This window comes from Nocardia abscessus (assembly GCF_015477775.1).
GTDB classification, from domain to species: domain Bacteria; phylum Actinomycetota; class Actinomycetes; order Mycobacteriales; family Mycobacteriaceae; genus Nocardia; species Nocardia abscessus_A.
The window spans coordinates 1-57671 of sequence record NZ_JADLQO010000011.1 but is presented as its reverse complement, the minus strand read 5'-3'; the positions used below and the strand labels follow the sequence as shown (position 1 = coordinate 57671).

The following is a 57671-nucleotide window of genomic DNA, read 5'->3' as shown; positions in this document are numbered from 1 at the left end:
ATACGACCGGCACAGCGATCCCACGCTGCGCCGAGACCTGCTGCATGCGCGACTGTCCCGTCCGTTCCGGTCGGTGCGGCACATGACCGAGCTCGCCGCCACCTTCGATGAACGCGGGATCGCTCTGGTCGTGCTCGAACAGGGCATCGACACCACCATTCCGGCGGGCGGTTCCTGTTCCACGTCATTGCCGCCATGGACGAGATGACCGCCGACCTCATCAGCGAAGGCACCCTGGAAGGACTCGAATCCGCTGGTACGCGGCCGCGTCGGCGGACGGCCCGGCCGACCTACGAGTGACACATATTATGCGTTAAATTTTATACGTCCGGCGATTCACTCCACGTCCACCGGGTAGGTCTCGGAACGAGGCAAACCCACAAGCAGAGAGGCGTAACGCGATGACTCGCACAACGGCAAAGGCCAAGGCGGTACTGACCGACGTCGGCGCGAAGGCTATGGGAGCGGTCGCGCCGAACAAGGTCATCGACCCGATGGTCGAACTCTGGGCGCACGGAAAGCGGAGTCCGGTGTATCGGCGCCCCGACGAGGTCGGGCTGGCATACGAGGATGTCTTCTTCCCCTCGATGGACGGCCTGACGCTGGAAGGCTGGTTCATTCCCGCCGACTCGGATCGGCTGATCATCCACAACCATTTCCTGCCCGGCAACCGCTACGGCTACGCCGGTCACCTCGAAGGGTTCCAGGACTTCGGCGGGTTCGAGGTGAACTTCCTGCCCGAGTACAAAGTCCTGCACGATGCCGGCTATAACATCCTGTGCTACGACATCCGCAATCACGGCCTCAGCCCTGACGGACACGGCCGCACGGTCGGGATCGGTCTGCTCGAGTACCGGGACGTGATCGGCTCCATCCGTTACGCGAGGTCCCGGCCGGACACCGCGGCCATGACCACCGGACTACTGAGCGTCTGCTTGGGAGCCGACTCGACCTTCGTCGCGATCGACAAGCATCCCGAGGAATTCACCGACATCAAGGCGATGATCGCGCTGCAACCCATCTCCGCGCGCGCGTTCGTCGAGCGCACCATCGTCGAAGGCGCGGGCATCGACAACGGTGTCGAGCTGTTCGACGCGGCGCTGCGCGCACGCACCGGGTTCCGCGTCGACGAGCAATCGCCCATCCCGCGTGCCGCAGCGGTGCGGATGCCGACGCTGGTGGCGCAGGTGCGCGACGACACCCTGACTCACCCGTCCGATGTGCAGGCGATCTACGACAACATCGGTGCCGCCGACAAGAAATTGCACTGGATCGAAGGAACCGACCAACGCTTCCGCGGGTACAACTACTTCGGTGAGCAGCCCGAAGTGATGCTCGATTGGTTCGACTCCCACATGAAGTAGACGTCCCCGGCTCCGCACACGCGTAGCGGCGACTGCGGTGGAGGAGGCGCTCCGGTCAAGACCCGCCTCGCTCGGCCTCCTCCACCACCCAGGCTGCGATCTGAGCGCGCGAAGTGAAGCCGAGTTTGGTCAGGATGTGCTCGACGTGGCCCTGCGCGGTGCGCTGCGAGATCACCAGTTTGGCGGCGATCTGCTTGTTGGTGAGTCCTCGCGAGACGAGGTCGGCGACCTGCCGCTCACGTCTGGTCAACTCCGAGGAGCCCGACGGGACCGTCGTACCGCCGGGCCGTTCACCCAACGCGTACGCCGCGGCGGCGTCCATCCCCATCGCCAGGCCACGCCGCAATGCCGCCTCGAATCGGCGATCACCGAGCTCGCGACGCATGCGCTGTTCGCCTTCGCGATGGAAACGCGCCATGTTGGGGAAAACACTCGCGACGCTGCTACCGGCCGGCCAGGCTCCCTGCGCAGCGCCCATCAGAATGGCGCCACGCTCTTCGTCCCCGTGCTCGACGGTCCACGCCAGCGCCTCGAGGCCGAAGGCGGCCACGAACGGGTTGTTCAGCCGCTGGTTGAGACGCAGGGCGTTCTCCAGCAGTCGCCTCCCACGATGCCGCTCGCCTTGGCGCCAGGCCGCGACGCCCATGCCGCGCAGCGCTGCCGAACGATGCAGAATTTCGCCGCAGGTCTGCGTGGCGGAAAGAATCTGCTGGTAGCACGTCGCCGCCCGTGCTGTGTCGCCGCTCAATTCGTATGCCCAACCGAGCAACGTCAGGGCACTGAAGCGTAGATTGTCCGGCGCCTCCGGACCGAGTGACTTCAGGGCACGCGCGAAGGCGGCGCGGGCACGGGCGGAGTCTCCGCAGGCGAGCGCGAGGGCGCCCTCGGCGTAGGCGATGCGCGCTTCGACCACGGGAGTGGGCGATTGTTCGGCGAGCGCTCGTCCCTGCTCCAGCAGGGCGGTCGCCGCCTGGAAATCGCCTTGCGCCGCGGCCAGCTGGCTGTCGGCACGAAGTGCGTTGACGCGATCGGGTATCGAGTGAGCGCGCGGCTGGGCCAGGACTCGATCCAGCCAGGCCCGGCCTTCCCCGTACAGACCGCGGAAGTTCCAGAACTCGAACAGCGCGGCGGCTGTGCTCATTCCGGCGTCGGCGGCTCCGTTGGTGTCGTCGGACAGGAATGATTTGAGCGCTTCACGAAGGTTGGGTTGTTCGCGATCCAGCCGCGCGATCCACTCCGGCTGCCTGGCGCCGACCCACTCCGCTTCCCAGTCCAGTGCCAGCTGCCGGTACCAGTGGCGGTGGCGTCGGCGCAGATCCTTCTCTTCGCCGGACCCACGCAATTTCTCCCGGCCGTAGTCCCGCAGGGTCTCGAGCATCCGGAAACGTACGATGCCGTCGGTTTCCTCACGGAGCAGGATCGACTTGTCCATCAAGGACGACAACACATCGAGCGCGCTGTGGGCTGCGAGATCGAAGCCGCATATCTGCTCCGCGGCGTCGAGTTCGAAGCTTCCCGCGAACACCGACAACCGCGCCCACCACCGCCGCTCCAGCGCGGTGCACAACTCGTAGCTCCAGTCGACGCACCACCGCAGCGTCTGCTGCCGGGGCGGCGCCGTCCTGCTGCCGCGCGTGAGCAACGCGTACCGATCGTCGAGACGCCGCAGGATCTGCTGCGGCGACATCGTGCGCATCCGGGCGGCCGCGAGCTCGATCGCCAGCGGCACTCCCTCGATCCGGGCGCAGATGCCGGCTACCGCGGTCTTGTTGGCCTCATCGAGTTCGAACCCCGCCACCGCGGCGGCCGCGCGATCGGCGAACAGCGTTACCGCATCGAAGCGAGCCAGCCCCTGCAGCGACGGCTCCCGATCCGGATCCGGGACCGTCAGCGGCGACACCCGCAGCAGCACTTCGCCCGCGACATTCAACGGCTCGCGACTGGCGACCAGGACCCGCAGGTCAGGACAGGCCCGCAGCAACGTCTCGGTCAGCTCGGCCACCGCGTCGACCAACTGCTCGCAGTTGTCGAGCACGAGCAGGAGTTCCCGCGAACTCAGATACCCGACCAGAATCTCGAGCAGCCGCTCGGCCGACTCGTCCCGCACACCCATGGTCGCCGCCACGACCTCGACCAGCAGCGAGGGGTCCGAAACGTCGGCCAATTCGACCAACCACACCCCGTCGGGAAAACCACGCCGCGAATTCGACGCGGCTCGAAGCGCCAGCCGCGTCTTCCCGACGCCCCCGCTCCCGGTCAACGTCACCAACCGCGACGCCGACAGCAGATTGCGCACTTCGGAGACTTCGGTGCGCCGACCGACGAAACTGGTCAATTCGAGCGGCAGATTTCCCGGCCCGCTCCGACCGACCGCCGCCGACGCCGTGACGGATGTGCTCATCTCACGGCGCGTTCGCAGCGGGTCATCGTCGGTCATCGGTGCGAGTCGATCCGAACACCAGGCAATACGCTTACCTTTCGCCGATGTCCAGCGTATCGCCGCGGACCATCGCCGGGGGACCATCCAGCTACGCCATCGCATTGCTCTTCTTCGGTTCCGTTGGAAAGCACGACCAAGATGGATCGGCCGCAGTGCCAGCCCCGGGCGATGGCCTACTTCTCGCCGCTCGCCGCAGTTGCCTCACCAACATGGCGCAGATATTATATATTGCATATTGAGCATAATGGCTCACCGGGCCGGTGGACCGCCGTCTACACCCGACGACGGCCACATCGTCGAAGGACCCTGATATGAACGTATTGATCGAAATGACCGCACTGTGCCTAACGCGCCCCGCGCACGGCGCCGACACGGAATCGCTCGCGGCGTGGTACGCAGCTAAAGCCCGCCTGCACGAACATCTTGCCAGGCAAGGCGGGCCGGACAGCGCCAGAGAACGGGAACTGGCAGCCGCCGCCAAGCGGCACTCGCTGCGCCTGGCCGGTACCTAGCGGTGCCTAGGTGCAAACTCTCCCACGCACGACATCAGTCATCGAGTTCGGCACCAAGACACTGCGCCATCCGGAGGTCGAGGATCTGACGCCGGCCTGGGATACGTTCCGCTCCACCGGGGACTCCGACCAGCAACTCGTGCTTTGGTCGGCCGAAGCGGGGAGCACGTCCCATGAGAAACTCCGCATCCTCACCTCATGGACCGCCCCGCTCCCCCATGCCTTTAACTCCTGGCGCCCAGCGGCGCGCCGGGCAAGCCTCCGGAGTAGAAGCAGTGACAGAGCGAATTCGCACGGACGTCAGCGAGATTCTCGACTACTTCGGCCTATGCGCGGACTGCCACTACCCCGCGTCCGCCTCGCTGCTGATACACCACTATTCGGATGGCAGCACGCGACGCGAGATCATCGCGACCTGTGGACTGCCGTGCGGCTGGCGCGCACCCGTATCGCCGACGAGGATGACCCGCCCACAAGGTTCAGGCCGATGAAGGAGTGAACCGCACCGGCCGCGCCAGAACGACACGGGGCGTTGCCACTTCGCGCCGCGGAGACGGCGGCCATCGTCGCGGATCGAGCCGCACAGGGCGGCCCCGGCGACACCGGCGGTTCCGCATCGCGCGGCCGCGCCGCCAGGGCACATGCGCGATATATTGTATCTGCGATCAGTGCTGCACGAAGCGGTGCCCGTAGGGTGGCGCATCCGTGTGCCGCGAGCAGAGGAGGAGCAGCCGGTGAAGTCGAACGGGGCCGACATTCCCGCCCGTACCCGTGCCCGGCATCAGCAGTTGCCCGACGAAGTCGCGGCGTATGTGCGCGAACAGATTCTGTCCGGCAACCTGCGTCCAGGTGAGTTCCTTCGCATGGAGCCGATCGCCGAGGCCGTCGGTGTGAGTATCACTCCCGTCCGGGAGGGGCTGTTGTCATTGAGCACCGAGGGACTCATCACCCTGCTCCCACGCCGTGGCTTCGTGGTGGCCGCCTTCACCCGCCAGCACATCCGCGACCTGTTCTGGGCCCAGAGCCAACTGTCCGGCGAGCTGGCCGCACGTGCGGCCAAACGGATCACCCCACAGGAGCTGGATCGACTGACCGATCTCGTGGCCGAGTGCGAGGCCGCGATCCAGCGTGGTGACGTGGACGAGATCGGCCGGCTGGGTCACGAGTTCCACCGCACGATCAACTTGGCCGCCGATTCCGATGGCCTGGCCCGGTTGCTGGCCAACATCGTCAAACACCTGCCGAACCATTTCTACGCCTCCATCGAAGCTCATGTGAAAACCGCCGCGCCGCAACATGAAGAGCTCATCGAGGCGTTGCGCAAACAGGATTCGCGTCGTGCCAGGAACCTCACCGAGGCGCACATCATCGAGAACGCCGACTACGTGATCGAGATGCTCGAGAAGCGCGGACTGTGGACCGATGAGGTGGCCGCGGGCTGACCCGCACCCCTCCGGACCTGATCACTCCGGCCGACACGGTCGCCGCCAGGCCGGCATGGTCACTGTCCAAATTGCTGGACATTTCGGCATCCGAACCAACTCTAGTGTCGGTTCGAGCCCGAGACGCCACTTGTTCCACCGAGTGGACGTGACGGCTACGTGGGACGTGGCGCGAGTCAGCCCGCGGTACCGGTACCGCAACTCCTCGGAATCGGGACCAAGGGGTACGCGCGGCGCTGGACGCGATGGGAGTCACAAGTGTCAAGGAATCCAGTAACACGCGGCGGGGTAATCGAGGCGGAGTCCCCGGACACGCGTCCGCCGCTGTCATTCGCGACCGATGCCGTCGACGAGGTCGGCCTGCTCGCACGCAGCGTCATCGACTGCTTCACCACCGGTGTCGCACTGTCAGGCGGGATCGCGGGCGTCGAGAGGGACCGGATCACCCAGCTGGCACAAGAGTGCGTGCGGCTGGCGGTCGGTGCGGTCGACGAGGACGGGACAGAACAACTCGCGGATGCGGCCGCCTCCTGGGCGCGCACCGGAATCCCGCTGGAAACGGTCCTGCGTACCATTCGCGAGACTCTGCGAGCGAGCATCGGACAGCTCGCCGTGGGCGGCCGCCACGGTGACGGATTTCATGCGTCGGACGGTAACGACGTCGCCGTAGAACACCTTGCGATCGCGGTGCTCGAGCTTCTCACGCTGTTGGACTCGACGATCTCCTGCGCCTACGTCCGCGATCTCCATACCGGGGCAGGACATGTTCACATGATGACAGCGGAGCGCTACATCGCGACGCGGACGTTGGCCGCGGCACTCCTCAGCGGACACGTCACGGCGGCCGCCGCACGCGAATGTGGCATCGAGATAGCCAGAGAATATTGGGTTCTCGCACTCGCGATTCCGCCCGAGCCCGATCGGCCGCGGCACAGCTCTCCCCCGCTGGTCGCCGACCGCCGCATCACGGGCACCATCGAGGCGGAACTGGCCCGCCGCAGCGACGACCGATCATTGTCGATTCTGTCGGTAAGCGGCGGCACCGTTCTGCTGCCCACCGATATCCCCGACGATCTACTGGATTCGTTGGTAGGCGACGTCGCCCACGCGGCGGGCGTGCCGATCACCGCGGCCGTCGTCCGCTCGGCAGCCCCCGATATTCCCGACGGCGCGCGGCAGGCCCATGATCTTCTCGACATGGTGCAGCAGCTCGGTATGACCGGCGGCGTGTATCGGATGCAGGATCTGGCCCTCGAGTACCAGCTGACGCGGCCAGGGCCGGGGCGCACACACCTGGCGGCGTTGCTCGACCCGATCGATGAGCATCCGGAACTGCTGGCCACGTTGTCCTGCTATGTCGCCCACGGTTCGGACAGGCGGCTCACCGCGCGGGCACTGTATGTACACCCCAACACCGTCGACTTCCGCCTCAAGCGGATCGCTCAGCTGACCGGCCTCGACACTGCTCCCTCTAAGGGGCTGTGGCACCTGCGCTCGGCACTCGTCGCCCACAGCTACCTGAAGACGGGCTCGAACAGCTAGGCAGTGTCTCGAAGTAGATGGCGAGGTCATAGCCATTGGTCGATGGCGGCGATCTGGATGACGGCGAGGTAGCGGTTGGCGAGTTTCTCGTAGCCGGTGGCGACGGCACGGTGTTTTTTGAGTCGGTTGATGCCGCATTCGATGGTGTTGCGGTGCCGGTAGATCTCACGTCCGAACGCCGGTGGTCGTCCGCCCGCGCGGCCGTGATTACAGGACTGGTCGGCGCGCCGCGTAATTGGCGAGGGCGTCAACGCATCCGAGCTCGCTGTGAGTTCTGTGCCAGCGCAGACCGAACCCGGCCTGTCCGGGTCCGTGCTGACCGTCGCCGAATTTCGCGAGGTGCTCGACACAGCGCTGTTCGCGGCCAGCGGGCGGGGCAGGGTGGCCTTCGTCCACCAGCCCTACGCGGAGTTCCTTGCGGCGGCGTATCTCGCGCGCCGTGGCGTGACAGGTCAGCGGCTGATCTCGGTTCTGGGCGCCGACGTCAACGGCCTGGTACCCGGACCGATGATCGAGGTGCTCAGCTGGCTGCTGGTTTCGGGCTCACCGGTTCCAGTACATGCAACCTGCCGCACTCACCCGCGGCATCTACATCGTCTACTGGACCACGCCCACACTGAGGCCGTCGTCATGGGCCAAGAAGTATCGGGACGCGAACGCACTGGCCGAGGATCTGCGCGAGCACGCGCGGCGCCATCTCCCGGTGTGCGACCGTCGGGCAGCGTGGTCCCTTTCGAGGATGGCCTGCGCGTGGGGGAACCCCAGGCTGACGTTTTGGGTTATCCGGGCCAGTCGCTGCGTGTCGGATCGTTTGTAGCGCAGGCACTCCAAGGTGCGGTCGATGCCTTCGATTTTGGTTGTGGCGGTGTCCGACTTGATCTGCCGGGACCGGATCGTGGCGGGGATGCCGCGCTCGAGCGTAGGCGCGGTTGGCGGGCGAGGAATACGCCGGCCACTTGCCGCATCGAACTCGTCCACACCAGCATCCGCCGATACCAGCGCCCCAACGGCGAAGTCATCGCCCTGCTGGTGATCGCGCCCTAGGTCGCGCCCCGACAGGGCCGAGCGCGAAGCTTCGGAAAATCCGCAGAAGGAGACCGCCCGAATCAGCAGACCCTGGGTGACTCGACCGGTAGCCAGCCCGAGAGTCGAATGATCTCCGCCGCGATCTCGGCAATCCCGCGCCCATCGGTCACGACTCGATGGACGCCCGGTCGACACCCGATATCCAGTCGGTGGGCCATAACCGCACTGCGTTCGAGATGCGCGTCCAGAACAGAACCTATCTCCCGCTGGGAAAGTCGCTGGCGAGCAGTCTCGTCTGTGCAGGTCAGCAGGATACCGACGATAGTGGGGCTATCACCCATGGCCGCGGTCAGCTGATCGACAACCTCATCCAAGACGCTAGCCGTGTTGGTGTAGATCATTCGTCGATACCCGAGCGCACGATAGTTGGCCCACATACCGGCCAGGTTCCGTTCCGCGAGCCCATGCTCCCATGTCGGCGGATACGCCATATCAAGGAAGTCGCCCTCGATCAGGCAGTGACGCGCTCCCGCAGCGGACAACTGAGCGTGAACCTCGAGACCGACACTACTTTTTCCAACACCCGACCGGCCCCCGATGAACAGCGCGTCGGTCGGCACGCTCACACCCGGACTCCCTACCTCCATCACCTCGACTCTACCGCCACGACCAAACACACTGCCCCGTCGGCCGAACACTGGTGTCCAGATTCGCGATCACACGAATCGCCGTCTCAGAGGTGGTGTCGGATTCGCGATCAACTGATGCCCAGGTTCACAACCGTAGCCAAGGAGTCCGTGGTCGGTGCGCGGAACGTCGTTCTCCAACGGTGCCACCCATCGGGTCACCGAAGTCGTCGGTGCCCTTGAAGAACGACTCCATCTCTGGACCCACACGAGTACAGCACAGGTACTGACGCGACCCCGTCGATCGGTCCAGTGACCTGCCTCGTGAGGTCGGTCCATCTGATAAGCCCTGGGCAACCCGGTGTGCCGCGGATCGTGCCGGTGTAGATAACCGGGTAGCCAGCTACCAGCAGACCTATTCCGAGGGATTGTCTTCCACGGCGACGGACATGGGTCCTGGAACCGAGGTTGGTTCTATCGGCACCATAAGTCCGTCTGGCCAAATCGCTGATTCTGAGTTCAAAACGCTGACCAAGTTTGCATCGGCAAGGTACGCCTCAGACAGGTCCGTGCCAGCCAGATCCACCGCGGTCAAATCCGCACGATGGAGATATGCCCGACTCACGTCAGCGCCTGCCAGTTTCGCGCCGTGCAAGTTCGCGTAGGTCAGATCCGCGCCTGCCAGATTCGCGTGCGTGAAGTCTGCGCGTGTCAGCTTCGCGCTATACAGGTTCGCGTAGGTCAGATCCGCGCCTGCCAGAGTCGCCTCGCTGAGATTCGCGCCTACCAGGTTCGTCTCACTCAGGTCCGCGCCTGTCAGATCCGCCCCTGTCAGGTCGGTATCGGGAAAGTTGACATGGAGACGACAGCGCGGCAGCGATACCTGTTTCAGGCTTATGAGATTAGATGCCCACGACCTCGGGTCATCCAGAGGTCGATGTCGGCGCTCAGTGATGATGCCGACAATGGTTTGGCGTATCTCACGCTCTGGCAGATCGGGCTTTGCGGAGTCGTCCGGTCCCGGGAACGGAACTCTTAAGTACCACTGCAAGAGGTCGATACAGACTTGACGCTCCTGGTCTTCGCCGAAGGCATGCCAATCGTCGGCGAGCGCAGACAGTGCGTACACCCCTGCCTGGCGGATGGCCGGGGAGTCGTGTGCTAACTGAGCAGCGATAGCTGTGTAGCGGTCACGGAGGGCCACCTCGTGCGCACGTCGGGTGTCGTCGTCGTGGCGTTCTCGTTCCCGATCCATATCGGCTTTGTGATGTGTTTCGGCTTGATCTCGGCTTCGCTGCCCGTGAGCCCGGGACAGCTGGGGGTCAAGTGGCCCCAGTTGGCGGTCCCTGCTGAGCCGCGGCAGCGCATCAACCCGGGACACCACGGACTTATCAGCCACTACGTACCCCATCCCCAATTGATGTTTCGCACAGTCCCGGGGGTGCAGACGAACCTGTGCCATCCGGCATACGGCATCCGGGCTGCGAGCGAACCAGGCCCGCGCTCGTACGGACGGCTGGCGTTTATCCCGTGGTGGCCGCGGCGCGGCGGCCACCACGGTTTCCGCGATCAGGCGCCTGTATCGCCACGCCGAGAACGACAGGACCATCCACCCATCCGACAACCCCGCCGCCAAAGTGACCAAACCACGGCCCTAATCCAGTTCACGGCACCACTGTCGCCCGAGCAAGTCCACAACCTCGGACGCATCGCCTCTACGACCGGAAACGACCGTCCGCTCGACGCGTTGATCTTGCGGCTGCTCATCGAAACCGACTGCCGCCGTGACGGTTTGATTCGCCTTTCCATCGACGACCTCGACATCGCAGACTGCCTGGTTCGACTCCGAGAGAAGGGAGGCACGATACGGTGGCAACCGATCTCCCCCACCCTGATGCAGCGCATCCTCGACCACGTCGAAGCCCGGAGCGGACCAGAGACCACTGGGCGAATCCTTCGCTACCGAGACGGAAGATCTGCAGGGCGACGACGGCTGGACTATCTGTTCACGCGATTCAGACATCTCGTCCCGTGGGCGGCGGCGCTCGGAATCAGCGCCCACTGGATACGCCACACCACCTCGACCTTCGTCGAACGACAGTTCGGCATCGCCGTCGCACGGGCCTATGCCGGCCACGAGGACGGACGTTCGGCGGGCGGACCTACCACGCTCACCTACACCAAGGCCGGACTGCTGGACGTGACCGAGGCACTGATCACACTCACCGGCGAGCCTCACCCACTGCTGCCGAACGCCAATCGACATCCCCGCCACCGAACAGATGGCAACATATCAGCAAACACGAAGCTTGGGGTAACGTAACGCGGTATGAACCCACAGACGTGCGAATTCGCTGCGGAATGGGTGTTCTAAGCTGGAATAGTACGGCCTATGCCCTGGCAGTAGGGAGCGCATGAACATCCCAACAGCGCCTCAGCCGGAATACCGGCAGGCCTGCTTCGCCGATATCGAAGACATCGCGGCCATCGAGGCCGAGGTGTTCGCCGAGCCGTACCGATATCTGATGTTGCGCCAGCTGTTCGATCTGCACGGATCCGAGTGGCTGGTCGCGGAGGTGGACGGCGCGGTGATCGGTTACGCGCTGACGCTGGAGAAATCCGGCCGGGCGCTGCTGTTCACGTTCGCGGTGGCCAAGCGGTACCAAGGCGGAGGCTACGGTCGCGCGCTGCTGAAGCGCACCCTCCAGACGTGCCGGACCGTGGGCGCCGAGGTGATGTATCTGACCGTGCGGCCGGACAACCAGCTGGCGAGCAATCTGTTCAAGCGAGTCGGATTCGAATTCGTCGAGCACGACGACCGGTATTTCGGGCCGGGTGAGCCCCGGGACGTTTTCGAGTACCGACTGAGAGGCCGACCGCTAGACTCGTGACCATGGGGGAGATTTCGCCCTTCGTCGCATCGGTCTCGACCCGGATCACCCGACGCGCAGACGAATACACGGCCGAGATCGATCGAGGTGGGCGCACCGAGCAGGAAGCGCTGGAGCAGTTCGCCACGCATGCCGAGGCGATCCTCGCCGACTACGACCCGCCCAGTGCCCGGCGCCACTCCGACTCCCTGGTGTTCCGGCACCTGTACGCCGCCGCGCGGCAACCGAGGCCCGACGAAGCGGGCTGGCGGGTGCCGAGCGCGATCCCGGCGGCGCTGCTGGCCGCGGAGATCGAATTCCGCGGTCCGCTGCGGCTGAGCAGTCGGCAGAACACCATGTTGGCCGAGGAGTACGAGCAGTTGGGGGCACAGCTCTCGGCGGCACGACTGCCCGGTCACGCGGCCCTGGCATATCGCAGAGGCGCCGCGCTGTACCGGATGAACGAGGACGACGAGGCCGAGGACCGCTGCGGTCTGCGCCTGGCCAGGGCCCGCACGCTCGCGCTGCCGCCGGGCCTGCGGCGCTGGACCGGGCAACTGTCGTATGTGCTGTGCGGCCACGGCTATCGGCCGTCCTGGCTGCTCGGCTGGGTTGCCGTGCAGTTGGTGCTGTTCACCGTCGCCGCTTTGGCCCTGAGTGGGAACACCTCACCGGCCGCCACCGTCTACACGTGCGTGACCAGCTTCATCAATCCGCTGGGCCCCGGTGACACCGAGAATCTGCGCCCGGCCGCCCGGCCGCTGTTCGCCGTGGAGGCGTGGACGGGCACCGTGTCGATGTCGGTGTTCTTCGCCCTGCTGGTGCGCAAGTGGTTCCGGATGTAGCCGGATCGGCCGCTACCATTCGGCGTCGAATGCCTTGTGCCGCAGCGCGTCCAGGGTCGCCACGGCGATACGGTCGCGCAGCCGTGCGACGAGGGTGTTCCACTGGCGGGTCAAGCCGGGATCGACCTGGAGCTCCCGCCACAACGCACGCATCGAGGCCGGGGTGTGCGCTCCGGGCATCCACAGTCCGGTGAGGTCTTCGAGCACCGGGGCCAGGATGTCGGTGCGTTCCCTGCTGTGCGAGGGGAAGCGGTCGGCCTCGGCCAGCGCGTCGGCGACGACGGTCAGCAGCCAGTCGTGCGCGGCCAGATCCTCGCAGAACCGTTGCGCCGCGTCGAGATCCGCCTCGTCGCGCACGATCATCCGAACCGTCCGGACAGTGGCGTCGTCCAGGTGCAGCGCGGCCGCGGGACCCGCACTACCCCCGATCCGGGCGACCCAGCGCAGCCGGGTGGCGCCCGCCCGCACCGGCGGCTTCTGATCCAGCCTGGTGTCGGCCCGCAGGCGAGCGAGCAGGCGTTCACTGATCGAGGCCAGGTCCAGTGTGTCGGCGTCGATCGGCCCGGCGAGGTACCCTTCGGCCAAAGCCGCACCTGCGGTGGCTCTTTCGGGAATCCGGCCGATGACCTCGGTCACGCCCTTCTGGCTGAGATAGTGCGACCAAGTCTTTCTGCGCCGTCCCGCGGCGCGCACCACGCGGGTGCGCGCGGTGGATTGCAGCACGCGTCCGCCGGACAGCACCGCACTGGTCGCCACGGTTCCGACGATGTGCGCGGTCTGCTCGCCCAGGGCCAGATCGCAGTCGACGCCGACCGCGGTGGTCGGCGACACCGCCAGCGTGCCCGGCCGCTCCCGCCACCGCACCGTGCAGCCCGGCATGAGCGCCAGCAAATCGCAGGCCTCCGCTCCGGTTAGCGCGGTCGCCGAGGGCAGCAGGCAGGTGCGCACCTCACCGAGGACGACCAGGGGCGTGGTCGCGGCCATCTCAGGCCCCGTCGAGCAGCAGGTGGGAGAGCCGTTCGCTGACCTCGCGCGGCACCGGAACCGGCGGAACCTCCTCGGCGCCACGAGTGATGATCTGCTCGACCACGTCGTCGTCGAGATCGAGGTGGTCGAGCACCAGCCGTACGGCGTGCTCGATGCCGATGTACCGCTTGGGCAGCATCGACAGCGTCTTGTAGGCGGCGAACGGCGCGGCGGACGGATTGAGCTGCACCACCGGCGGTATGTCCTGCCAGCGGCGCGGCGTGAGATCCTCGCGGCGCCATGGTTGCGGGTCCACCACGGCGTCGCCGTGGTAGCGCAGCATGCCGAGCCGCAGCAGATGCCAGACGGCGGCCAGGAACGGGCACGACCAGCGCCGCACCGTCACCCCGTCGACGACGTGCCTGCTCCACAATTCCACGTCGAGGAAGATCGAGTGCTCCCGGCGGCCGAACTCCTCCGGCGGCTGATAGTTTCGCTGGCGCATGGCCTGGCCGCGTTCGTCCTCGGAGGACCGGCGCCCGTTGCACAGCCATCCCGACTCCGCGGTCGGCGGCCTGCGCCCGGTACTCGGCGGCGCGGGCTCGGCGACGATGCGCGCGGCCACCATCTCCGCCACCGGAATCGGCTCGCCGAACGCCACGCCGTCGACGAACTTCGCGGCCCGCCAGCAGCCGGACTCGCGCGCCAGATAGTCGATGACCAATCCGTTCTCCTCGGCGGCGTCCAGCAGCTTGGCAAGGATGACGGAGGGATCGGTGTCGGGCTGGAAGTAGTCGTCGATCAGGTAGCAGGTGCTCACCCGGGCGTTCGGGCCGAACTGTACCTTGGCCGACTCGATGAAGGCCGACACCAAAGGGACGATGCGCCGGAACTCCGCGCCGACCCGTTCGATATCGGAGGTGATGTCGTTGATGTAGAAGTGCCCGACCTCGATCGACAAGTGCGACAACGGGACCGAAGCGATTCGAGGCTGTTCGGTCGCCTCGCTGTAGCCCTGTGTATCCCGCATCTACAGCCTTTCCCAGGTGGCGATGTCGACCAGTCGGCGAGCCAGTTCGGTGTAGGCCGACGCGGTCGCCTCGTTGGCAATTTGGGCGTTGACGTCGGCGTCGAGGATGAGCTGTTCGCGCCGCTGCAACACCGGCTCGATAGGGGTGGAGCCGAGGACCGCCGTCGTGCCGAGCCGTTTGGCGGTGGCCAGCCGCCGCAGCGCGGTGTCCTGCTCTTGCAGCCACGCCGCCTGCGCCGGGCGCTGAGCGACTCCGTGCCAGTTGGCGTCGGGCACCGCGGTGCGCACGTATCGCACCGAGCCGAGCAGTTCCTCCGGGTCGTGGCCGCATTCGGCGCCGGCCTTCAGCAATCCGTGCGAGCCGTACACCAGACCGGCGGCGGCCAGGATGTGCTGGCGCGTCCAGCGGTGGAAGATCAACCAGCGGGCGGTGCGCCCGCGCAGTTGCGGCAGGGCGGTCGCCTGCAGCACGATCTGCAGTGCCGCGGAGCGGCCCGCGCTGAGATCCACGATCACGACGGGGAACTCCTGATCCAGCGCCACCAGCAGTTCCGCGCAGCGCTGCACCACCGCGTCGTCGTCGGTGAGGAATTCGGCGCCGCCCTCGTCCCCCGGCAGCAGCACCAGCCTGCCCGAGTTGGGACCGATGCGGCGCAGTTCCGGCCGATCGGTCGCCGCGCCGACGTCGATACGGGCCACGGTTCCGCTCTCGCCGAGCAGGTAGGAATGCACGCCGCCGCGCGGCACGCCGCGTTCGGCCGCGCTGATCTCGAACAGCGCACCGGCCGTGGGCGAGCCGAGGTCGAAGTCGGCGTAGGCGACGTTGAGACCGGAACGGCACAGCCGGTAGCCGATGTTGCAACTGGTCACCGATCGCCCGGTGCCGCCCTTGTCCGAGGTGGAGAACACCAGCACCTTGCCACCCCTACCGTGTCGCGTCCCGGCGGGCGTACGCCAGTTCGTCCAGCTGGACCAGCGCCTGCGTGGCCAGGCTGTAGGCGGTGCCGGGACGCTCGCGCAGCACGCGGCGTGCCCGGTCGAGCGATTGCCGGATCCGGTTGACGGCAGCCTGTTTCGGGGACACATCCTGGCCTTCGATTTCCAGTTCCTCCTGATTGAGCAGATGCTCGGCCTCGCTGAGCAGGTCCACCGCGCGGGCGACCATGGCCTGCGGAGCCAGCGGAGGCTGCTCGAAGGTGCCGTAGGCGATGACCAGGCACTCCATCATTCGCTCCGTGACGAACCAGGACGGCCCTCCCGGCTGCGCGTCCACGGAGCCGACCAGCCGGCCGATGTCGTCCCACAGGCCCAGCACCGGGCCGTCGCGCAGCACTCGCTGGTCGAGGTGTTCCATCGCCGCTTCGGCGAGTGCCATCAGCTGGTCGCGGGTGTCCACGTCGGTGCGCAGGCTCGCCGCCTGCAGGCAGCGTTTGAGCAGCATGGTCGCGAAATCCGGCACATACCAGACCAGCGGCGGCCCCGGGGCGACCTCCTCGCTGCCTGCCAGGTTCAGACGCACACCCGGATAGTGCAGCGGCGCGGCCGGATCGCCGACGGTGAACCGGCTGGTGATGCGCCCGCGGCGGGCCAGCTGATCGAGCACCGCCACCGTGCGCGACAAATCCTCGGTGCTCTCCCGGTAGACCAGGTCCTGGATGAGCATGGCGGCGATGACGAGACTGAAGTACTCCGATTCCTCGCCGTCGGAGGTGCGCCACGGAATGTCCTCCAGCGGCCAGCGACCGCTGCCGAAGCGCGCGACCCTCGACCAATAGTTGCGGGTCAACTCGAAGCGCAGCTGCAGCGCGTCGGCGAGGGTGCGCTGTTCGTCGCTCAACAGGTCGAGTTCCCGGATGCGCTGCGACGACAGGTCGATGATGCCGTCCAGGGCGACTGCCGTGAAGTACAGGTAGGGACGGGATTCCGCGTGACCGGTCGCGCTGCTGACCCGGCCGGGCACGATCTCGATGGGTTCGGAGCTGTGCACGATGCCCCAGCTCCACCCGCACTCGAAAAGCCGCCCGTCGTCGGCGATATCGACCTCGCTGGTCTGGCTGAGCCTGACCTCGTTGGCCGCTTGCACCCGCAGGCGTTCGAGCTGCGCCGACAGCCGTTCGATGATTTCGTCGGCCGGCGTGCGGGTCTGGTTGAGCATGTAGACGATCGACTGCCCGAACTCGGTCTTCGGCTCCGGGGTGTGGATGACGAAACTGCGTACCAGGCCGGCCATCGCCGCGGTGAGCCGCGCACTGGCCTGTTCGATCACCCCCGGGATCCGCTCGCGCAGTTGCCGGGCCTCCAGCCGGACCTCGCCGCTGACGAAACGCTCGAATCCGCGCAGGAACCGCAGCGCCGCGATGCACAGGCTCAGCGACATCGAGTACGAGTCGACGATCTCCACCGCCAGTTGGCTGTCGGTGAGCGGGCTGTCGTCGCCGGAGCGCAAGTAGGAGCCTGCGGCGAAAACGGGTTCGCCGTCGGGTCCGGTGTAGCGGCGCAGATAGTCCTCCACCAGGGCGACCAGCACACCACCGATGCGCGTCTCCTCACCGAACGGGGCGAGCGCGGATCTGACGTCGGGACTCATGTCGTTCGGCTGGTCCAGCGCGAAGGCTGCGATCTCGGTCGCCGGATACAGCAGGCACAGCAGCTGTTCGGCGTCGCTGATCGAATTGGGGCCGTCGCGCCCGCCCCACCGCCACGTCCCGTCCACATAGGAACACGCGAGCACCGCTCGCCACAGCTCGAGCAGCTGCTGCCTCGGCCGAATCCTCATTTGTTCTCGGACCTCGCCCCCGCGTTCGACCGGCGGCGCCGGACGTCGTTACATAGAGTGTGCCCTGCGGATGTTCACTTAGCCAAGCACTTTGCGACGCCGGGCGGTTGCTGCGAGATATCCTGCGGGGCACAATCTTCCGCGAATTCGAGGCGACGCGCCCCGTGGCTGCGCAGGCTCGGTCCTCGCATGCCGCGACCCCCGTCCGCTCGGGGCGTGCAGGGGCCGCGGTGCCCGCAATCTTCGCGCGTTCTACAGGCAATTCCTCGGCTACCCGTCAGCGGCGCCCACCGAAGTCCGGCCCCGGCGGATCGCTGCCCGTGATCGACGATCCGGCGTTCAGTTCCGGTCCGCGGTGAGGGCGGTGATCACCGCGCGGAAGTCCTCGGTCTGGAAGGAGAGGTCTTCCGCGGTCGTCGCGTAATCCAGGGTGGCCAGCACCGCGCGTTCCAAGTGCAGGTTCAGCAGACGCTTGGTGCTCTCGACCGCTTGGCGCGGCAGTTCGAGGATGCGTTTCGCGCAGGCCAGCGCCTCGGTGCGCGGGTCGGCGACGACATGGTTGACCAGCCCCATCTCACGAGCCCGCTCGGCCGGGATCCTCGCGCCGGTGAGCGCGTATTCCTTGGCCAGCAGCAAGCTGGTGTGCAGCGGCCAGGTCAGCGGTCCACCGTCCGCGGCGACCAGGCCCACCTGGACGTGCGGGTCCTTCAGGTACGCGGTCTCGGCGATGTACGCGACGTCGCTCAGCGCGACCAGGCTGCACCCCAGTCCGACCGCGGGGCCGTTCACCGCCGCGATCACCGGCACCCGGCAGCGGGCCATGCCCAGCACGATGTCGCGGCCGTGCGCGATCGTCTCGGCCCGTAAGTCGGCGTCGCGGCCCAGCTCGGCGAGATAGGCGAAATCCCCGCCCGCGGAGAACGCCTTGCCCGCGCCGGTGAGCACCGCGACGCGTGCCGCACGGTCGTCGGAGAGCCGGGGCCAGAGGCGGGCCAGCCCGGTGTGCAGGTCGTCGTTGACGGCGTTGAGCGCGTCGGGCCGGTTGAGCGTGACGATCCGGATCGGTCCGTCGGCTTCGACGTGGATCTCTTCCGGCAGGTCGTACATGGTCAGACTCCTAATCCGAGGATGCGCGAGGCGATGATGTTCTTCTGGATCTGCGAGGTGCCGCCCATGACGCTCTGCGCGCGGCTGTAGAAGTAGCTGCCGAGCAGTTCGGTGTCGTCCGTGCCGCCGACGGCCAGCGCCGCGTGCCCGACCGACTGGTCGACCCAGGTCATGAGCAGTTTGTCGAGTGAGCCGTCCGGCCCGTGCACCACCCCGTCCAGCTGTTCGGACAGCCGTCGGCGCACGTGCAGGCGCAGCATCTCGGTCTGCACCGCCGCCCAGGCCAGTTCCTCCGGAACGGGGCCGTCGAACCGGGCGGCCAACTGTCGCACCAGTTTTCCGTAGCGGGCCGCGTAACCCAGCGTCGACGGCTCGCGTTCGTGCCCGACGACGGTCATCGCCAGCTTCCAGCCGTCACCGGGTTCGCCCACCATCTGATCGGCGGGCACCGTCGCGCCGTCGAAGAACACCTGCCCGAACTCCCGGGTGACGCCGCTGATCATGGCCAGCGGCCGTTGCCGCACGCCGGGCTGGTCCATGGCGATCACGAACGCCGAGATGCCTTTGTGCCGTGGCGCGTCCGGGTCGGTCCTGGCCAGCAGCAGGCACCAGTCGGCGACGTCGGAGTAGCTGGTCCAGATCTTGTGACCGTGCACCACGTAGTGGTCGCCCTCGCGGGTCGCGGTGGTGCGCAGTGAGGCGAGGTCGGATCCCGCGCCCGGCTCGCTGAAACCCTGGCACCAGCGCTGAGTGCCGTCGATCATGCCGGGCAGGAAGCGCTGCTGTAGTTCCTTACCGCCGTGGCGGCCCAGACCCTGCACGAGATATCCGAGGCTGGGCCGCGGCGGCGCCCCGGCGAGCGCGAGTTCCTCGTCCACGATCACGTCGTAGACCGGGGGCAGCTCGTGGCCGCCGAACTCTTTCGGCCAGGACGATCCGAAGAAACCGGCCGCGTACAGCGCTCGATGCCACTCGCCCTGGCGGGCCCAGTAGTCGTCGCCCGAGGTCGGGAACTGCCCAGCCGTTTCAGCCAGCCAAGCGCGCAGCCGGGAACGGAACTCGGCCTCCTGCGGTGCGTCACGAAAGTCCAAGGTCGATCTCCTCCAGACGGACGGGGAACAGTTCGGTCGAGACCAGCGCCCGCCGCAGATAGACGTGGGCGAGGCACTCCCAGGTGTTGCCGATACCGCCGTGCACCTGGATCGAGGTCTCGCAGACGGTGCGGGCCGCCCGTGCGGTGTAGACCTTGGCGATGCGCGCGGCCCGCAGCGCTTGTGCCGCAGTCAGTTCGTCGACGGCCCAGGCCGCGTGCCGCAGTACGCTGATCGCCCCTTCGATCAGCGCTCGGTTCTCGGCCAGCAGATGCGCCACCGCCTGGTACGACCCGATCGCGCGGCCGTACTGCTCGCGCACCTTCGCGTAGCCGACCGCGAGATCCTGCGCGCCACGGGCGACCCCGAGCAGATCGGCGGTGGTCGCGGTGACGGCGAGCGCGTGCCACCGGATGGCCTCATCGGCCGACAGCTCTCCGATCTGCCGACGTTCGTCCGCCACCGCCGCGGTCCGCCGGGTCAGGTCCGCGCCGGGCAGCGTTGCGCCCACCGGTGCGGCAGCGACCTGCTCGCCGATGACGAGCAGCGCCGATTCGCTGCCGCGTGCGTCGATGGCACGGTCACCGATCGCGATGGTCCCGTGGCTGTCGGCGCCGAGTCGACCGCACAGGTCGTCGGCCAGCACCGGCCCGAGAAAGGCCACGTCCACCAGCCCGCGGCCGAATTCCTCGGCCACGATCGCGACCTCGACACCGGAGGCGCCGTCGGTGCGCAGGGCTCGCCATCCGGTGGCGGCCACAGCGCGCTCCAAGCGCGCCCGGCGGCTCTCGTCGTCGAGTTCGGCCACCGAGCCCGGGCCGAGGTCGTCGGCCAACTTCGCGGCGGCGTCGCGCAATTGCCGCTGTTCACCGGTCAGACGGACGTCCATAGCGCTCCTTGAGTACTCGGCGCAGCACCTTGCCCGAGGGCAGGCGCGGGATCTCGGGGACGAACACGACGCGGCGCGGGCGCTTGTAGGTGGCCAGGCGCTCGCCCACCAACGCGATCAGCTCGTCCGCGGTCACCGCCTCGGCGCCGGACACCGCCGCGATGACCGCCTCGCCGTCCGCGGCGTCGGGCACCCCGAACACGGCGCAGTCGGAAACGTTCGGGTGGCCGTGCAGGACGGCCTCGATCTCGGCGGGCGCCACTTGGAAGCCGCGCACCTTGATCATTTCCTTGGCCCGGTCGGTGAGCCGGATCCAGCCTTCCTCGTCGACGTAGCCGACATCGCCGGTGCGGTACCAGCCGTCGTCGAAGGCGCGGGCGGTCTCCTCGGCGGGCAGGTAGCCGGCCATCACCGACTCCGCGCGGCATTGGATCTCACCGATCTCCGTGGGCGGCAGAGGTTCTCCGGTGTCCAGCGCGACCACCCGGACACGCACCCCTGGCGCGGCCTTGCCGACCGTGTCCAGCCGCGCGCCCGCGAGCGGGTTGCACGCGATCACCGGCAGTTCGCTCGCGCCGTAGGCGGGCAGCCAGCGCACTCCGGTACGCCGGGTGACGGCCTCGGCCACCGCGACGGTCACCGGAGTGGCGCCCCACATGATGTAGCGCAGCGAACTCAAATCGTAGGACTCGAGATCCGGGTGCCCGGCGAGGGCGAGGGCGATCGGCGCGACCGCCATCTCGATGGTGATCCGATCGTCCTGGATGCAACCGAGCATGGTCTCCAGGTCGAAGCGGCGGTGCAGCCGCATCCAGGCACCCGCGCGCAGCGCGGTCACGATGTTCAGCAGACCGAGGATGTGCGAGGGCGGCGTGGCGATCTGGATACGGTCGGTGGCGGTGAGGCCGAGCACCTGCGCCCACTGGCGCACCGCGACCGTCAGCGACGCGTGCGTGTGCCGCACCGCCTTCGGCATCCCGGTGGTCCCGGAGCTGAACACCAGCACGGCGTCCGAAGCCGGGTCGGGCGCCGCGCCGCTGCCGTGCGCGGGGGCGATCGGGGCGTCCAGGTGCCGCATCGGCAGCAACGCGGCCAGCACCGGACTGTCGCCGATCCCATGACGCGGCCCGGTGACCGCCACCGCGTGGGCGACTTCGTCGCGCTTGTACGCCGGGCTGATCAGGACCGCCGCGGCGCCCAGCCGCCAGATGGCCAGCACGGCGACGACGAACTCCGGCCGGTTCGAGGACATCAGCGCCACCCGGTCGCCCGCGCGCACGCCGCCGTCGGCCAGTTCGGCCGCCAGACCGGCCGCGAGGTCGGCGAGCTCGGTCCTGGTGTAGGCCCGCCCCTCGAAAACGAGTGCGCTCGAAGCGGTGGTCGAGGACATTGAGAGATCCCGTCTCGTGAGTGAGAATATAATTCTCATTCGGATAGAATCTTCATACCAGGAGGACACGGTTCATGGCGAGACCCTCTTTGTTCCAGCGCGCGACCGTGACCCGCATCGTGAAGGAGAGCGCCGACGCGCGCACGTTCGTGCTCGCGCCGCACGACGGGCCGATCGCCTACCGCGCCGGGCAGTTCTGCACGTTCAAGATCGCCGTGAACGGAACGGAGCTGCTGCGGTCGTATTCGATGTCCAGCGCGCCGGAGACCGACGGCGAGCTGATGACGACCGTGAAGCGAGTGCCGGGCGGGGCGGTGTCGAACTGGATGCACGACAACCTGTCCGAGGGCGACGAGGTGGAGATGACGAAGGCCGCGGGCCGATTCTGCCTGCGCGAGACCGACGTGCCGCTGCTGGGCTTCAGCGGCGGCAGCGGTATCACGCCGATCCTGTCGCTCACCAAGTGCGCGCTGGCCGGCACGCGGCGGCGGGTCCGGCTGCTGTGCGCGGACCGCGACGCCGATTCGATGATCTTCGAAGCGGCCTTGGCCGACCTGGCCCGGCGCCACCCCGGCCGACTCGAGGTGGTCCGGCACCTGGACAGCGACGGCGGATTCCTGGACCCCGCGGCGGTGCGCGCCTTCGTCGGCGCCGACGGCCATGCCGATCACTACGTCTGCGGGCCGGAGGCTTTCATGGAGCTGGTCGAACTGGCGCTGCCGGGTCCAGGCCTTGTCTTCAGCGAGCGCTTCGGTGCGCCTGCGCCGATTCCCGCCTCCGTGGACGACGTCCCGGGCGAGAGCCCGGCACCGACTGACAGCGTGACCCGCCCCGCGACAGCCCCTTCCGCCGCCGACGCGGCAGGCACCGTGACGATAATCCTCAACGGCAGGAAGAAGACGGTGCCACGCAAGAACGGCGAGACGCTGCTGGAGAGCGCACGCCGAGGAGGGCTGACGCCGCCGTTCTCCTGCGAGGCGGGCAACTGCGCCACCTGCATCGCCAAGGTGACCGCGGGAAGCGCGAGCCTGCGCCAGAACAACGCGCTGACCGACGACGAACTCGATGACGGCTATGTGCTCACCTGCCAGGCCGTCCCGGACACCGACTCGATCACCGTCGACTACGAGTGAGCGACGAGGCGAGTCCCGCGCAGTCGGGTTCCGCCTCGACACCGGCTGTGCCGCCGCGGCACCCGACTGCGCTGCCCGACAGCCGACTGCGCTGCCCCGACATCGCGGCTGGGCTGTCCCGACACCCGACTGCGCCCTCGGCGTGGGACGAGCGCGCCGCGTCGAATCGGCCCGCGCATGCGGCGCACAGTGAGCGATTTACGCAGCGTCACAGCATGATTCGCGGTCGAGTCCACACGTCCACGATCGGTCTACACGTTCGGCACGCGCGCCCGGACGACACCTGCGACGGGGAAAATAACGGCCGGGCCGCGGGCGACCGCGGGGCGCGGGGGGTGTCGATGCTGGTGCCGGCCTCCCCCACCGAATCCGGTGTCGCGCTGTCAGCCCCCGTGCTGGCCCAGCCGAGGCGGCGGCGCGTACTGCGGCTCATAGCCCGCGATCCGGATCGGGCTGCCGACGAGCCGGAACTCCCCCGCCGTCACCACGGCCTCCGGGCTTGCCTCCAGCGCCTCCGGCAGGTCACGGACCGCGGCGGCGGGAATTCCGAGCGGGCGCAGCCGCGCTTCCCATCCGGTCGCGGTGTCGGCCGCGAGGGCGGCGGTCACCGCGGCCAGTACCTCCACGCGACGGGCGACCCGGTCGGCCATCAGCTCGAATCCGTCGACGCCGGCCTCCGCGGCGAAGGTCTTCCAGAAGCCGTCGTGGGTCACGAACAGCGCGAGATAACCGTCGGCGGTCGGGAAGATCTGCGCGGGAACGTAATACGAGTGCGCCCCGAACGGGCGGCGCTGCGGCCGCTTGCCCTCGTTGAGGTAGGCGGCCGCGTGGTAGTTCAGTTGCGAGAGCATGACCTCGTACAGCGACACGTCGATCTGGCCGCCGCGACCGGACACGATCTGGGCCAGCAGTCCGAGCGCGGCCGTCAGACCGGTCGAATTGTCCGCCGAGGAGTATCCCGGCAGCGTCGGCGGGCCCGCCGGATCACCGGTGAGAGCGGCGATCCCGGCCGCCGCCTGGATCACGTAGTCGAAGGCCGGATCGTCCCCGCCGTACAGGCCGTAGCCGGTGATCGCGACGCACACGATCTTCTCGTTCCACCGGCGCAGCCCGTCGTAGGTGAGACCGAGCCGCCGGATCGCCGAGGGTTTGAGGTTCACCAGCAGCGCGTGCGACCCGGCGACGAGTTCGCCGAGCCGCGCCCGGCCGTGCTCGCTGCCCAACTCGACGCGGACACTGCGTTTGCCGCGGTTCAGGCTCGCGAAGTAGCTGTCGCTCACCCGACGGGAGATGTCGCCGCCCGCCGGTTCCAGTTTGGTGACCTCCGCGCCCAGGTCGGCGAGCATCATCGTGGCGTAGGGACCGGCCAGCATGGTGCCGACCTCCAGGATCCGGATCCCGGCCAGCGGCCCGGAGCCCGTAGGGCTCACCGCAACTCCTCGGCCAGTTCGGCGATCATCTCCCGGGTGCGGCGCTTGGACGCCACCAGTTCGTCGCGGGTCTCCCCGATCGGCAGCAGGCGCACCGAGATGTCCGTGGCACCCGCCTCCGCGTAGCGGCGCAGCCCGGCCGCGATCTGCGCCTCGTCGCCTGCCAAGCACAGATCGCCGATGTCACGGGCGTCGCCCTGGTCCAGCAATCGTTGATAGTTCGGCGAGATCTCCGCCTCGCCCAGGATGCGATTGGCCCGCTCGCGCGCCTCGTCCACTCGGCCGGGCTCGCACAGGCACACCGGCAGCCCGGCGACCACCCGCGGAGCGGCCCGGCCCGCATCGGCCGCCGCTTTGGCGATCTTCGGCACGACGTGGTCGGCGATCGCGCGCTCGTCGGCCATCCAGAGCACGGTGCCGTCGGCCTGCTCGCCCGCGATGCGCAGCATCACCGGTCCCAGGGCGGCAATCAGCACCGGCACCGGGGCCACCGGTCCGAGATCGAGCGGATTGTGCACGGTGAACGTCTCGTTTTCCACGTCCACCGAACCCGGTCCGCGCAGTCCCGCGTTCAGCACCTCGAGATAGTCGCGGGTGTAGGCGGCCGGTTTGTCGTAGGGCAGGCCGAGCATGTCCCGCACGATCCAGTGATGCGACGGCCCGACCCCCAGCGCCAGCCTGCCCCCGGCCGCGGCGTGCGCCGAGAGTGCTTGCCGCGCCATAGCGATCGGATGCTGTGCTTGCAGGGGCACGACCGCGGTGCCCAACTCGATCCGCGAGGTGCGCAGCCCCATCGCGGCGATCGTGATCAGCGCGTCGAAATCGGTGGGGATCTGCGGGATCCACGCCGTGTCCATTCCCGCGGACTCGGCCCACTCGATGTCGCGCAGCATCCGTTCGAGCTTGCGCCCGGAGTCCCCTTTCTCCGGCCCGATCATCACTCCGACGCGCACGATTCCTCCAAGCTGTGTCGATTCGGCCCGCGGCCGGTCATGAGGCCGGGTGCTCGGTCAACGCGCGGATCTCGGTGACGAGCGTCTCCAGCGGAGTGCTCGTCGGAAACACCGCGGCCGCACCGGCTTCCAGCAGTCGCGGCACGTCCGCCTGCGGGATGGTGCCGCCGACGACGACCGCGATGTCGCCCGCGTCGGCGGCGCGCAGCGCATCCACCACCCGCGTGGTGAGCGCGACGTGCGCGCCGGAGAGGATGCTCAGGCCGACGACGGCCACGTCCTCTTGCAGCGCGATGGCGACGATGTCCTCGACACGCTGCCGGATCCCGGTGTAGATGACCTCGAACCCGGCGTCGCGCAACGTGCGGGCGACGATCTTGGCGCCGCGGTCGTGCCCGTCCAGACCGGGTTTGGCGACCAGTACGCGGGCGGGCATCAGAAGACCACCGGCTGCTGGAACTCGCCCCACACCGACTTCAGCGCGGCGGTCATCTCGCCGACCGTGCAGTAGGCGTTGGCGCAATCGATGAGGCGGTGCATGAGGTTCTCGTCTCCTTCCGCGGCGCGCGACAGGGCTGCGAGGCTGTCGCGGACGGTTGCGGCGTCGCGCTCGGATCGCACACGCGCCAGTCGCTTCAACTGCCGTTCGCGCCCGTCGGCGTCGAGTTCGTAGGTGCCGATGTCCGGTGCGGGCTCGTCGGAGACGAACGTGTTCACCCCGACCACCGGGCGTTCGCCCGACTCCACCGCCTGGTGCAGCCGGTAGGCCTCGTCGGCGATCAGGCCCTGCAGGTAACCGTCCTCGATGCAGCGCACCATGCCGCCGTGCTGCTCCAGATCGCGCATGATCTCGACGATCTTGGCCTCGGTGGCGTCGGTGAGCGCCTCGACGAAGTAGGAGCCGCCGAGCGGGTCGGCCACCCGGGTCACCCCGGTCTCGTAGGCGAGCACCTGCTGGGTGCGCAGCGCCAGCGTGGCGGATTCCTCGCTGGGCAGCGCGAACGGCTCGTCCCACGCGGCGGTGAACATCGACTGCACGCCGCCGAGCACCGAGGCCAGCGCCTCGTAGGCGACGCGCACCAGATTGTTCTGCGCCTGCGGCGCGTAGAGCGAGGCGCCGCCGGCCACGCAGCCGAAACGGAACATCGACGCTTTGTCGGTGCTCGCGCCGTACCGCTCGCGCACGATGGTGGCCCAGCGGCGGCGTCCGGCCCGGTATTTCGCGATCTCCTCGAAGAAGTCGCCGTGCGTGTAGAAGAAGAACGAGATCTGCGGGGCGAACTGATCGATCGTCATCCGGCCGCGTTCGATCACGGTGTCGCAGTAGGTGACGCCGTCGGCCAGCGTGAAGGCCATCTCCTGCACGGCATTCGCACCGGCGTCGCGAAAGTGCGCACCCGCCACCGAGATCGCGTTGAAACGCGGCACCTCGGCCGCGCAGAACTCGATGGTGTCGGCGATCAGGCGCAGCGACGGCTCCGGCGGCCAGATCCAGGTGCCGCGCGAGGCGTACTCCTTGAGGATGTCGTTCTGGATCGTGCCGGTGAGTTTCGCGCGCGGCACGCCCTTCTTCTCCGCGGCGGCCACGTAGAAGGCCAGCAGAATCGCGGCGGTGCCGTTGATGGTGAAGCTGGTGCTGATCCGGTCCAGCGGGATGCCGTCGAAGAGCACCTCGGCGTCGGCGAGGGTGTCCACCGCGACACCGACCCTGCCGACCTCCTCGCTCACTTCCGGGTCGTCGGAGTCGTATCCGCACTGGGTGGGCAGATCGAGCGCGACCGAGAGCCCGGTACCGCCCTGCTCCAGCAGGTAGCGATAGCGGCGGTTGGACTCCTCGGCGGTACCGAAGCCGGAGTACTGCCGGAACGTCCACAACCGTCCCCGGTAACCGGTGGCGAAGTTGCCGCGGGTGAAGGGGTAGGAGCCCGGCGCGGGTGGGTCACCGCGCCGCGCGTCCGGTCCGTAGCTCGGCTCCAGCGGGATGCCGGACGAGGTCTGCACTTGGTTGTTCATCGTTGAATACGGTACTTGCGAAAAAGGAGAATGCCAATACCATGCAGGTGGCAGGAGCCGGCCGAACCGCGCGCGACGACCGAGGAGAACGATGTCCGACCAGGACCGACAGCTGACCGATCGCACCGTGGTGGTGTCCGGAGCGAGCCGCGGCATCGGATTGGCGATCGCCCTCGCCGCCGCCGAAGCGGGCGCCAACGTGGTGCTGCTGGCCAAGACCGCCCAACCGCACCCCCGCCTGCCCGGCACCGTCCATACCGCGGCCGCCGAAGTGGAAGCCGCGGGCGGGCGAGCCGCCGCCGTGGTCGGGGACGTGCGCAACGAAGCGGACGTGCGGCGCGTGGTCGAGACCGCCGTGCAGCGGTTCGGCGGCATCGATGTCTGCGTGCACAACGCCAGCGCGATCGCCACCGATCCGACCGAACGCCTGTCGATCAAGAAGTTCGATTTGATGCAGGACATCAACATTCGTGGCATGTTCTTGCTGACCCAGGCCTGCCTGCCGTTTCTGCGTGACTCGGCCAACCCGCACGTGCTGACCATCGCGCCGCCGGTCAACCTCAACCCGCGCTGGCTCGGCGCCCACCCGGCCTACACCCTCGCCAAGTACGGGATGACCCTGCTGTCCCAGGGCTGGGCGGCCGAATTCGGCGACGCCGGAATCGGTTTCAACTGCCTGTGGCCGCAGACCTATATCGCCACCTCGGCGGTCGCCAACCTGGCCGACGGCGAGCGGCAGCTCGCCTCCGCCCGCAGTCCGCGGATCATGGCCGACGCCGCCCTCGCGATCATGACCCGGCCCGCGAAAGAGGTCACCGGCAACTGCTTCATCGACGCGGACGCGTTGTCGTTGTACGCCGGGATCGATGATCTGTCCAGGTACGGCGGCGGCGAAAACCCCACGCCGGACTTGTTTCTGGACTGAGCGGACACTCCGCGGCGCTATATCCCGATGGCGTGCCTCGTCGCGACTCGCACTTCGCCGGGATGAATGGGCCGGTCGGTCGTGAACAGCGGCCGCGCGGAGCCACCGTGCCGGACGGCGACGATCTCGGCCCCGATCGCGACGGCCGTCTCCTCGGGCGTCTGACCGCCCAGCTCGAGGCCGATCGGCGAGTGCAGCCGCCCCATTTCCTCCTCGGCGAGCCCGGCGGCGCGCAACCGGAGCCTGCGGTCCTGGTCGGCCCGGCGTGACCCCATCGCGCCCACATAGGCCACCGGCAGGCGCAGCGCTTCGGTGAGCACCGGAATATCGAACTTGGGATCATGGGTCAAGACGCAGATCACCGTGCGCGCGTCGACCTGGGTGCGCCGCAAATACCGGTCCGGCCATTCCCGGACCACTTCGTCGGCGTCCGGCATCCGGGCGTGGTCGGCGAATGCCGGGCGGGCCTCGCATACGGTGACGCGGTATCCCAGCAGTCGGCCGACACTGCACAGCGCGGTGGAGAAATCGGTGGCGCCGAAGATCAGCATGCGCGGCGCGGGCGCGAAGGACTCGACGAACACCGTGCGCTCCCGGTCCGCGCATCCCACGACGCGAACGCCGGTCACGCCGGCGTCGAGCATCGCGCGCGCCTGCCGCACCACCGCGTGATCGAAGTCCGCGCCGGTCGCGGTCTCGGGCCCGAGCGCGACCACCGCACTGGAGGTCAAGTCGCGAACGAATGTCATCGGACCGCTCGGATCGAGCGCGGCCTCGACGGCCGGATACTCCGCGGGCGTGATGCGATGCACGAAGATCTCCAGTTCTCCGCCGCAGGTCAAACCGACGGCGAAGGCGTCGGCGTCGCTGTAGCCGAACGTCCGGCGGACGGGCTCGCCGGATTCGAGCACCTCCCGGCACAACTCGTAGACCGCACCCTCCACGCACCCGCCCGACAGGCTGCCGCGCACATTCCCCGACCCGTCCACCGCCATGGTCGCCCCGGCCGGCCGGGGTGCGCTGCCGGTCACGCGCACCACAGTGGCGAGCACGTATGCGGCGTTCGCGGCATGCCAGCGCAACAGATGCGCGGCGAGTTCTCGCATGATGAACCCTCTCGGCGATCGTCGGCCCCGCCTGGAGCCCACTTCGACGCCCGGCGTTTTCACCCGACCAAGCGGCGAGAATGTTATTCTCGCCCAATACTAGCGCCATACTCATTTTTGACATAGACGGAATTGACAGCGTGCGAATCTCGATGCTAAACACGTGCTCAGCATTCGCGAGCGGCACGCGGCCGGCACCCCGGCCCGCGGGCCGATCCGACGCCCGGCCTCCGGCCGCGGCACCGGGCACGAGGTCCGGCCGCGTCGAGGGCGACGAGGACCCCGCGGGCGCGCCTGCGGGTGCCCGAGGTGAACGGAGGATCAACCGGATGACATCGACCAGGCCGCCCAACGCCCAGTCCGGCCCGCACTCTCTGCGAGCGCACCCATGACCCAGACCGAACCCACCACCACGACCGGCGTCGTCGGCACCCGGGTGCCACGGATCGAGGACGCGCGCTTGGTGACCGGCGCGGGAACCTTCGTCGACGACGTGACCCGCCCCGGCATGGCCCACGCGTGCTTCGTCCGCAGCCCACTCCCCCGCGCGGCGATCGGTGCGATCGATGTGTCCGGTGCGCTGGAATTGGACGGCGTGCTCGCCGTCTATACCGCCGCGGACCTCAATTCCGGCGTGCACGAGATCTCCTACGCGCTCGACATCGTCGGCTTCCCGCCGGTGCCCCGGCCGCCGCTGGCCGAGGAGGAGGTCCGCTTCGTCGGCGACCCGGTGGCCTTGGTGATCGCGGTCGACCGGTACGTGGCCGAAGACGCCGCCGAACTGGTGGTCATCGATTACGAGCCGCTGGAACCGGTGGTCGACTACGTCACCGCGGCGGACTCGCCGAACCTGGTGCACGCCGGATTCGCGGGGAACTCCGCGGGCGAGATGGGCGGGCGCCCAGCCGCCGATCTGGCGCCGCTGTTCGATTCGGCCGCGCATGTGGTGCGGCAGACGATCTTTCAGCAGGCGTATCTGCCGGTCCCGCTGGAGACCCGCGGGATCGTCGCGGACTGGTCGGCGCCGACGGCGGAGATGACGATCTGGAGTTCCACCCAGTCACCGCACGAGGTGCGCGGATTCTGCGCCCGGCTGCTCGGCATCGACGAGCATCAGGTGCGTGTCATCGCCCGTGACACCGGCGGCGGATTCGGCCTCAAGCAGGTCCCGCTGCGCGAGGACGCCTGCATCCTGCTGGCCGCCCGCAAACTCGGCACCGCGGTGAAGTGGATCGAGGACCGCCAAGAGAACCTGATGGCCGCGGGTATGTCGCGCCACGAGCACGCCGATGCACGGATGGCGTTCGACGCCGAAGGCACCATCCTCGCCGCCGCCATCGATCATGTGCAGAACGTGGGCGCTTATCCGACGCCGTCGCCGCTCACCGGCGGCGTCGTGGTCGGGTTGCTGTTCCCTGGACCGTACCGGATCAGAGACGCCTCCTTCACCGCTAAATTCTTGTACTCCAACACCGTCGGCCGCCTGGCCTACCGAGGGCCGTGGCAGTTCGAATCGGTGGCCCGCGAAATCCTGCTCGACCACGCCGCCCGGCAGATCGGCATCGATCCGATCGAGCTGCGCAGGCGGAACATGCTGCGCCGCGACGAGTTGCCCTGGGCGAACCCGAACGGCATGACCTTCGACAACATCTCGCCGCTGGAGACGCTCGAGCAGGCGGTCGAGTTGCTGGACTACGAGGGCTTCCGCAAGCAGCAGCGCGAAGCTCGCGCCGATGGCCGCTACCTCGGCGTAGGCACCTGCACCTATGTGGAGCCGACTACCGGCGGCAGCCCGTTCCTGAGCACCGAGGGCGCCACCATCCGCATCGAGCCGTCCGGCAAGGTGAACGTCTACGTCGCGGGCGGCTCGGCAGGCAACAGCCTGGAGACCACGGTCGTCCAGCTGACCGCGGACGCACTGGGGGCCGAGCTGGCCGATGTGCGAACCATCCAGGGAGACACCGCGATCACGCCATTCGGCGGTGGCACCGGCGGCAGCCGGTCCGGCTCGATGACCGCGGGAGCGATCGACCGGACGGCATCGATTCTGCGGGAACGTATCCTGGCCATCGCCGCCCACCGGCTGGGCGCGAGTCCCGACGACATCGAGTTCAGCCGTAGCCGGGCCACCGTCCGCGGGGCGCCGGACAAGGTGCTCTCACTGGCCGAGATCGCCGAAATCGCGTACTTCCAGGCCGACTCGCTGCCGCCCGGGGTATCGCCAGGGCTGGAGGCCAGCGGACGGTACAAGACCCCGCAGCTGGCGATCTGGGCCAACGCCACCCACGTGTGCACCTGTGAGGTCGACATCGACACCGGGGAGGTGAAGTTGCTGCGCTACATCGTCAGCGAGGACTGCGGTCCGATGATCAATCCCAATGTCGTCGAGGGCCAGATCTACGGCGGCACCGTGCAGGGCATCGGCGGCGCGCTCTACGAGCATCTCGCCTACGACGAGAGCGGCAATCCGGTGGCGACCACCTTCTTGGACTATCTGCTGCCCACGGCGACCGAAGCGCCGACGATCGAGTTGGGGCACATCGAGACCCCGAGCCCGGGACCCGGCAATTTCAAAGGCGTCGGCGAGGGCGGGGCCATCGGGGCCACCCCGGCCGTTCTCAACGCCGTCATCGACGCGCTCGCGCCGTTCGGGGTGGAGATCTCGAAACTGCCCCTCTCCCCGGCCACGATCGTGGCACTGCTGGACGAGGCGCGCGCCGCCGGAAAGGGTCCGGCATGAAACCGGCGGCCTTCGAGTACCACGCACCCGCGACCGCGGCCGAGGCCGTCGCCCTCCTGGCCGAACTGGGCGACGAGGCCAAGATCATCGCGGGCGGGCAGAGCCTCGTGCCGATGCTGGCGTTGCGGCTGGCCGTATTCGAGCATCTGGTCGACCTCCGGCGCGTGGACGAGCTGCGCGGCATCGAAACCCGCCCGGATGCGGTCCGGATCGGCGCCGGGACGACGCACGCCGCGGTCGGCCGGTCCGAGGACGTCCGCCGGGGTGCGCCGTTGCTCGCACGGGCCACACCGCTCATCGGGCACTTCCAGATCCGCAACCGGGGCACGATCGGCGGCGCGATCGCGCACGCCGACGCCGCGGCCGAATACCCTGTCGTGGCGCTGACGCTCGACGCCGACATCGAGACGCTCTCCCCACGCGGACGGCGCACCATCCCGGCATCCGCGTTCTTCACCGGCATGTGGACCACCGATCTGGAGCAGGACGAGATGGTCACCGGGATCGTCTTCCCGGTCTGGCACGGGCGGTGCGGCTTCGCTATCGAGGAATTCACCCGCCGCAGTGGAGATTTCGCGATGGCGGGCGCCGCGGTGGCGGTCCGGCTGGACGCGGACTCGCGCGTTGAGCGGTGCGCGATCGGCTTGTTCGGTCTGGCGCCGACCCCGCTGCGGGCAACCGGGACCGAAGCCGGGCTGATCGGTCGCCCCGCCGAGGCGACACAGGCCGAGGAGATCGGCCGGAGCGCGACCGCCGGATTGGACGCGGTCTCGTCGGATGTGCACGGCTCCGCCGACTACCGGCGCCGAGTCGGAGCGGCGATGGTGGCGCGCGCATGGCGACGCGCCGTAGAGGAGGCCCGCAATGACTGACGTCGACATCGAGGTGCGCATCAACGGCGCCCTCCGCCGGGACCGCGTGCCGCCCCGGCTGACCCTGGCCGACTACCTGCGCGACAAGTGCGGCCTCACCGGCACCCACCTCGGGTGCGAGCACGGCGTGTGCGGCGCCTGCACGATCATGCTCGACGGGCAGGCGGTGCGTGCCTGTCTGGTGTTCGCCGTGCAAGCCGACGGCGCCGAACTGACCACCGTCGAAGGCATCGCCGGACCCGACGGCGAACTCTCGCCGGTGCAGGCGGCCTTCCGCGCGGAGCACGGGCTCCAGTGCGGATTCTGCACTCCCGGCTTCATCGTGTCCGCCACCGCCTTCCTGCGCGACAACCCGGACCCCACCGAGACCGAGATCCGCGAGGGCATCTCCGGGAACCTGTGCCGCTGCACCGGATATCAGGGCATCGTCCGGGCGGTCCGCGCCGCCGCCGACTCGGCGAACGCCGAGACGCCCACCGCGCCGCAGGCGTGACCACCGAAGGACTTCCATGAAACTCGACAACACCTTCACCATTCCCGTCCCGGCCGCGCAGGCCTGGCAGGTGCTGCTCGATCTGGAACGCATCGCCCCCTGCGTTCCCGGCGCCACCATCACCTCCCGGGACGGCGACGACTTCCACGGCAAGATCAAGGTCAAGCTCGGCCCCGTCGGGCTGAGCTACAGCGGGGTCATCAAGGTCGTCTCGCAGGACGAGGCCGCCGGGATCGCCGTGCTGGAGGGGCGTGGTCGCGAAACCCGCGGCAACGGAACGGCCAAGGCCACCATCACCTGCCGCCTCGTCGAATCCGGCGCGACCACGGACGTCTTCGTGGACACCGACCTCGCGATCACCGGCAAGCCCGCACAGTTCGGGCGCGGCGCGCTCGCCGACGTGGCGGGCACGCTGATCGGCCAGTTCGCCACCAATCTCGCCGCGGAGATCACCGCGTCGGCGCAGGCCGCGCCGGTACCGGACGCGCAACCGCGCATCCTCTCGGCGGCTCCGGATTCCGCCGCACCGGCCGCCCCTGCCACGCAGACCGCGCCACGCAAGCCGGCCGAGCCGATCGACCTGCTTCAGGCCGCCGGTGCGAGCAGCGCCACGCGGCTCGGCGGGCTGGCTTTCGGCGGCGTCCTGGTCCTGCTCTTCGCCCTCCTGCTTCGCAAACGCTCCGCGCGATCGGTGCCCTGATGTCCCGGCTCGCCCGGACGGTCCTCGCCGAGAGTCTTTCTCGGGACGCGATCACGCGTAACCGCCACATCCACATCGAAATCGGCGCTTTCGCGGTGGATTACCAGGCGGGCGCGGTGCAGATCGCGGACGTCGTCGCCGAGTTGGGCGCCCACGGTGGATTCGTCGTCACCGTCGACGACAACGTTCGCCCCGACCTGCCGCACCTGCCGTGTGGCGAACTCTGGGACTAGCGAAGAGTGGAGTGCCCCTTACCCGCCCTCGCCGTCACGGATCTGCACATGGTGGTGTGCTGTGTGCTGTGCACTGTCTCTTGTGCGCGGTGCTGGGCTGCGGTGTGAGGAAGGGAGTCGAACCCTTCGCACTGCCCATCGTGCGCCGAGAAAGTGGCCGAATATCCCGCCGGCCATCGGGTTCGTGCACGCCTCCGCGATGACTACCTGCTCCACTTCCCCGCTCAGTCCAGCAGTTCGACCTCCCAGTTGGAGCGCTGGATGAGCACATCGAGTTCCCGCAGTTCCCGGGCCAGGTCATCGGCCTGCCCGCGCAGTTCGGCGACCGGCAACGCGGAGAACATCTTCAGCTCCGATCGCAACTGACGCGCGTACCCGGGCTGCCCCTTGCCCGCGGCCGCGTCCGCCGCGGCGGTGACCAGGGAGTGCCGCAGGCGCAACGCATCCCGGCGGGCCAGTGCGTCGGTCAAGGTGCCGTCGTCACCGATCCGCGCGTCCGCGTTGGTGCGATTGATGCGCCGGATCAGCGTCTCGTACTCACCGAGCACGTCACCGGCCTCGGCGAGCAGAGCGGCCGCGTTCTCGGCGGGCTCCTCCCCCTCTTGAAAGCGTGCGTTGCTCACAATGCGAGCACGCAACTGCTCGATCCGGCGCGCCGAATCCGCGCGCAACGCCAACGCCTCCGCCAGCTTCAAGTCCCCTACCTCCGGACCTCGACTCGTGAAGGTCGAGTATCGGTCATTCCGCCGTGTGAGTCACGCCGATTACTCTGCCGCCCTGGGAAATCGACTCCTGCTCGCCGTCGCCGCAGGATCGCAGGGTCTGCCGCGGCCGAACACCTCCTCGTGGCGGTCAGTGCGGCAGCATCTCGGTCCAGGCTCGACCGGGCGTGGAGGCCAGGTCGCTCTGCTGGTAGAGACGGCCGTCCGGGCCGAGGTAGTTTCCGGTCCTCGGGTCGTATCGCGCGATGCCGATCGAGGGCGCGCCAGGCTCTCCGGGTGCTGACGCCGGTGCGGCCGGTGGTGGCGCGCCCGGAACCGAGCGGGAGTCCGGGGGGACGCCTTGCCCTTCCAGGCCAGGGTCGCGCGGATAGGGACCCAGCAGGGGCTGTTCGGTGGCGAGGGGCTGGAACTGCTCGTCGCTGTTGCACAGCGCGGCGGTCGGCGCCCGCTTGGCGGGGTTGTTCGCGCACGGGATATTGCGTACTCCGCGCACGGCGATGTCGGAATCCTGGGGCAGTTTGCAGTACAGGCCGTCCGGGGTGTCGATGGTGTCGGTCTCCTCCGGCGATCGCCAAGCCGACGGCGGCAGGAATCCGACGGTGCACGCGGGCGGGTCGGAGATGCCGCCCAACCGGAAGTCGCCGAGGCCGAGGCCGGAGGCGTTCCGATTGGGTTGCACGGCTTGGATCATCGAGATCGCCGGTGGCAGCAGGACGAGTATCTGCGCCAATCCGGCGTTGTAGGTCACGCCGAGTTGCCCGACGGTCGTCAGGTTGGACAGCAGGATCGGCAGCGTGAGTTTCACCGAGTCCAGCAGGTGCGCTACCTCGGCGGTGAAGCCGGGACCGGCGTGCAACAGCGTGCGGACCTGCGGATCGTTCTCGACGACCTGACCGGTGACGCCGGCGAGGCTACGCGTCCAGATCCGGACGGCGTCGGCGGAGCGCACTTGCGAATCCAGCAGCGGCCGAGCGTCTTCGACGAGCGTGCGGGTCCGGCCACCGGCTCCGTTCAAGTCGGCGGCGAGGGTCTGCGCCGAGGTCAGCAGGGAGTCCAGGTCGTATCGGGCCCCGTGCATGCCCCGGAACAGCTCGTCGAGCAATTCGTGCAGCTTGTCGGTGGGGATGCTGCCCACCAGATCGCTGAGCGAATCCAGCATGGGGCCGACCGGCTGCGGAACGGTGGTGTGCCGCAGCGCGATCACCGCACCGTCGCGCAGATAGGGCGGCGCGTCCGTGCGGGGCCGCAGCTCGACGTACTGCTCGCCCACCGCGGACACGCTGCGCACCTCCGCTGTGAGGTCGGCGGGAATGTCGTAGGAGTTGTCGATCTTCAGCGTGGCGCGCACACCGTCGCCGGTCAGCTCGACCGAACTCACCTCGCCGATTTCGACGCCACGGTAGGTGACATTGCCGAAGCGGTAGAGCCCTCCGGTGGCGGGCAGTTCGACGGACACGCTGATGGTGCCGACCCCGGCCAGGTGGGGCAAGCGCATATAGACCGTCGCCATCGCCGTCAGCCCGATCACCGACAGGACCGCGAAGATCAGCAACTGGGTGCGGACGAAACGGGACAGCAGCATCAGCGGCCTCCGGTGGTCGGCGGTGTGATCCCGGCCCCGAGCGGGTTCGAGGTCTGCTGCGCGTAGCCCGGGTCGCCGATTGCCGCCTGTACCACGGCGGTCGGATCGCCCCACGGCGTGCCGAGCAGCATTTCCCGTTTCAGCCGCGGGACCGTGAGATCGACCGTCGCGAACAGATTCAGGTAGTCGCCCTGCACCGCGCGGTCGATGACCGTCTGGCCGTAGGGGAACACGGTCGCGTAGGCCAGCGCCGCATCGATCTGCGGGCCTACGTCGGCCAGCGCCCGCAGCGTCGGCTCCAGGTTGCGCAGATTCGTCACCAGATCCGTCCGCACGTCGGTGACCACCGCGGTGGCGGTGTCGCTGAAGGTGCGCAGCCGATCCAGGGCCGCGATGATGTTCGGCCGCTGTGCCAGCAGCACGTCGAGCGCGGGCGGAAGCCGCTCGAGGGTTTCGGTCACCACATCGCGCTGCGCGGCGAACTGTCCGGTGAGCCGGTTGAGCGCATCGATCGAGGCGATGATGTCGTCGCGTTGACCGTCGATGACGCCCATGATCGTGTCGAGGCGCACCAGCAGCGCGCCGATCTGCCCCTGGTGTCCGTCGAAGGCGTCGTTCAGATTGCCGATGATCTCGCCGAGCTGACCGAGCCCGCCGCCGTTGACGACCACCGACAGCGACGCCAGCGTCTGTTCGGTGGAGGGATAGGTCGAGGATTTGTGCAGCGGGACTCTGGCCCCGGAGGCCAGCTTTCCGGACGGTTCGGCACCCGCGGGTACGTTCAGCGCGAGGTGACTGGACCCGAGCAGGCTGGTCTGCCCGATCGTGGCGACGACGTTCGCGGGCACCGCGGCGTCCGGGCGGATGGACGCCTCCACCACCGCATGCCAGCCGTCGAGCCGGATCCCGCGCACGCTGCCGACCACGACGTCGTCCACGAACACCGGCGAATTCGCCACCAAGGTGCCGACATTCGCCATGTCCACCTGCACGACGGTCGCGTCCGCACCCTGCCCGGGGGCGCCGGGCAGTCGCAGCGAGTTCACTCCGTGCCATCCGCATCCCGTGAGCGTCAGGATCGAGCAGGCGCTCACGGCGAGCAGCGGACGACAGCCGCGTCGCGGAAAAGTTCTCATTGTCAACGCCTTCCGCCGGGGAACAGGATGTCCGCGAGGCTCGGCAGGGGCGGTGGCGGCGGCCCCTCGGTCGCCACCACCTGGGGGATCAGATGGTCTTCGGTGTAGATCAAGCTCTCCGGGCGCGCGCTCGGCCCGTGCACGGGGTTGACCGGGAACGGAAGGTAGTTGAAGTTCAGCAATCCCAGTACCGGCCCGAGATAGTCACGGCATTTCCGCGCTGCCTCGGCGGTGGTCGTCTTCTCCAGGCTGGCGATGGACGAGCACACGAATTGCACGGGATCGGAGAAATTGTTCAGAACGAATACGCCCGCTTCGGTCGCGGTGTCCGGGTTGTAGATGTTGTAGAAGTTGGCGATGCTCGTCGGGAATATGTGCAGCAGTTCCTCGACGTCGTCGCGGTGATCGACCAGATTCTGGGTCACGTTCACCAGGCGCTGCACCTGTTCGGACGCGCCGTCCCGGTTGGCGACGACGAACCGCTGGACCTCCCCGACCGCGACGGACAGCTCGCTCAGCGCGGCATCCAGGTCCGATCTGCTGTCGTCGAGCACGCTGGACAGGCTGGCCAGCCGGTTCTGGAATTCGACGATCTGCACGTCACTGTCGCGCAGCACCGTCACGAAGTGTTGCAGGTCGGCGATGATGCCGACGATGTCGCCGCTGCCGTCGGCCAGTACCCGCCCGATCCCGGACAGCTGAGCCAGCGTCTGCCGCAACTTCTCGCCGTTGTCCGCCATGGCGTTCGCCGCGCTGTCGATGAAACGGCCGGTCGCACTGCCGGTCAGGTCCAGGCCGGGGCCGAGCCCGGTGGCCAGCCGGGTGAGCTGCGTCTTCACCTCGTCCCACTCGACCGGGACGGCGGTGCGCTCCAAGGGGATCACCGCGCCGTCGGGCAGCGTCGGCCCCTGCGTGCGGTAGGCGGGCGTCAGCTGCACGTAGCGAGCGCCGACCAGGCTCTGGGCGACGATCACCGCCTTGGCATCGGCCGGAATCGGGACGTCACGGTCGATTTCCAGCACCATCTCGGCGCTGGTCCCGCGCGGTCGGATGGAGGTGATGCGGCCGACTTCGACACCGGACACGCGCACATCGTCGCCCTTGTAGATCGCGGTGGCGGAGGCGAAGACCGCACGAATCGTTCTCGGGCCGAAGACTGTCCGATACCCGAGGTAGGCACCGGTGACGACCAGCGCGACGACCATCACCGCACCGACTGCGCCGAGGATTCTCTTCTTCATCGGGGCGGCTCCGGGCTCGGGAGGGGGAACTGGCTGGGCGGCTGGACGCCGAAGGCCTGATCGATGAACGGCTGGATGAGCTGGGCGGGGATCAGATTCGCGACGTAGGCGTTGTAGAACGGCCCGCCGGACACGGCTTCGCCCTGAGTGAGCGCGACTTTCGCCAGACCCGGAATCGCCGCGGCGATGTTGTCGCGATTCTTCTCCAGCATCGCCACCACCGAGTTCAGCCGATCCAGCGTCGGCGCGAGCTCGGCTTCGTTGTCCGCGACCAAGCCCGAAAGCTGCCTGGCCACGGCGGCGGTGTTGGCCAGCAGCTCGACGATCGCCTGACGGCGCGCGGCCAATACGTCCAGCAGCGAATTCGCGTTCAGGATCAGCGCATTCAGCTGCCCACCCCGTTGCGAGAGAATCTCGGTGACGTCGGCGGTGGTCCTGAGCATGTCCCGCAGCGCGCTGTTGCGGCTGTTGATCGAGCGCGACAGCTGAGTCACGCCCTCGAAGGCCGGTCCCAACTGCGGCGCGACGCGGTCCAGTGTCGAGGAGAGCATGTCCAGCGATCGGTTGAGCGAATCGGTGTCGATCCGCGAGACATTGGTGGTCAGATCGCCCACCGCGTCGGTCAGCGAGTAGGGCGAGGAGGTCCGCTCCAGCGGGATGACGCCGAACGGCCGCAGCCTGCCGCCACCGGAGGAGACCACGGTCAGTACCCGCTTGCCCAGCAGCGAACCGGTCTTGATCTGCGCCGCGCTGTCGTCGCCGAGCCGGATCGTCTCCTCGATCGCGAACGTCACCCAGGCGTCGCCCCCGCGCAGCGAGACATCCGACACCCGGCCCACTTTCATGCCGGAGACGATCACGTCGTCGCCGACCGCGAGCCCGCCCGCCTCGCTGAAGACGGCCTGGTATCGCACGGTGGTGGCCCACTCGATGAACTTCTGGGACTGCAGTCCGACCAGGATGACGCAGACCGCGAGCACGACGCCGATGACGCCGTGCCGGGCCAGATGACTTCCGCGGTACTCGAGCATCGCTACCCGCTACACCTTCCGGTTTCCTGCTCGATCCAGGGCAGTACCGCCACCTGCCCCGCGTCGTCGGTCACCCGGACGGTGACCGCGCAGATGTAGTACTGGACGAAGTTGCCGTAGGCGCCGGTGCGCACCAGCTTGCGGTAGTTGCCCGGCGCCCGCTGCAAGGCGTCGTCCAGCCGCTGCTTGTCCTGGTCGACCAGCGGGGCCAGCCGCGCGAGCTGATCGACGGTGCCCGCCAGCGGCGGACGGGCCCGGGTGAGCAGGTCGGCGATGGTCGCCGTGCCGTTGTCGAGGGCGACGATCGCCTCGGCGATCGGGTCGCGGTCCTGGGACAGGTGGGTGACCAGCTGTTCGAGCCGGTCGATGGTGCCCGCGAACTTCTCGCCGTCTTTCGCCAGCGTCGCCATGACGGCGCCGAGGTGGTCGATCACCTGCTGGATCACCTCGGTGTGACCGGCGAGCGCGGTGGTGAACGAGGAGGTCCGCGACAGCAGCGAGTCGAGGGTGCCCTCCTTGCCCTGGAATATCTCCAGCAGCGACCAGGTCAGCGCGTTCACCTCATGCGCGTTCAGACCCTGGATCACCGGCTTCAGACCGCCGAGCAGGAGGTCGAGATCGAGCGCGGGCGAGGTCCGCTCGACGGGGATTTCCGAGCCCGCGCGCAGGCGTCCGGTCGATCCGGTGGTGTCGGACAATTCCAGGTAGCGGTCGCCGACGAGATTGAGATACCGGACGGCCGCGGCCGTGCCGTTGGTCAGCGCGACGCCGCGTTCGGCGTCGAAGGTCACCTTGACCTTGTGGTCGTCGCGCAACGAGACCGCGCGAACCGTGCCCACCTCCACGCCGGCGATCCGGACGGTATTGCCCGAACGCAGCCCGGAGGAGTCGGTGAACACGGCGGCGTATTCCACCCGCGACCCGGTCCGGTATTCGCCGAACACGAGCAGCAGGAAACCGGACAGCACGAGCATGACCGCGGCGAAGGCGCCGAACTTCAGCAACGGCGAGTTACGCGGCGTCATCGGGGCGCCCCCTGCCCCGGCGCCCCGGCGAACGGCCCGAACAGCGCCTGCGGAAGGTTGCCCACGTTCAACTCCACGGTCTGGTTTCCGTTCTCGAACGGGTTCGCGCCGACGTCGGCGACGACGAACGGTGGCCGTCCCTCGTACGGAACCGGAATCACCGAACATTGCGGACCGCCCGTGGCGGCCACCTTCGGCAGATGACGCGGATACCGGTAGGGCTCGGTGCCGAACAGGAAGTTCGCCGACAGCCCGAGCCCGGGCACGTCGACCGGCTTCGACTGCGACAGCCACCCGAAACCGTCGAGCGCACAGGTCAACGCCTCGTGGTATTCGCTGGTCAGCGTCGTGGTCGGCACCAGGGCCGCCAGCGCGCTGTCCAGCGCGGCGCGGTTGTCGCCGAGCACCTGGGATCCGATGTCGGACAACCCGATCAGCCCGACCAGCATGGCGTCGAGATTCCGCTGTTCGTCCACCATCGTCCGGCTGATCGCAGCGGTGTTGCGGGCAGTGTCCAGCAAGGGTGGCGCCGCGTCGGCGTAGGTGTTCAACACCTGCGGAGCCATGGCGAGATCCGCTTGCAGAGCGGGCAGTCCGGGCTCGAGCTGGGCGAGGAAGTTCTCCAGGTCGCCGAGCATCAGACCCAGTTTGTCGCCGCGCCCGCCGGTCGCGTCGGCGATCGCGCCGAGCGTCTCGTTCAGCTTTTCCGGTTCGATGCGGCCCAGCACCGAGGTCAGCCGCTGGAAGACGGTGTTGATCTCCACGGTGACGTGGTCGGCTTCGAGCACCTGTCCGGCGCGCATCGCTTGCCGCGCAGGGCGTTCCGGCGGGACGAGTTGGACGAATTTCGCACCGAACACTGTCGTCGAGGCGATGTCCACCCGCACGTCGGCGGGGATGAGATCCAGCTGTCCGGCGTCGATGGCCAACCGGATCGAGGCGAGCCCGTCGGCGCGTTCCTCGATCGATTCGACCTTGCCCACCGTGACACCGCGCATCTTGACGTCGGCGTCCGGATACATCACCAGGCCGGCGCGCGGCGACAGCACGGTCACCGGCACGGTGTCGGCGAACCCACCGTTGAACATGGTCAGGCTCAGGCTGATCACCGCGACACCAAGGGCGATCGAGGCCAGCCCGGCCGCGGGGCGCACCAGCTCGCGCGACAGCGCTGCGAGTGACTTCATCGTCGATGACATCGGCACCTCTCAGCCGGACAGGTCGAAGTTCCCGTTGGCGCCGTAGACCGCCAGCGAAACCAGCAGGGTCACCGAGACGACGCCGATGAGCGAGGTCCGGACGGCGTTGCCCACCGCGATGCCGACACCGGACGGTCCCCCGCTGGCGAAGTAACCGAAGTAGGTGTGGATCAGCAGGACCGTCAATGCCATCAAGATCGCCTGCACGAACGACCACACCAGATCGATCGGGTTGAGGAAGGTCCCGAAGTAGTGGTCGTACAGCCCGGCGGACTGACCCAGCAGCACGACGGTGGTCAGTCTGCTCGCGATGAACGAGGCGATGACCGCCAAGGCGTACAGCGGGACGATCGCGATCATGCCCGCGACGATCCTGGTGCCGACCAGGTACGCGATCGGTTCGATCGCCAGCGATTCGAGCGCGTCGATCTCCTCGTTGATCCGCATCGCGCCGAGCTGGGCGGTGGCGCCCGCGCCGAAGGTGGCCGCCAGGCCGATGCCCGCGACCACCGGCGCGGAGATGCGCACGTTGATGAACGCCGAGAGGAAGCCGGTCAGCGCCTCGATGCCGATGTTGCCCAGCGAGCTGTAGCCCTGGACGGCGAGGGTGCCGCCGGTGGCCAAGGTCAGGAACCCGACGATCACCACCGTCCCGCCGAACACCGCCAGCGCCCCGGAGCCCATGCTGATCTCGGCGATGAGCCGGACCGTCTCCCGCCGATAGTGCCAGGCGGCGAACGGCGCGTACGCCAGCGCCTTCAGATAGAAGATGGCATGGTCGCCGATCCGGCCCAGCGCTCGATACGGCCGCTGGATCCGCCGAAACGTCTTGGGATAGCGCGCGATCAGCGTCACGAGCGCCGCTCCTTCACCGGACTGTCATCTGAATGCCGATCGCCGTGACGACGACATTGATCACGAACAGGGACATGAAGGCGTAGACCACGGTCTCGTTGACCGCGTTGCCCACGGCTTTGGCCCCGCCGGTCACGATCAACCCCCGGTAACAGGCGACGAGTCCGGCCACGAGTCCGAACAGCAAAGCCTTGACCGAGGAGATGATCACCTCGTCGATCCCGGTCAGCAGCGTGATCCCGGCGGCGAAGGCGCCCGGATTCACGTCCTGCACATAGACGGAGAACACGTAGCCGCCGATCACGCCGATGATGCACACCAGGTTGTTCAGCAGGAACGCCACCAAGCCGGAGGCGAGCATCCGCGGCGTCACCAGTCGTTGCACCGGGTCGATGCCGAGTACCTGCATCGCCGCGATCTCCTCGCGGATGGTGCGCGAGCCGAGGTCGGCGCACATCGCCGTCGCGCCGGACCCGGCCACGATGAGCACGGTGACCATCGGGCCCACCTGCGTCACCGCGCCGAACGCGGCGCCCGCCCCGCTGAGGTCGGCGGCGCCGAGTTCCCGCAACAGGATGTTGAGGGTGAAGCTGACCAGCACCGTGAACGGAATCGCCACCAGCAGCGTCGGCACCAGCGAGACGCGCACGATGAACCACGACTGCTCGAGGAATTCCCTGGTCTGGAACGGTCTGCGGAACAGGAACCGCACGGCGTCCGCGGACATCGCGAACAGCCCGCCGACGGCCTGCATCGGCCCCGACGCCGCTCGCGCGAGCGTGGTCGGCAGGCCCCGTGCCGGCAGCAGACGGTTGCGGCCCGTTCCTGCGCGTCCGGATGGCCCGGTCGCGTGAGGAGGAGGCGCCTTCGCCTGGGATCGCATTAATCACCCTCTCAGTGGTGGAAAATGCCATTCTCATATACGCATACGGTTGCACACTTGAAATGAGAATTCAACACGCGGATGTACTGGCGATTACACGGATGCCGCAGAAAGGGCGCACACACCGAGGCGCTCGACAGGGTGGAACCGGTTGGCATGGCGGCCCCGCGACGGGATGACGAGCGTCGGACGGCGCGGCGGGAGATGCGGGCGCGAACGGCCGAGGATCAGCCGGGCGCGAAGCGATGGGGAGCTGGAAGAGTCAGCCGACGGGACTGAGGTCGGCGCCGATCGGCGGGAAGGACGACAGCCCGCTGCGGAAGACCTCCGTGGTTCCGACCGCGGTGGCCGGCACCGCCGCCGCGGTCAGCGCCTGAGCTTTGAAAGCCTGCGCGGCGACGCTGAGCCGGTGCAGCACCGGATCGACCCGATGCTCCGGCGGCGAGGGCCAGCCCTCACCCCAGACCACCACTTGGACGCCGCCGTCGTCGAGCGCCTTCAACAGACCCCGGCGCGCCCGGCGATCACATTCGCACACGTCGGCGGCGACCGCGAGCGCGTGCGGCTGACGACCCTGGCCGCGCGAGGCGAGCACCTGCTCGAGTTCCAGCACTTCCGCGCCGAGAATGCGCAGCGGCCGGGTGTCCGACAGGTCGGCGACGAGCACCGTGACGTCCCATCCGGCGACGGAGCGGTCGAACAGCCATCCACCCGCGTGCTCGACGACGTCGACGACGCTGGTCGCGACGACGTCGAGGCGGTATCTCATCGTTCCCCAGCCGGAGCGAAGTCGCGGGCCAGTGACCTGGTGTACTCGTGGAACACCTCGGTCAGCGGGATCGAGTGGTCGAGCATCCATGAGATCTCCATTCCATTGATGAAAGCGACGATTTCCACAGCCCGGATGTCAGGGTCGAAATCGGGCCGGAACCGTCCGATCTCCTGGTTGCGGCGGATGACGTCGGCGACGATGCCGACGGCCACCTTCCAACGGTCGAGCAGGCGCTCGTGCAGGGGAGCCTCGGGCAGCAGGTTCTCCACCAGCAGAACTACGAAGGTGCCCACCAGCTCCGGTGAGCGCTGGATCCGGTCGGCGACCTTGCGGATCTCCAGGAACAGATCGCCGGTCACGTCGGCTTCGCGGGCGTCGTCGGCGTCGCGGGCGTCGAGCACGGCGTGCAGGAGTTGCTCCTTGGACTGGAAATGGTGCAGCAGCCCGGCCGGGCTCACGCCGGCCTCCCTGGCGATCTGAGCCAATGTCGTACTGCGCCAGCCATTTCGGGTGAGCAGTCGCTGGGCGACGGCCAGGATGCGCTGTCGGCGGTCTTCACCTTTGGCCAGCAGGGAGGCGTAAGGACGAGGAGTAGTCACGAAAATCCCTGTTCGATCAAACCTAGTGAACACACAGTAGGTTGGTTTTGCCGATGTGACAAGGGTCTCATGACGATCGAATCGGCCTTCCGGAACCTTCGCCCGACCCCGGCGATCAGATGGGACGCTCGGACGAACAGGCCCGCCTTCGTGGCGCCGGCCGCGGCGCTCGCACCGTTTCTCCCGATTCCTTGCGATAACCCCATTCTCGCTGCATATATCACTATTTCGAGTAGAATTCAGCAGCAAGATGTATGTCTCACTCTCCGGTTGTGATAACGTCATTCCCACAACGGAATCGCCGCGATCCCGAGGAGGATCGCCGCCGCGCGGGTCATCGCGAGCCCGGCCACCCCAGTCGAGGCGGATCATCGGTCGCGGTCCACGCCGCCGCCGGGGTCCGCGTTCGCCGCCCACGCCGGCGGGACAACGGTTCCGTGCAGCCAACAGATCCATGGGAGGGTCAAGATGTCGGTTCCGACCAGCAGTGCTTCGTTGTACCCGCCCGGCGGCTTCGGTCCCCCGAAGGACCGCCGCGGGCACGCCGAGGGTTCGGTGGGCCTGCCCGCGGGCACCGAGGTGTTCTCCGCCGACAACCACATCTCCCTGGCGCACGACATCTTCTACGAGCGTTTCCCGGAATCCCTCAAGGACCGGGCCCCGCGCGTGTGGTACGAGGACGGCGCCTACCAGCTGGGCCGGAAGGGCAAGTCGTTCCTGCCCGGGGACTTCAGCCACGTGCTGATGCAGTACGACCCACTGGATGGTTCCGGCAGCGCCAACCTGGAGGCACGCATCGCGGATCTGCGCGCCGACGGCATCGCCAAGGAACTCGCGTTCCCGAACGCGCTGCTGGCGCTGCTGTTCTACCCGGACAAGGAGATTCGGGAATTGTCCTTCCGGGTGTACAACGCCTACATCGCGGAGTTGCAGGAACAATCCGACGGCGCCTTCTACGGCGTCGGGCTGATCAACTGGTGGGACGCCGACGGCGCTCGCCGCACCCTCGCGGAACTGAAGTCGCTGGGACTCAAGACTTTCCTGTTGCCGCTGTCGGCGGGCAAGGACGACGAGGGCAAGGTCATCGATTACGCGAGCACCGCGATGATCCCGGTGTGGGACGCGATCGAGGAGTCCGGTGTGCCGGTCTCCCACCACATCGGTGAGTCGCCGCTGTCGAGCCCCTGCGAGATCAACAGCGTCGCGGTCGGCATGATGCACAACGTCGCGCCGTTCCGGGAGCTGTTCTCCAAGTACATCTTCAGCGGCATCATCGACCGGCATCCCGGCCTCAGCATCGGCTGGTTCGAGGGCGGCGTGAACTGGGTGCCCGCGGCGATCCAGGACGCCGAGCACATGCTGGCCTCCTTCCAGCACATGCTCGACCGCCCGGTCGAGCACGACGTGCGCTACTACTGGGACAACCACATGCGCGCGTCGTTCATGGTGGACCCGCTCGGGCTGTCGCTGATCGACCACATCGGCCGCGACCGTGTCATGTGGTCGTCGGACTACCCGCACAACGAGAGCACGTTCGGCTACTCGGAGAAGTCCCTGGAAGCCGTGGTGCAGGCGGTGGGCCCGCAGGACGCCGCCCGCATCGTCAGCGGCAACGTGGCGGATTTCCTGGGTCTGGTCTCATGACGTCGTTCCCCGTCGCGGCGACCTCGTCCGTCGAGATCCCCGAGGTACCGGATCGCGCGCGCATGCGGCGCGACACCGGGGCGCGGCTGCGATCGGCCATGGCCGATCAGGGCGTCGACGCGCTGATCCTGCTGAACAACAGCAATGTCGTGTACGCGACCGGCGCGAACTGGCCCCTCGGCGACGCGGGGCTCGCCCACGTCGAGCGACCGGTCGCCGTGGTCGTCGCGGGCGATCCGTGGCCGCACCTGTTCCTGCCCTTCCGGGAGGGCGCCTCCGCGGAATCGGATCTGCCCGCCGATCACCTGCACGGGCCCGTCTACCTCGAATTCGACGAGGGCGTGGCGGCTTTCGCTCGCCTGATCGCCGATCTCGTCCCGGACGGGTCGACCATCGCGGTGGACGAGTGCACCGGCGCCATGTCGCGGGCGCGGTCCGCGCTGTTCCCCGGCGGGCCTCCGTCGGACGCCGCGGCCGTCATCGGACCCGCGAAACTGATCAAGACGCCGGACGAGATCGCCTGCATCCGCACCGCGTGCCGGATCACCGAGCAGGCCATGGTCGACGTACAGGCGGCGCTGGCGCCGGGACGCAGGCAGATGGATCTGTCGGCGAGCTTCGTGCGCCGGGCCTTCGAATTGGGCGCCACCGCCAACATGCTCGACGCCATCTGGCAGGTGATGCCGCAGACCAAGGCCGACGGCGTCTGGACCACGCACGGCGATCTCGCGCTCCCGCTGCTGACCACGGAGCGGGAACTGGCCGCAGGTGACGTGCTCTGGACCGACGTCAGCATCACCTACGGCGGATACTGTTCGGACTTCGGCCGCACCTGGACGGTCGGCACCGAGCCCGGCGCTCGTCAGCACAAGCAGTTCGAGCGCTGGCAGGAGATCCTCACCGCGGTGCTGGACGTGACCCGCGCGGGGGCCACCGCCGCCGAGCTCGCCCGGGCGGCGATCGCCGCCAACGGCGGCGCCAAACCTTGGCTGCCGCATTTCTACCTGGGACACGGAATCGGCGTGAGCGCCGCCGAGATGCCGATGATCGGCACCGACCTCGGCGACGAGTTCGACGAGAACTTCGTGTTCGAACCCAACATGGTGCTGGTTCTGGAGCCGGTGGTCTGGGAGGACGGCACCGGCGGCTACCGAAGCGAGGAAATCATCGTGATCACCGAGGAGGGCTGGACGGCCCTCACCGACTACCCCTATGCCCCGTATGGCCACTGAGGTGACGCCGGACGATCGCGCCCTGCGACATGGGCGGCGCGATCGTGCCCTGGCACAGATGGAAGCCCATGACCTGGACGTCCTGGTTCTCGGACGCCAGGCGAACGCCCGCTACGTGTCGGGCACACCGCAACTGTGGGTCGCGGGCACCCGCCCGTTCGGGCCGGTGGCGACGGTGGTGCGGGAAACGCGTGCGGTGCATCTGCTGAGTACCTGGGACGAAGGCGTGCCCGAGGACATCCCGCACGATCACCTCTATGGGATCGCGTGGAATCCGATGAACACCATCGGCGTGCTGCAAGGCATCGAGGGAGCCGCCACCGCACGGCGGGTCGGCACCGACGCGCTGTCACCCACCTTCGCCGAGCTGCTGCCGATCGCCTTCCCCAACGCCGAGTTGGTCGACGGCGAACTCGCGATGCGCGCCGCGCGCCGGATCAAGACCGACCAGGAAGTGCAGGTGCTGCGCGGAACGCTGCGCATCGCCGAGGCGGGTCTTGCCGCCGCGGTGGCCGAGCTCGCGCCGGGGGCCACCGAACAGGCGCTGATCGGCGTGCTGCTGGAAGCCATGGCGGCAGGCGGCGTCAGCACCCCGGCGTCGCAGGACTCGGCCTGGGTGACCTCCCGGGAACACCCGTGGCGGCGGGCCGGCGCGGACCGGCGCGTGCAGCCGGGCGACTTGGTGGCCTTCTCCTCCGGGGTCCTGGGTGAGGGCTACATCGGCGAGGTGGGCCGTACCTGGCCGGTCGGCGGCGAGGGCGACGACGGCGTCCGGAAGCTGTACCGGCGGTGGGATGGGTTGTGGGGAAGGCTGATCGAGGCCTGCCGCCCCGGATCGGCAGGCACGGAACTGCTCGCCGCCTACGAGATCGCGGGGGAACCGCTGCCGCCGATGCCGGTCGCGCGGGGCCTCGGCATGGGTTTCGACCCGCCGGTGGTGACCTCCCACCTGCGGGCGAGCGCCGAGGCGGAGCGCATGGAACCCGGCATGGTGCTCGCGGTCACCGGCTATGTGTGGGAACCGGGTGTCGGGGCGGTGTTCGGACGCGACGCGGTGCTGATCACCGAGGACGGCGCCGAGGTGCTCACCGTCGCCCCGTACTGGGAGCACTAGCGAATCGGTGCTCCGGCGCATCGGCCGGAGCACCGATTCACGGTGTCCGGCAGAACGTTTCGGACACGTCCCATCTTCGGCAAAGGAGCCCGTCCATGCCCGGTCCCGAGCAGCCTTCGGCGGAGGAGATCATCCGCTACGAGAAGGACCCCAAGACCCGGATCGCGACCATCACGTTCGACCGGCCCGACCATCTCAACGCCCCCACCATCGCGGCGCGGCTGCGCTACGCCGATCTGTTGCACCGCGCGAGCGTCGACGACGAGGTGAAAGTGCTCGTCGTGCGCGGCGCGGGCGACGATCTCGGCACCGGAGCCGACCTCCCCGAGTTCATGGCGGTACAGAACGCGCCGACCCAGGGCCCGCGGTTGAGCGAGTACAGGATCGGCGCGGACGAGGTGCGGTATCCGCCCAAGGAGTCCTTCCGCCACGGCGCCACGATCAGCCAGTGGTACGCCAACGCCCAGGCCGGTTGCCGCAGCCTCCAGGAGTTCAAGAAGATCAGCATCCTGGAGGTGAAGGGCTACTGCTACGGCTGGCACTTCTACCAGGCCGCCGACGCCGATTTGGTGATCTCCTCCGAGGACGCCCTGTTCGGTCACCCGTCCTTCCGGTATTACGGCTGGGGGCCCCGGATGTGGACGTGGGCGCAGACCATGGGATTGCGCCGGTTCCAGGAGATGGTCTTCACCGGCCGGGCGTTCACCGCGCGGGAAATGTACGAGTGCAACTTCCTGAACAAGGTCGTGCCCCGGGCCGACCTCGAGGCCGAGACCGAGAAGTACGCACTGGCCTGTGCGCGCAACCGGCCCACCGACACGGTCTTCATGCAGAAGGTCTTCTTCGAGGTGATGAAGCAGCACCAGGGCGAGTACATGGGCAGCCTGCTGAGCGGGTTCTTCGAGTCGATGGGCGGCCATATCCACGCCGACGACGACGAACTCATGCTGGACAACGCCTTCGAAGGCGGGCTGAACAACTCGGTCAAGGACAACGACGCGCAGTTCCCGCCGGAGTTCCGGTTGAGCAAGTCGGGTCGCAAGAAGCAGGTCTAGTCCGCCGCGCGTGCCCGGCGCCGCCGCGGCTGTGGCCGGTGGTCTCGGGGCCGGTGATCGGAACGGTGAGGGTCATGGCATCGAAATACTCCGCGGGCAGCGCCGAACGCTCCGTCGAGCCGCCACTGCGCGGTTGCGTCCTGGTCGACCTCTCCTGCGGGATCGCCGGTGCGTATTGCACCAAACTGCTGGCCGACGGTGGCGCCGAGGTGATCAAAGTCGAGGCGCCCGAGGGAGATCCACTCCGGCGCTGGTCGGCCTCGCGAACCCGACTCGCCCCGGGCGCCGATGGCGCGCTGTTCGCCTTCCTGGCCGGTTCGAAGAAAAGTGTCGTCGCCGACCCCGGCGTGGCCGCCGATCTGGATTTCCTCGACGGCCTGCTGGCCTCGGCCGACGTGGTGGTGTGGTCGCCGGGGTCGCGCCTGGCCGAGCATCCCCGGCTCGCCCCGGGCGCGCTGCGCCGCGCTCATCGGCACCTGGTGGTCACCGCGATAACCCCCTTCGGCCTGGACGGGCCGTGGCACGACCGCCCGGCCACCGAGTTCACTCTGCAGGCCTGGTCCGGTGGCATCGTCGGGCTCGGCCGCGGTGCACCGGATCGCGCGCCGGTGCACGTGGGCGGCCGGGTCGGTGAGTGGTTCGCCGGCGCCTACGCAGGCGCGGCCACGATGACATCGCGGTTGCGCACGCTCGGATCCGCCGGGGGCGAACTCGTCGACCTGTCCGTGCTGGAGACACAGATCCTCGGGCTCACCTATTTCCCGGTCTCCTTCTTCGACGCGCTGGGCCGTCCGTTCCGCACCGAACGACGGCTCAGCGTGCCCGGCGTCGCCACCGCCGCCGACGGTTTGGTGGCGGTCGGATGCGGCACCGCCCAGCAGTGGTTCGACCTGTGCGCGATGGTGGGCCATCCGGAATGGATCGAGGAGGACCTCGCTGCGGGGATCACCCAGAAGGCCAACGAGAAGGCGCCGGAGATCTTCGCCTGGCTGGCCGAGCAGCCTGCCGAGGTGATCCGCGATCTGGCCACGGCTTTCCGCATCCCCAACGGCCCGGTGGTCAACGGCGCCGACGCCACCACCATGGATCACCACGTGGCCCGGAAGTTCTTCACGGTCAACCCCCGCGACGGTTTCGTCCAGCCCGGCCCGCCGTTCCGCACCCGGCCCGCGCTGCTGCGCGATCCGCTACCGGCTCCGCGCCTCGGCGAGCACACCGAGGAATACCGTGCCCGCCCCCCGGTGCGCCGCAGCGCGACGGGTCTCGCAGAGCGGGATCCCCTGCCGTTCCGCGATCTTCGTGTCCTGGACCTGACGACGTTCTGGGCAGGTCCGTCGTGCACCCACTTCCTCGCCATGCTGGGCGCGGAGGTCGTGCATGTGGAGTCGGCCGGGCGACCGGACGGCACCCGTCTCATCGCGGGCGTGCCGCTGACCGAAGAGCAGTGGTGGGAGAAGTCTCCGATCTTCTCCGGGCTGAACACCAACAAGAAGAGCCTCACGCTGGACTTCCGCTCCGAACGCGGGCAGGACCTGCTGAAGCGCCTGGCCGCCACGTGCGACGTGATCGTCGAGAATTACACGCCCCGGGTGCTGGAACAGGTCGGCCTGGATTACCCCGCCGTACGGAAACTGCGCCCGGACGCGATCATGGTGCGGATGCCCGGATTCGGCCTGGACGGTCCCTGGCGCGACAATCCGGCCTTCGCCTACGTCATCGAGGACACCTCGGGGTTGACCTGGCTGACCGGGCACCCGGACCAGAATCCGGTGGAGCCCTATTCGATCGGCGACCCGAACGCGGGCGTGCACGCGCTCAACGCTCTGCTGCTGGCCTTGGAACACCGGCGGCGCACCGGTCAGGGCGTGCTGGTGGAGGCCGCGATGGTGGAGGCGGCGCTCAACGTGGCCGCCGAGCAGGTGATCGAATACTCGGCCTACGGCGTGCTGCTCGAGCGGGACGGCAATCGCGGTCCCGTCGCCGCGCCGCAGAACCTCTACCGCGCGGCCGGAGTGAACGAATTCGGCGCGCAGGATTGCTGGGTGGCGATCGCGGTCGCCACCGACGCGCAATGGCGGCGGTTGCGGGAAGCGCTCGGAACTCCGTTCTGGGCACTGGATCCGGAACTCTCGACCGAGGCAGGCCGCCGCCGCAGGCACGACCTGATCGATGAGCGGCTCGCCGCGTGGTGCGCCGAGCGCGACAGCGACGAGATCGTCCGCGTCCTCTGGGACGCCGGTGTCCCGGTCGCCCAGGTCATGCAACCGCATCGTCAGTTCGAACTGCCCCAGCTGCAGTACCGGGGCTTCTTCGAGCCGGTCGCCCATCCGGTCGCCGAGACGGCCAAGCACAGCACGGTACCGGTGCGGTTCTCCGCCGGTCCGCGGCGTTTCCATCGCGAGCCCGCTCCCCTGCTCGGCCAGCACAACACGGAGTTGCTCACCGCGCTCGGCCTGAGCGAGGCGGAGATCCGAGCGCTGCAGGACGACGGCGTCATCGGAGGCACTCCCGCCGTCGCGCGTCCTCCGGTGAAATCCGAGTGACCGACGCCCGCCGCGAGAGCGAATCTCGCGGCGGGGCTGCCGAAGTGGGCGGACCGCCGGACGCTAGCTCGCCGCCTCGGATTCGCGTTCGCGGACGAGTTCCAGTGCTATGTCGATGAGCTGATCCTCTTGGCCGCCGATCAGCTTGCGCAGTCCGGCGCGGTGCAGCAACTGGGCGGCGGGCACGTCGTAGCGCTCCGCTTGGCGGACAGCATGTTTCAGGAAGCTCGAGTAGACGCCCGCGTAGCCCATGATCAGCGCGTTGCGATCGAGCAGGCATTCGGCGGGCATCGCGGGGCGCACGACGTCTTCGGCGGCGTCGGCGATGCCGAAGAAATCGATGCCGGTCTTGACGCCGATCTTGTCGAACACGCCGATCAGCGCCTCCACCGGAGCGTTTCCCGCCCCCGCGCCGAACCGGCGGGCGCTGCCGTCGATCTGCCGTGCGCCCGCCCGCACCGCCGCCACCGAGTTCGCCACGCCGAGGCCGAGGTTCTCGTGCCCGTGGAAGCCGACCTGGGCGTCGTCGCCGAGTTCGGCGACCAGCGCCGACACCCGGTCCGCCACACCCTCCATGACCAGGGCGCCCGCGGAGTCGACCACGTAGACGCACTGGCATCCCGCGTCGGCCATGATCCGCGCCTGTGCCGCGAGTCGCTCGGGCGCGATGGTGTGGGCCATCATGAGAAAGCCCACCGTCTCCAAGCCGAGATCCCGTGCGAGCCCGAAGTGCTGGATCGAGACGTCGGCCTCGGTGCAATGGGTGGCGATCCGGCAGATCGATCCCCCGTTGTCCCTGGCCTCCTCGATGTCCTCTTTGGTGCCGACGCCGGGCAGCATGAGGAACGCGATCTTCGCCTCCGTGGCGGTCTCGGCGGCCAGCTTGATCAGTTGCTGTTCGGGCGTCTTGGAGAAGCCGTAGTTGAACGACGAGCCGCCGAGGCCGTCGCCGTGGGTCACCTCGATCACCGGAACGCCGGCCGCGTCCAGTGCGGCGACGATGGCGCTCACCTCGTCCGGGGTGAACTGGTGTCGTTTGTGATGCGAACCGTCCCGCAACGACGTGTCGGTGATCCGAACGTCCCAGATATCGGATTCACTCATCTGCCTGGCCCTTCGATCGTCTGGTCGCTGTCGCCGCCGTCTCGCTCATCGGGCGCTCCCCGCGACGCCGAGGGTCCGCTTCGCGATCTCCTCACCGACTTCGGTGGCCGCGGCCGTCATGATGTCCAGGTTGCCCGCGTAGGGCGGCAGGTAGTCCCCGGCTCCTTCGACCTCCAGGAACGTCGTCACCAGCGCCCGGCCTCCGGAATTGACCGACGGATCGTCAAATTGCGGCTCGTTGAGCAGCCGGTAGCCCGGCACGTAGCTCTGTACCTCGGCCACTACCTCGTGAATGGACGCGGCGATCGCCGCGCGGTCGGCGTCTTCCGGGATGGCGCAGAAGATGGTGTCGCGCATGATCATCGGCGGATCGGCCGGGTTGAGGATGATGATCGCCTTGCCGCGCGCGGCGCCGCCGATGGTTTCCACCCCGCGGCTGGTCGTCTTGGTGAATTCATCGATGTTCGCGCGGGTCCCCGGCCCGGCCGACACCGACGAGACCGACGCGACGATCTCCGCGATCGGCACCTCCACCACCCGCGAGACCGCGTAGACGATCGGGATGGTCGCCTGCCCGCCGCAGGTGATCATGTTGACGTTCGGCGCGTCCAGATGCTGCCGCAGGTTCGCGGGCGGGACGACCGCCGGGCCGACCGCGGCGGGCGTGAGGTCGATGACCCGGATTCCGGCTTCGGCGTAGCGCGCGGCGGCCTTGCGGTGCACGGCGGCCGAGGTGGCCTCGAACACCAGATCGGGCTGCTCGGCCTGCGCGAGCAGGTGATCGACCCCCTTGTCGGTGGTTTCCAGCCCGAGCCGGGCGGCCCGCGCGAGCCCCTCGCTGGCCGGGTCGATGCCCACCATCCAGCGCGGCTCGAGCCACTGCGACCGCGACAGTTTGTACAGCAGGTCGGTACCGATATTGCCCGACCCGACGATGGCTACGGATGCTTTCGCCGGCATAACGCTCCTTGTTCCGATCAGTCGAAGGCGAGGCGGACCGAACCCAGGCCCGCGAACCGGGCCACGAACTCGTCACCCGAGCGCGCGTCGATCGCCTTGGTGCACGATCCGGGAAGGACGATGTCCCCGGCACGCAACCGCACACCGAAGCCCGCCACCTTCCGAGCCAGCCAGGCCACCGCCGTGACGGGATCGCCGAGCACCGCGTCGCTGCGGCCCTCGGCCACCACCTCCCCGTTGCGAGTGAGCACCGCGTCGACGGCGGTGATGTCGATATCGGCGGGAGCCACCCGCTGGGTACCCAGGACGTATCCCGCCGATGAGGCGTTGTCGGCGATGGTGTCGCACAACCGGATCGCCCAGTTCTCGATACGCGAGTCGATCAGCTCGATCGCGGGGGCGAAGGCCGTCGTGGCGGCGAGCACGTCCGCTTCGGTGCACTGCGCCCCGGGCAGATCCGCGCCCAAGAGAAAGGCGACCTCCACCTCGACCCTCGGGTACAAGTACCTCCCGGCGGGCACCGGCTCGTCCGCGGAGACCAGCATCTCGTCGAGCAGGTGACCGTAATCGGGCTCGTCGACGCCCATCATCTGCTGCATGGCCTTCGATGACAGCCCGACCTTGTGCCCGACGACCCGCGCGCCGTCCTGGACGCGCCTGCGGATGTTGATCAGCTGGATCTCGTAGGCGTCGACGACATCGATCTCCGGATACGACGCTGTCAGCGGCGACAGGGGTGTGCGTTCGCGTTCCGCTTCGGCCAGGTTCACGGCCAGCTCCGCGCGGGAGTGAGCAGTCAGCATCTCGATTCCCGTCGTCGGCACGATGGCGGCGTCGGCCCTGTTCCGTGCGATGACGCAACCCGGCCTCCCGTGGCCGCGGGCCACGAGAAGCGGTTCACGATGTGAACGCGGGCAACGTTTCCCAGCCGCGAACCGTCGAGGTGGGCGACAGCTTCGCGTTCGCCAGGTCCACTTCCCACTCCGGGAACCGCGCGAGGATCTCCTCCAGCGCGATCCGCCCCTCCAGGCGAGCCAGCGCCGACCCGAGGCAGTAGTGCGTGCCCACACTGAACGACAGGTGCTGGCGGGTGTCGCGGTGGATGTCGAAAACGTCGCCGTCCGGCGCGAACTGACGGTGGTCGCGGTTGGCCGCGCCGATGAGCATCATCATGGCGCTACCCTGCGGCACGGTCCGGCCGTGCACCTCGACGTCCCGGGTGACGTACCGCGCCACGTGCGGGGCGGGCGGTTCGAACCGCAGCAGCTCCTCGACCGCGTTCGGAATCAGTCGGGGATTCTCCACGAGTTCGCGGCGCTGATCGGGATGCTCTGCGAGGACCTTGCCCGCCCAGCCGATCAGCCGTGTCGTGGTTTCGTTGCCCGCGCCGGACACCACGTTCACGTAGGTCAGCAATTCCTCGCGGGTCAGTCGGCGCACGGTGCCGGACTCGTCCTCGAACTCGACGTTGAGCAGCTCGGTCATGATGTCGTCGGAGGGATGCTCGGCCCGCCAGTCGATGTAGGCGGCGAAGATGTCGCCGCTGACCATGCCCTCGGAGGCGGCCTTCATCGGCTTTCCCTCCTCGGTGCGCATCTGCTCGTTCGCGAAGTCGCGGATGGCCTCTTGGTCCTGCTCCGGGATGCCGAGCAGCATGCCGATGGTGCGCATCGGCATCTGCGCGCCGATGTCGGCGATGAAGTCCAGTCGTCCGGTTCCGACGTGCGGATCGAGGCTGTGCGCGCAGAACTCGCGGATCTTGTCCTCGAGCGCCCGGATCTTGCGGGGGGTGAACATCCGCGACAGCAGGCTGCGATGGATGTCGTGGACCGGCGGATCCTCGAAGATCAGCACGCCGGAGGGAATTTCGATATCGGCCTTGATCAGCTCGATGATCGCGCCACGCGCGGAACTGAAGGTGTCCTTGTCCAGCAACGCCGCGTTGACGTCCGCGTGGCGACTCACCGCGTAGAAGTCGTGCTTCTCGTTGTAGTACAGCGGAATCTCCTCGCGGAGCCGCTTGAACATCGGGTACGGATCGGCATTGAGTTCGACATCGTACGGGTCGTAGTACACGTCGCTGGCCGCGCTGGTGGTCACTGAGGTTCGCCTCTCGCAGAAACATCATCGTCCTCGGTGGCGCATACGAGATTCAGCCGAAGACCGAGTTGTCGGAGTCCTGCCAGTGTAAATCCGCCGATACGTTGAAGCAACTGATCTTCTCGTTTGAGGAGATTGTCATTCTCACGCTGCGCCGGAGGGAATACCGGTGCACAGAAAGCGAGCAGGCCCCGCATGCCGACAGCGTCGGATGCGGGGCCCGCTCGGGTTCTGGCGCAGGGGGTTTCAGTCGAAGGTGCAGCCGGTGACGGGTTTGTCGGCGAGGCGGTCGAGCAGGTAGGTGATCGCGTTGTCGGGGCCGAATCCGTCGATCATCTCGGGTCCGAAATGGTTCGGGAT

The 57671-nt window shown here is 68.2% G+C and carries 54 protein-coding genes (1 of these 54 running past the window's edge); 22 read left to right on the top strand and 32 right to left on the bottom strand.

Translation table 11 applies throughout. The features are described from left to right. Positions 1-208, top strand: partial view of a recombinase family protein gene (locus IU450_RS41010; protein ID WP_324197831.1) — the 3' portion only. The gene continues 101 nt to the left of window position 1, outside the view; the window shows 208 of its 309 coding nt (coding positions 102-309); its start codon lies beyond the left edge, outside the window; its stop codon occupies positions 206-208. Positions 209-458: 250 nt separating this feature from the next. Further along, a complete protein-coding gene (locus tag IU450_RS25295) occupies positions 459-1364 on the top strand; it encodes an alpha/beta hydrolase family protein (protein WP_195152431.1) in 906 nt (301 codons plus the stop codon). Positions 1365-1419: 55 nt separating this feature from the next. On the opposite strand, the gene IU450_RS25290 is transcribed toward IU450_RS25295, so the two are convergent. Continuing rightward, positions 1420-3801 (bottom strand): ATP-binding protein, encoded by a 2382-nt coding sequence (locus IU450_RS25290; RefSeq protein ID WP_195152245.1) that lies wholly within the window; start codon positions 3799-3801, stop codon positions 1420-1422. Between the two features lie 314 nt (positions 3802-4115). Between IU450_RS25290 and IU450_RS25285 the strand changes: the two genes are divergently transcribed. The 4 genes from IU450_RS25285 to IU450_RS41005 all read left to right on the top strand — a co-directional run bounded on the left by IU450_RS25285 (position 4116) and on the right by IU450_RS41005 (position 7300). Next, positions 4116-4316, top strand: a complete 201-nt coding sequence (locus tag IU450_RS25285; RefSeq protein ID WP_195152244.1) for a hypothetical protein — start codon at positions 4116-4118, stop codon at positions 4314-4316. Between the two features lie 10 nt (positions 4317-4326). After that, entirely contained in the window at positions 4327-4815 is a 489-nt protein-coding gene (locus IU450_RS25280; RefSeq protein WP_195152243.1) for a hypothetical protein, read from the top strand. Between the two features lie 235 nt (positions 4816-5050). Further along, entirely contained in the window at positions 5051-5758 is a 708-nt protein-coding gene (locus tag IU450_RS25275; RefSeq protein WP_324197816.1) for a GntR family transcriptional regulator, read from the top strand. Between the two features lie 258 nt (positions 5759-6016). Next, the gene (locus IU450_RS41005) at positions 6017-7300 is read left to right on the top strand and encodes a PucR family transcriptional regulator (protein WP_195152241.1); all 1284 of its coding nucleotides are present in this window, start codon (positions 6017-6019) and stop codon (positions 7298-7300) included. Between the two features lie 26 nt (positions 7301-7326). Here IU450_RS41005 and IU450_RS25265 read toward each other — a convergent pair whose 3' ends face one another. Next, positions 7327-7551, bottom strand: coding sequence for a transposase (locus IU450_RS25265; RefSeq protein WP_228835100.1), 225 nt, complete (start codon positions 7549-7551; stop codon positions 7327-7329). A 25-nt stretch (positions 7552-7576) separates the two neighbouring features. Between IU450_RS25265 and IU450_RS25260 the strand changes: the two genes are divergently transcribed. Continuing rightward, entirely contained in the window at positions 7577-8344 is a 768-nt protein-coding gene (locus IU450_RS25260) for a hypothetical protein (protein ID WP_195152240.1), read from the top strand. Positions 8345-8406: 62 nt separating this feature from the next. Here the strand turns inward: IU450_RS25260 and IU450_RS25255 are convergent, their stop codons facing one another. Together IU450_RS25255 and IU450_RS25250 are read right to left on the bottom strand one after the other, a co-directional pair. Further along, complete coding sequence (locus IU450_RS25255) at positions 8407-8952, bottom strand: AAA family ATPase (RefSeq protein WP_228835099.1); 546 nt, start codon at positions 8950-8952, stop codon at positions 8407-8409. 415 nt (positions 8953-9367) lie between these two features. Continuing rightward, positions 9368-10207: a pentapeptide repeat-containing protein gene (locus IU450_RS25250; protein ID WP_195152238.1), complete on the bottom strand. Its 840-nt coding sequence runs from the start codon at positions 10205-10207 to the stop codon at positions 9368-9370. Between the two features lie 186 nt (positions 10208-10393). On the opposite strand from IU450_RS25250, the gene IU450_RS25245 reads away from it, so the two are divergent. From IU450_RS25245 to IU450_RS25235, 3 genes are all read left to right on the top strand, one after another. Continuing rightward, positions 10394-11275, top strand: coding sequence for a site-specific integrase (locus tag IU450_RS25245; RefSeq protein ID WP_324197815.1), 882 nt, complete (start codon positions 10394-10396; stop codon positions 11273-11275). Positions 11276-11366: 91 nt separating this feature from the next. Further along, on the top strand, positions 11367-11843 hold the full coding sequence (locus IU450_RS25240) for a GNAT family N-acetyltransferase (RefSeq protein ID WP_195152237.1): 477 nt from the start codon (positions 11367-11369) through the stop codon (positions 11841-11843). 2 nt (positions 11844-11845) lie between these two features. Next, entirely contained in the window at positions 11846-12667 is an 822-nt protein-coding gene (locus tag IU450_RS25235; RefSeq protein WP_195152236.1) for a hypothetical protein, read from the top strand. Positions 12668-12679: 12 nt separating this feature from the next. Here the strand turns inward: IU450_RS25235 and IU450_RS25230 are convergent, their stop codons facing one another. The 8 genes from IU450_RS25230 to IU450_RS25195 form a co-directional block, all read right to left on the bottom strand. Continuing rightward, on the bottom strand, positions 12680-13651 hold the full coding sequence (locus IU450_RS25230; protein WP_195152235.1) for an SCO2521 family protein: 972 nt from the start codon (positions 13649-13651) through the stop codon (positions 12680-12682). A gap of 1 nt (position 13652) precedes the next feature. After that, on the bottom strand, positions 13653-14663 hold the full coding sequence (locus IU450_RS25225; RefSeq protein WP_195152234.1) for an SCO2522 family protein: 1011 nt from the start codon (positions 14661-14663) through the stop codon (positions 13653-13655). Next, positions 14664-15578 (bottom strand): SCO2523 family variant P-loop protein, encoded by a 915-nt coding sequence (locus IU450_RS25220; RefSeq protein WP_195152233.1) that lies wholly within the window; start codon positions 15576-15578, stop codon positions 14664-14666. Positions 15579-15588: 10 nt separating this feature from the next. Next, complete coding sequence (locus IU450_RS25215) at positions 15589-17439, bottom strand: SCO2524 family protein (protein ID WP_195152232.1); 1851 nt, start codon at positions 17437-17439, stop codon at positions 15589-15591. A 339-nt stretch (positions 17440-17778) separates the two neighbouring features. Continuing rightward, entirely contained in the window at positions 17779-18546 is a 768-nt protein-coding gene (locus IU450_RS25210) for an enoyl-CoA hydratase/isomerase family protein (protein ID WP_195152231.1), read from the bottom strand. A gap of 2 nt (positions 18547-18548) precedes the next feature. Further along, positions 18549-19637: an acyl-CoA dehydrogenase family protein gene (locus tag IU450_RS25205; RefSeq protein WP_195152230.1), complete on the bottom strand. Its 1089-nt coding sequence runs from the start codon at positions 19635-19637 to the stop codon at positions 18549-18551. After that, on the bottom strand, positions 19624-20526 hold the full coding sequence (locus tag IU450_RS25200; protein WP_195152229.1) for an acyl-CoA dehydrogenase family protein: 903 nt from the start codon (positions 20524-20526) through the stop codon (positions 19624-19626). The genes IU450_RS25205 and IU450_RS25200 overlap by 14 nt, the downstream gene beginning before the upstream one ends. After that, positions 20504-21916, bottom strand: coding sequence for a class I adenylate-forming enzyme family protein (locus IU450_RS25195; protein ID WP_195152228.1), 1413 nt, complete (start codon positions 21914-21916; stop codon positions 20504-20506). The genes IU450_RS25200 and IU450_RS25195 overlap by 23 nt, the downstream gene beginning before the upstream one ends. A gap of 74 nt (positions 21917-21990) precedes the next feature. Here IU450_RS25195 and IU450_RS25190 point away from each other — a divergent pair, with 74 nt between their 5' ends. Further along, positions 21991-23049 carry a ferredoxin--NADP reductase gene (locus tag IU450_RS25190; protein WP_195152227.1) on the top strand — a complete coding sequence of 353 codons (1059 nt, stop codon included), beginning with the start codon at positions 21991-21993 and terminating at the stop codon, positions 23047-23049. 383 nt (positions 23050-23432) lie between these two features. Here the strand turns inward: IU450_RS25190 and IU450_RS25185 are convergent, their stop codons facing one another. Genes IU450_RS25185 through IU450_RS25170 form a run of 4 tightly spaced genes read right to left on the bottom strand, consistent with a single transcriptional unit; the run spans position 23433 to position 27445 of the window. Further along, positions 23433-24479: a CaiB/BaiF CoA transferase family protein gene (locus tag IU450_RS25185; protein ID WP_195152226.1), complete on the bottom strand. Its 1047-nt coding sequence runs from the start codon at positions 24477-24479 to the stop codon at positions 23433-23435. After that, positions 24476-25432 carry a TIGR03564 family F420-dependent LLM class oxidoreductase gene (locus IU450_RS25180; RefSeq protein WP_195152225.1) on the bottom strand — a complete coding sequence of 319 codons (957 nt, stop codon included), beginning with the start codon at positions 25430-25432 and terminating at the stop codon, positions 24476-24478. The genes IU450_RS25185 and IU450_RS25180 overlap by 4 nt, the downstream gene beginning before the upstream one ends. 37 nt (positions 25433-25469) lie before the next feature. Then, complete coding sequence (locus IU450_RS25175) at positions 25470-25868, bottom strand: cobalamin B12-binding domain-containing protein (RefSeq protein WP_195152224.1); 399 nt, start codon at positions 25866-25868, stop codon at positions 25470-25472. Next, complete coding sequence (locus tag IU450_RS25170) at positions 25868-27445, bottom strand: methylmalonyl-CoA mutase family protein (RefSeq protein ID WP_195152223.1); 1578 nt, start codon at positions 27443-27445, stop codon at positions 25868-25870. The genes IU450_RS25175 and IU450_RS25170 overlap by 1 nt, the downstream gene beginning before the upstream one ends. Positions 27446-27536: 91 nt before the next feature. Here IU450_RS25170 and IU450_RS25165 point away from each other — a divergent pair, with 91 nt between their 5' ends. Continuing rightward, positions 27537-28370, top strand: a complete 834-nt coding sequence (locus IU450_RS25165; RefSeq protein WP_195152222.1) for an SDR family oxidoreductase — start codon at positions 27537-27539, stop codon at positions 28368-28370. Between the two features lie 17 nt (positions 28371-28387). On the opposite strand, the gene IU450_RS25160 is transcribed toward IU450_RS25165, so the two are convergent. Beyond that, complete coding sequence (locus IU450_RS25160) at positions 28388-29476, bottom strand: XdhC family protein (RefSeq protein ID WP_195152221.1); 1089 nt, start codon at positions 29474-29476, stop codon at positions 28388-28390. Positions 29477-29864: 388 nt separating this feature from the next. Here IU450_RS25160 and IU450_RS25155 point away from each other — a divergent pair, with 388 nt between their 5' ends. Genes IU450_RS25155 through IU450_RS25135 form a run of 5 tightly spaced genes read left to right on the top strand, consistent with a single transcriptional unit; the run spans position 29865 to position 34514 of the window. After that, positions 29865-32216 (top strand): xanthine dehydrogenase family protein molybdopterin-binding subunit, encoded by a 2352-nt coding sequence (locus tag IU450_RS25155; RefSeq protein WP_195152220.1) that lies wholly within the window; start codon positions 29865-29867, stop codon positions 32214-32216. Continuing rightward, the gene (locus IU450_RS25150; RefSeq protein WP_195152219.1) at positions 32213-33088 is read left to right on the top strand and encodes an FAD binding domain-containing protein; all 876 of its coding nucleotides are present in this window, start codon (positions 32213-32215) and stop codon (positions 33086-33088) included. Before IU450_RS25155 ends, IU450_RS25150 begins: the two co-directional genes overlap by 4 nt. Beyond that, on the top strand, positions 33081-33581 hold the full coding sequence (locus IU450_RS25145; RefSeq protein WP_195152218.1) for a (2Fe-2S)-binding protein: 501 nt from the start codon (positions 33081-33083) through the stop codon (positions 33579-33581). Before IU450_RS25150 ends, IU450_RS25145 begins: the two co-directional genes overlap by 8 nt. A gap of 16 nt (positions 33582-33597) precedes the next feature. Continuing rightward, a complete protein-coding gene (locus IU450_RS25140) occupies positions 33598-34281 on the top strand; it encodes an SRPBCC family protein (protein WP_195152217.1) in 684 nt (227 codons plus the stop codon). Beyond that, positions 34281-34514: a hypothetical protein gene (locus IU450_RS25135; protein ID WP_195152216.1), complete on the top strand. Its 234-nt coding sequence runs from the start codon at positions 34281-34283 to the stop codon at positions 34512-34514. The genes IU450_RS25140 and IU450_RS25135 overlap by 1 nt, the downstream gene beginning before the upstream one ends. A 224-nt stretch (positions 34515-34738) precedes the next feature. Here the strand turns inward: IU450_RS25135 and IU450_RS25130 are convergent, their stop codons facing one another. From IU450_RS25130 to IU450_RS40005, 11 genes are all read right to left on the bottom strand, one after another. After that, the gene (locus IU450_RS25130) at positions 34739-35209 is read right to left on the bottom strand and encodes a DIP1984 family protein (protein WP_195152215.1); all 471 of its coding nucleotides are present in this window, start codon (positions 35207-35209) and stop codon (positions 34739-34741) included. Between the two features lie 157 nt (positions 35210-35366). Then, entirely contained in the window at positions 35367-36815 is a 1449-nt protein-coding gene (locus IU450_RS25125) for an MCE family protein (RefSeq protein ID WP_195152430.1), read from the bottom strand. Between the two features lie 2 nt (positions 36816-36817). Then, a complete protein-coding gene (locus tag IU450_RS25120) occupies positions 36818-37954 on the bottom strand; it encodes an MCE family protein (protein WP_195152214.1) in 1137 nt (378 codons plus the stop codon). Positions 37955-37956: 2 nt separating this feature from the next. Next, positions 37957-39195: an MCE family protein gene (locus IU450_RS25115; RefSeq protein ID WP_195152213.1), complete on the bottom strand. Its 1239-nt coding sequence runs from the start codon at positions 39193-39195 to the stop codon at positions 37957-37959. Further along, on the bottom strand, positions 39192-40226 hold the full coding sequence (locus IU450_RS25110; protein WP_195152212.1) for an MCE family protein: 1035 nt from the start codon (positions 40224-40226) through the stop codon (positions 39192-39194). Before IU450_RS25110 ends, IU450_RS25115 begins: the two co-directional genes overlap by 4 nt. Before the next feature lie 2 nt (positions 40227-40228). Continuing rightward, positions 40229-41251, bottom strand: coding sequence for an MCE family protein (locus IU450_RS25105; RefSeq protein WP_195152211.1), 1023 nt, complete (start codon positions 41249-41251; stop codon positions 40229-40231). After that, positions 41248-42438, bottom strand: coding sequence for an MCE family protein (locus IU450_RS25100; protein WP_195152210.1), 1191 nt, complete (start codon positions 42436-42438; stop codon positions 41248-41250). The genes IU450_RS25105 and IU450_RS25100 overlap by 4 nt, the downstream gene beginning before the upstream one ends. Before the next feature lie 21 nt (positions 42439-42459). After that, positions 42460-43299, bottom strand: coding sequence for an MlaE family ABC transporter permease (locus tag IU450_RS25095; RefSeq protein ID WP_195152429.1), 840 nt, complete (start codon positions 43297-43299; stop codon positions 42460-42462). Between the two features lie 19 nt (positions 43300-43318). Next, the gene (locus tag IU450_RS25090; RefSeq protein WP_227955026.1) at positions 43319-44059 is read right to left on the bottom strand and encodes an MlaE family ABC transporter permease; all 741 of its coding nucleotides are present in this window, start codon (positions 44057-44059) and stop codon (positions 43319-43321) included. A gap of 391 nt (positions 44060-44450) precedes the next feature. Continuing rightward, a complete protein-coding gene (locus IU450_RS25085; RefSeq protein ID WP_043701826.1) occupies positions 44451-44957 on the bottom strand; it encodes a hypothetical protein in 507 nt (168 codons plus the stop codon). Further along, positions 44954-45559: a TetR/AcrR family transcriptional regulator gene (locus IU450_RS40005; RefSeq protein ID WP_195102945.1), complete on the bottom strand. Its 606-nt coding sequence runs from the start codon at positions 45557-45559 to the stop codon at positions 44954-44956. Before IU450_RS40005 ends, IU450_RS25085 begins: the two co-directional genes overlap by 4 nt. Positions 45560-46027: 468 nt before the next feature. Between IU450_RS40005 and IU450_RS25075 the strand changes: the two genes are divergently transcribed. The 5 genes from IU450_RS25075 to IU450_RS25055 all read left to right on the top strand — a co-directional run bounded on the left by IU450_RS25075 (position 46028) and on the right by IU450_RS25055 (position 53147). Beyond that, positions 46028-47203 (top strand): amidohydrolase family protein, encoded by a 1176-nt coding sequence (locus tag IU450_RS25075; RefSeq protein WP_195152208.1) that lies wholly within the window; start codon positions 46028-46030, stop codon positions 47201-47203. Beyond that, entirely contained in the window at positions 47200-48435 is a 1236-nt protein-coding gene (locus IU450_RS25070) for a M24 family metallopeptidase (RefSeq protein ID WP_195152207.1), read from the top strand. Before IU450_RS25075 ends, IU450_RS25070 begins: the two co-directional genes overlap by 4 nt. Beyond that, entirely contained in the window at positions 48425-49549 is a 1125-nt protein-coding gene (locus IU450_RS25065; RefSeq protein WP_195152206.1) for a M24 family metallopeptidase, read from the top strand. Before IU450_RS25070 ends, IU450_RS25065 begins: the two co-directional genes overlap by 11 nt. Positions 49550-49644: 95 nt before the next feature. Next, on the top strand, positions 49645-50604 hold the full coding sequence (locus IU450_RS25060) for an enoyl-CoA hydratase/isomerase family protein (protein WP_195152205.1): 960 nt from the start codon (positions 49645-49647) through the stop codon (positions 50602-50604). Positions 50605-50678: 74 nt separating this feature from the next. Then, positions 50679-53147 (top strand): CaiB/BaiF CoA-transferase family protein, encoded by a 2469-nt coding sequence (locus tag IU450_RS25055; protein WP_195152204.1) that lies wholly within the window; start codon positions 50679-50681, stop codon positions 53145-53147. 63 nt (positions 53148-53210) lie between these two features. Here IU450_RS25055 and dmpG read toward each other — a convergent pair whose 3' ends face one another. The 4 genes from dmpG to IU450_RS25035 all read right to left on the bottom strand — a co-directional run bounded on the left by dmpG (position 53211) and on the right by IU450_RS25035 (position 57311). Then, a complete protein-coding gene (dmpG, locus tag IU450_RS25050) occupies positions 53211-54251 on the bottom strand; it encodes a 4-hydroxy-2-oxovalerate aldolase (protein ID WP_195152203.1) in 1041 nt (346 codons plus the stop codon). Between the two features lie 45 nt (positions 54252-54296). Further along, positions 54297-55211: an acetaldehyde dehydrogenase (acetylating) gene (locus IU450_RS25045; protein ID WP_195152202.1), complete on the bottom strand. Its 915-nt coding sequence runs from the start codon at positions 55209-55211 to the stop codon at positions 54297-54299. A gap of 17 nt (positions 55212-55228) precedes the next feature. Continuing rightward, complete coding sequence (locus IU450_RS25040; protein WP_195152201.1) at positions 55229-56014, bottom strand: 2-keto-4-pentenoate hydratase; 786 nt, start codon at positions 56012-56014, stop codon at positions 55229-55231. A 94-nt stretch (positions 56015-56108) separates the two neighbouring features. Continuing rightward, on the bottom strand, positions 56109-57311 hold the full coding sequence (locus IU450_RS25035) for a cytochrome P450 (RefSeq protein ID WP_195152200.1): 1203 nt from the start codon (positions 57309-57311) through the stop codon (positions 56109-56111). Positions 57312-57671: the final 360 nt, after the last annotated feature.

What these genes read in the sequence shown, in the direction of transcription:
- IU450_RS25295 (WP_195152431.1), top strand. Translation starts at nt 459, where the DNA reads ATGGGAGCGGTCGCGCCGAACAAGGTCATCGACCCGATGGTCGAACTC.
- IU450_RS25290 (WP_195152245.1), bottom strand. Translation starts at nt 3,801, where the DNA reads ATGACCGACGATGACCCGCTGCGAACGCGCCGTGAGATGAGCACATCC.
- IU450_RS25285 (WP_195152244.1), top strand. Translation starts at nt 4,116, where the DNA reads ATGAACGTATTGATCGAAATGACCGCACTGTGCCTAACGCGCCCCGCG.
- IU450_RS25250 (WP_195152238.1), bottom strand. Translation starts at nt 10,207, where the DNA reads ATGGATCGGGAACGAGAACGCCACGACGACGACACCCGACGTGCGCAC.
- IU450_RS25240 (WP_195152237.1), top strand. Translation starts at nt 11,367, where the DNA reads ATGAACATCCCAACAGCGCCTCAGCCGGAATACCGGCAGGCCTGCTTC.
- IU450_RS25235 (WP_195152236.1), top strand. Translation starts at nt 11,846, where the DNA reads ATGGGGGAGATTTCGCCCTTCGTCGCATCGGTCTCGACCCGGATCACC.
- IU450_RS25230 (WP_195152235.1), bottom strand. Translation starts at nt 13,651, where the DNA reads ATGGCCGCGACCACGCCCCTGGTCGTCCTCGGTGAGGTGCGCACCTGC.
- IU450_RS25225 (WP_195152234.1), bottom strand. Translation starts at nt 14,663, where the DNA reads ATGCGGGATACACAGGGCTACAGCGAGGCGACCGAACAGCCTCGAATC.
- IU450_RS25215 (WP_195152232.1), bottom strand. Translation starts at nt 17,439, where the DNA reads ATGAGGATTCGGCCGAGGCAGCAGCTGCTCGAGCTGTGGCGAGCGGTG.
- IU450_RS25210 (WP_195152231.1), bottom strand. Translation starts at nt 18,546, where the DNA reads ATGTACGACCTGCCGGAAGAGATCCACGTCGAAGCCGACGGACCGATC.
- IU450_RS25200 (WP_195152229.1), bottom strand. Translation starts at nt 20,526, where the DNA reads ATGGACGTCCGTCTGACCGGTGAACAGCGGCAATTGCGCGACGCCGCC.
- IU450_RS25195 (WP_195152228.1), bottom strand. Translation starts at nt 21,916, where the DNA reads ATGTCCTCGACCACCGCTTCGAGCGCACTCGTTTTCGAGGGGCGGGCC.
- IU450_RS25190 (WP_195152227.1), top strand. Translation starts at nt 21,991, where the DNA reads ATGGCGAGACCCTCTTTGTTCCAGCGCGCGACCGTGACCCGCATCGTG.
- IU450_RS25175 (WP_195152224.1), bottom strand. Translation starts at nt 25,868, where the DNA reads ATGCCCGCCCGCGTACTGGTCGCCAAACCCGGTCTGGACGGGCACGAC.
- IU450_RS25170 (WP_195152223.1), bottom strand. Translation starts at nt 27,445, where the DNA reads ATGAACAACCAAGTGCAGACCTCGTCCGGCATCCCGCTGGAGCCGAGC.
- IU450_RS25165 (WP_195152222.1), top strand. Translation starts at nt 27,537, where the DNA reads ATGTCCGACCAGGACCGACAGCTGACCGATCGCACCGTGGTGGTGTCC.
- IU450_RS25160 (WP_195152221.1), bottom strand. Translation starts at nt 29,476, where the DNA reads ATGCGAGAACTCGCCGCGCATCTGTTGCGCTGGCATGCCGCGAACGCC.
- IU450_RS25155 (WP_195152220.1), top strand. Translation starts at nt 29,865, where the DNA reads ATGACCCAGACCGAACCCACCACCACGACCGGCGTCGTCGGCACCCGG.
- IU450_RS25150 (WP_195152219.1), top strand. Translation starts at nt 32,213, where the DNA reads ATGAAACCGGCGGCCTTCGAGTACCACGCACCCGCGACCGCGGCCGAG.
- IU450_RS25145 (WP_195152218.1), top strand. Translation starts at nt 33,081, where the DNA reads ATGACTGACGTCGACATCGAGGTGCGCATCAACGGCGCCCTCCGCCGG.
- IU450_RS25140 (WP_195152217.1), top strand. Translation starts at nt 33,598, where the DNA reads ATGAAACTCGACAACACCTTCACCATTCCCGTCCCGGCCGCGCAGGCC.
- IU450_RS25135 (WP_195152216.1), top strand. Translation starts at nt 34,281, where the DNA reads ATGTCCCGGCTCGCCCGGACGGTCCTCGCCGAGAGTCTTTCTCGGGAC.
- IU450_RS25120 (WP_195152214.1), bottom strand. Translation starts at nt 37,954, where the DNA reads ATGAGAACTTTTCCGCGACGCGGCTGTCGTCCGCTGCTCGCCGTGAGC.
- IU450_RS25115 (WP_195152213.1), bottom strand. Translation starts at nt 39,195, where the DNA reads ATGAAGAAGAGAATCCTCGGCGCAGTCGGTGCGGTGATGGTCGTCGCG.
- IU450_RS25110 (WP_195152212.1), bottom strand. Translation starts at nt 40,226, where the DNA reads ATGCTCGAGTACCGCGGAAGTCATCTGGCCCGGCACGGCGTCATCGGC.
- IU450_RS25105 (WP_195152211.1), bottom strand. Translation starts at nt 41,251, where the DNA reads ATGACGCCGCGTAACTCGCCGTTGCTGAAGTTCGGCGCCTTCGCCGCG.
- IU450_RS25100 (WP_195152210.1), bottom strand. Translation starts at nt 42,438, where the DNA reads ATGAAGTCACTCGCAGCGCTGTCGCGCGAGCTGGTGCGCCCCGCGGCC.
- IU450_RS25090 (WP_227955026.1), bottom strand. Translation starts at nt 44,059, where the DNA reads ATGCAGGCCGTCGGCGGGCTGTTCGCGATGTCCGCGGACGCCGTGCGG.
- IU450_RS25085 (WP_043701826.1), bottom strand. Translation starts at nt 44,957, where the DNA reads ATGAGATACCGCCTCGACGTCGTCGCGACCAGCGTCGTCGACGTCGTC.
- IU450_RS25075 (WP_195152208.1), top strand. Translation starts at nt 46,028, where the DNA reads ATGTCGGTTCCGACCAGCAGTGCTTCGTTGTACCCGCCCGGCGGCTTC.
- IU450_RS25070 (WP_195152207.1), top strand. Translation starts at nt 47,200, where the DNA reads ATGACGTCGTTCCCCGTCGCGGCGACCTCGTCCGTCGAGATCCCCGAG.
- IU450_RS25065 (WP_195152206.1), top strand. Translation starts at nt 48,425, where the DNA reads ATGGCCACTGAGGTGACGCCGGACGATCGCGCCCTGCGACATGGGCGG.
- IU450_RS25060 (WP_195152205.1), top strand. Translation starts at nt 49,645, where the DNA reads ATGCCCGGTCCCGAGCAGCCTTCGGCGGAGGAGATCATCCGCTACGAG.
- IU450_RS25055 (WP_195152204.1), top strand. Translation starts at nt 50,679, where the DNA reads ATGGCATCGAAATACTCCGCGGGCAGCGCCGAACGCTCCGTCGAGCCG.
- dmpG (WP_195152203.1), bottom strand. Translation starts at nt 54,251, where the DNA reads ATGAGTGAATCCGATATCTGGGACGTTCGGATCACCGACACGTCGTTG.
- IU450_RS25045 (WP_195152202.1), bottom strand. Translation starts at nt 55,211, where the DNA reads ATGCCGGCGAAAGCATCCGTAGCCATCGTCGGGTCGGGCAATATCGGT.
- IU450_RS25040 (WP_195152201.1), bottom strand. Translation starts at nt 56,014, where the DNA reads ATGCTGACTGCTCACTCCCGCGCGGAGCTGGCCGTGAACCTGGCCGAA.